Here is a 51,217-nt window from a genome sequence, read left to right as displayed (position 1 = left end):
CATAAAACAAGTAAGTTAACCTAAAGTTTTCGCACCACACTTTTGGATTGAGGAACAAAAAAACCTCCCAGATTTAATTAGAAAGCCGATTTGCATGTGATTTTTACTTTTGGCTGTCAAACTTGGGTCTTTCTAATGAAAATATAAGCCTGCAGTCTTACGGTATTAGCTATTATTCTGCGACCAAGAATATTCCAAAACATATTGAAATATTCAACCATGGGAACAAAATCATACTTTCCAGCTGCTTAAACCTAAATCTTAATAAAATTAATCTTCAAAGTTTTTTCTATTTCATTGATGGTTTTCATTTCATACTTATCTACAAAACAGATGGAGATCCCTCTTTTTCCTGCTCTCGCGGTTCTTCCGCTTCGGTGGGTGTAAGATTCTATTTGTTCTGGTAATTGGTAATGAATCACAAAAGCCACGTCTTCTACATCCACCCCTCTAGCAGAAATATCGGTTGCTACCAAAACCTTAATTCTACCTTTGATAAAGGCTCTCATCACTTTATCTCTGTCACGTTGGCCTAAGTCGCCATGAAGTGCATCGGCCGAAACATGTTTTCCTATGAGTTTACGAGCTAAAACTTCCGTATCTGCTCTGGTCCTACAGAAAACAATTCCTTTGGCTGCCCCTTGAGACTTTAAAAACTCAAACAAATAATCAAACTTTTGATTTTGCTCACAGATAAAAAACTGGTGCTCTATCTTACTATTGATTTCAACATTTTTACTGACTGAAATTCGATGTAAGCCTGGATCCATAAATCTTGTAATGAGACTTTGCAACGCAACTGGAATAGTAGCCGAAAACAACCATTTGGCACTACTTTTATGAATGGTATCCATAACTCTTTCCAGTTCATCTTTGAAACCCATGCTGAGCATTTCGTCCGCCTCATCAAGAATAAGCGTTTTTACTTCACTTAAATCTATGGCACCTCTGTCTATCAAATCTAGCAATCTACCTGGCGTAGCCACAACTACTTGCGTAGGGCGTTTTAAATTCGCTATTTGTATTTCTATTTTCTCCCCACCATAAATGGCCTCCGTAAATACTTTAGGGCCGTACTTCGTCAATTTGAATAATTGCTTGGCAATTTGTTGACATAACTCTCTAGTTGGAGCTAGTACTAATCCTTGGATTCCTTTCTTGTTCTCAGATACTAAGTGTAATAGAGGTAAACCGAAGGCAATGGTTTTACCCGTCCCTGTGGGAGCCTGACCTATTAAATCGCCTTTATTTGCCAATAAATAGGGTATTGCTTTCTGCTGAATTTCAGAAGGCTTACTTATTTTTAAATCGGCCAATGCTTTTATATATGATTCCCCTACACCCAGTTGTTTAAAACTCTCCACTTTAACTTTAATTTTTGAAATGCAAAGGTAGTTATAAACCGATGTATTCAGTAGTACTTCCTTTGGAGAGACTAAATTTCAATAATACCAGTCATTCACTTATAACTCTGAAAGCTTTGCAGTATCTATGAATTAGGAATACCATCAGTGAGTTTAAGAAGAAACGCAGCATTTCCGACATTAAATGCAAGAATACGACGACTCGAAACCTAATGCATGTACTCAACATTTTAATCCAGTCTTTGCTGAAAAATCTCCTAGATTTCCAGAAGTACTTCTTCTATCTGCAGACAGTTCTCGGTGTGCATGAGCCATACATGGCGATTCAAACCATGAATAGAACACCCTTTAATATTGATCAAATTAGCCCTCGAAATGTTTTATAACAAAAATTTTCTTTTCTACTTCCGTCATTTTATCCGCTGCTAACACATCTATTTTAATAACCTTAAACCTTAAGTCTTTTTTTATATAATTGTGAAGTTCTACTCTAGCATTGGTTGGTCCAAAGAGCAATACATGATCGTATTTCAAAATCTCTGCAGCAATTTCCTTATAAAATGCTGCTAACATTTGCTGTCTTTTATTATGCATAAGATTTTCGCTTTTTTGTTTTGCTTCATCTTGCATCTCAAAATCAAACTTTGAGTTGATAATTTGTATTTCTTCAGACTTAATCAAACTGACTAAATGTGCTGCCGAATGATCCATCCATATTCCAATTCTTTTATTTGCATCCATTATGTTACATGTTTAGTTAAAAATATAATATTCTCATTTTCTAATCATTCAAATGGAATATTAGAAAATGTTAATCTAACGGAGTTTTGATAATTCTTCCATCTTCCATTGTAATGATTCTATGTGTTTTAGCAGCAAAATCTGGGTCATGTGTAACAATAAGAAGAGATTGCTGATATTCCTCGACTAGTTCTTTGAAAATTTCGTAAACCACATCACCATTCTTTTTATCCAGATTACCCGTTGGTTCATCGCCCATGATAATCAAGGGATCGTTTATCAGTGCTCTTGCTATAGCCACACGCTGTTTTTGCCCACCACTTATTTGATTGGGATATTTTAATGCTTCTTTTTCAATTCCCAGAATTTTTAATTTATCATAGGCATGATGCTCTACTTCCTTAGGTGACAATTTACCCAGTTTTAAGCCGGGTAACATCACATTTTGCAGATTATTAAATTCGCTGAGTAAATAGTGAAATTGGAATACAAAACCGATTTTCTCATTTCGCACTTTTGCCAATTCTTCGTCCTTTTTATTTGTCATAGATACCCCATCTAATAAAAGCTCCCCCTCATAGCTGGTATCCATAGTAGAGAGTATATAGAGCAATGTAGACTTCCCACACCCCGACTTTCCCATTACCGAGACAAACTCCCCTGCACAGATAGAAAAACAAACATCGGTCAGTACTTTCACGGTGATAGGGTCATGAAATGACTTACAAATATCTACGGCTTCAATAACTTTCTTATTATCCATGACTATTTACCTCTTATGATATCTACAGGGTCAATTTTACTTGCTTTTTTAGAAGGAAAATAACCTGCTAAATAGGTAGTCACGATGGAAAAAATTGCTCCTATCACGTAAAACATAGGGTTATAATTGATGGGATAGGTTTTCACCGCCGGCATAGAGGCGTTATTGAAAGGAATTATGCCTATGAGTGCAGAAAAACCTAAACCAAAAACCAGACCCAATGCACCTCCCACTAAACCGATGGTCAAAGCAATGGTGAGAAAGATGTAATTAACGTCTTTTCCAGAAAAACCAGTGGCTTTTAAAATGGCAATAGAATCCATTTTTTCATAAATCATCATGTTCAAAATATTGAAAATTCCAAAACCCGAGACAATCAGCAATGTGATACCCACCGCATAAGATATTAGGGTACGTACCGAGCTTCCTGTTTCATATTGAGCATTGGCTGTTTGAATGTCAATGGCTTCGGTATCAAAAAGCTCATGGTAACTTTTTGCCAAAGCTGGTGCCTGGGTAATATCCTTAATTTTGACTTGAATATCGGTGACATAGCTGGCTGGCTTCCCCAATATTTTTTGTGCGGTACCCAATGTGGTATAACTCTGTACTTTGTCTAACTCTTCCATTCCAGACTGGAAAAACCCGACTACCTTTAATATAAACGGTGTCCCTTTACTTGTGGTAATTTGAATATTGTCACCCACATGTACGAGCATTTTGTCAGCCGCCCCTTTGCCTAGAATAATACTATTGGGTATATTTTTCAGGTCAATGGTTTGGCCTTCCACCACATAATCTTTGAAACTAAAAAGCCTGTTTTCTTCTTCTACATCAATTCCGTTTATAATACCGGTTAAATTTATATCTCCTATGTTATAAAAGACTGGAACGGTAGTTTTGGGAGCCACGCCACGAATATTTGGGTCATTTTTCAGTGCTTTGATAATGGCATCACTGTTGTGAATATCCAATAATTCATTTTTGGGCTTTACATGACTTATAAAATGATATGCTTCTGTAAATTGGCTAGAGCGGGCTATCGGCTGCACCTTGGAAGGTAAGATTTCATTATAGAGTCTTACATGGGGCGTTCTGTTAAGAATGAGGCTATCCAACAAATCGTTTAAGCCAGCCATAAAACTGAGTAGGGAAATAAACATGGCAATGCTAAAAGTAACACCAAAAGCTGCTACCATCGTTTGTTTTAAGCGTGCTGTTAGCAAAGCCAATGAAATCTCTGCAATGAGTTTAATTTTCATTCTGCAGGAAGAACGATTTCTTCATTTACGCCGATTCCCGATAGAATTTCTACCATCTGGTAATCTTTCAGCCCTGTCTTTACAAAGATTTTCTTTCCTGACTTGCTGACGACCATGGAATCATTGAGCAGGTAATTTCTAGGTATGAGCAAGGCATCTTTTTTGGTACTAAGCACCACATTGGCTTCAAAAGAAATATTGGGATACAGTACTGCTGGTGGGTTTACAAATTCGGCTTCTAAGGTGAAAGTCTTACTTTGTAAATTCATGATGGGATTTATCTTTGTGACTACTGCATTAAATACCGAATCTCTATAGCTGTTTAAAACTACCAAAACTGGCATTCCTAATTTGACAGTTACAATATCGTACTCATCTATTTGCATTTCTAACACGTACTTCTCATCATCTCCTATAATAGCAAACGGAAGCTGAGGGCTCGTAACTTCTCCTTTCTCAATGTTCAATTGATAAACTCTGCCATTTACCTTACTCTTTACCAAGTAGTCGTTATTATTTTTATGACTAATCGAAAGATTGTTTTGGGCTTGCCTAGAAAGATACCTTAATTGCCTATCCAACGCTTCTAACTTTTCGTTGGCAGACTCATAATTGGCCATAGAGCTCTTATAAACCAATTCCTTTTGCTCCAGAGATATTTTCGTCCCAATGTTTTGTGCCCAAAGGTTCTTTTGTCTTTCCAAATTTATAGAATCGTTTTTCATTTGACTTTTGGTCAAGCTAACATAAGATTTTGCTTCCTCTATTTTTCCTCGATTAAGACTTAAAGCATTAAACTCACTGGTTAATCTTACATTTTCAGTCCTCAGCTTTTGGGTTTCATCAAGTATAGAAAGTAAAGGTGAACCTATTTCTACCATATCTCCCTCGTCCACAAAAACCTCATTGACCATACCACTAACGGTAGCAAAGGCCTGATATTGATTCTTACTTTTTAAAGCACCTGAAGCGTAAACGGATTCGGTTATATCCTGAATTACGGGCTTCATCGTTTCTTGATCAGATTGACAAGACGCCAAGAATGTCAATAAAAAAAGAAGTGTATAAGTTGATTTTTTCTGCAAGGATCCATCGTTTATTGTGATAATGTAATTTAACATTTAAAAAATGTTTGACATAAAATTGCCTTATCAAAAAAAGCTTTTTTGATATCAATCATATTTTAACCCGCTTTGCTTTATGCATTAGGAAATCTCCCGATAGCTATCGGGACCGCAGCTAAATTGCTTCAAATCAGTACGTAGACCCATTTAAACTCAATCACCAGAACCCTTCGACAAAAAGATCAGGGTAAACCGCTGTGCTAATTTCCTTTAATTGTCTGATTTATTGTACTTTAAAACTCATAACGATTCCCCAACGCATAATCCGGATTTAAAGACCATTTATTTTAAAAATGTGCCTTAATATTTTATCACTTGGTTGTAAAGAATTTAACGATGAAAAAAATCCTTGCTTAATTCACCAAAATTTCCGCTCGATCTTACGGAGTTTTCAAACTATCCAAAGCCCACCCGATAAGCTGTGAAAAAAGATATTTGTGCTACATTTCCAAAAGCCAAAATGAAATGATATTCGTAACTCACAGAAATTGGTTAATATTATACCAACGGAGTTACTTAATCTTATCAAACATATGCTAACCGAGGAAATTGCATTAATTCTCTTAGCCTTGCCGCTCGTATTAGGAACCTTTCTGCCCTCATTTGGAGGTAAACATTGGTTTGTAAGAACATTTGATTTCATACGAATCCAGTCCTTGGTACTTATGTCTATTATATTTGTTTTAAGTTTTTTTCTGCTGTCTAGTGAATCCAGAATTGTTATGGCTATGCAGTTGGCTCTTTTTATTTCCATCGGATTTCAGCTCAGAATCATCTCTCCTTATATACTAATAGGTAAAAGGAAAAAGCCCGAATTTACCAATTCTGTTTCTATTATAAGTGTAAATGTGCTACAAACGAATACGGAATACCAGAGACTTATTGACACGGTAAAAAAGCACCGACCAGAAATTTTGCTCACCATAGAAACAGACAAAGCATGGGAAGAAGCTTTGACGGAAATTGAAAGCGATTACAGTTTTTCGGAAAAAGTAGCTAAAGAAAATACCTACGGTATGCATTTTTATACCAAGCTAAAAGTAAATAAGGTTAAGGTTCATTATTTAATGTCTGACGAAAGACCTAGCATTGAAGCACATTTAGAAGACACCAATCAAAATGAGTTTGTCTTTTGGGGTGTGCATCCACCCCCACCCAGCCCAACAGAAGAAACCACCTCTAAAAAGAAAGACGGTGAGTTAATGAGTATAGCCAAGATTATTAGTAAGTCTGATAAGCCTAATCTGGTCATAGGTGATTTTAACAGCGTTTGTTGGTCGGCTGTTTCCAAATTATTTGCAAGAACATCTGATCTTATTGATGCCAGAGAGCGAAGGGGCTTTTTTTCGACTTTTCCAGTGAGGCCATTTTTCCTGAGGTTTCCAATTGACCTACTATATCATTCTAAAGCAATAACCATTGGTAATATGACCACGCTGGAAGATATTGGCTCAGACCATCTTCCGTTATTTTCTGAATTCAACATTGAATCCAAAAAGAAAGAAATAGCCAAGCCCGTAGAGAAAGACAAGGTGGAAGAAATTATAGAAGAAGGCAAAGAAGCAGAAAGTACAGGAGATTAAACCCACTTTATGCGTTAGAAAATCTCCCGATTTTATCGGGACCATAGCTAAATTGCTTCCCATCGGCAAGCTCTGAGTAACACAAATCAATTCGTAAACTCATTTAAACTCAATCACCCTTCGACAAAAAGCTCAGGGTAAACCGCTATGATAATCTCGTTTAAATGCCTGTTTTTTTCCACTTTAAGACTTATTACGATTCTCCAATGCATAAACCGGGTTTAAAAAGAAAGCAAACGGTCATTATCAACTACCACGGAAAATCTAAACAGGAATACCAAATTATAGGAATGGACAAAGCCCTTTCTTTGACTTCTGATAATGGGATTTTTACGTATTGCGGTTTGGAAGTAAAAGGACATTTCTTTTTTGACCAAGCAGATAAAGCATCTTCGGGTCAAATAGAAGCATGGGTCTCTGAAGTCACAAAGGCTTTTTAAATTGAAACTATCTTGTAAAAGTATGATTCAAAAGCCTTTAATGCATAGCACAAACACTGAAAACTAGGCATTACAAACACCATTTATCCTATGGCATGGCTTAATTTATTATACTTATTTTTATAAGCTTTAGGCGTCAAGCCCGTTATTTTCTTAAATACCGTTCTAAAGGATTTAGTATCTGTGTAGCCCACATCATACATCACCTCGTTTACATTTTTCTGTTTCGTTTCAAAACTGCGTTTAGCCGATTCTATTTTTACCCGATTTATATATTCTAAAACCGTATTATTTGTGGCTTTTTTAAATCGTCTTTCAAAACTCCTTCTGCCCAAAGAAACCATATTGGCCAATTCCTCCACAGAAATTTTCTCTTGCGTATTCTTCTCTATAAAAGATTGTGTTACTATGATGGCTTCGTCCTCATGCTTTTTTTGCCCCTGAAACATAGCAAAAGCGGACTGGCTTTCTCTGTCTATATCTACCGCAAAATACTTAGAAGCCAAAATGGCTGTGGCTCTATCCGTATATTTTTCAACCAAATAAAGTAACAATCGCCAATAAGAATTCGCACCACCACTTGTGTAAATGCCAGATTCTTCCGTAAGAATCTGGCCTTCCACCACTTGCACTTCAGGGAACATTTCTATCAACTGATTCTGAAATCCCCAATGGGTAGAACATTTCTTACCATCCAATAAACCGGTAGAAGCTAGAAGGAAAGCACCTAAGCACAAGGAGGCCACCTCTGCCCCTTTTTCATAATGAGCCTTAATCCATGTTATGGCTTCATTATTCTGCTCAATAGCCGTCTTTAAATCTCCAAACAAGGCCGGAATTAGTATTAAATCCGTCTCTTTTATGTTTCTTAATACCTCATTGGTATTGACGGTATAGAGCCCTCCATTTAGTTTTACGGCTGCTTTTAATCCTACTAGCTGCACGTCAAACACCGGTTCTCTACCCGCAGCAGTCATGAATTGATTTACGGTTGAAAATAAATATTGAGGGTCTGCAATAGCCTGAAGAACAGAAGACTCCGGCACTAAAATACTAATACGTCTCATTATAATTCTTTAGATTTCTAAGCTAAATTTAGTATTTTTTTTTGTCGCAAACGCCCTCTTTTTTGTCGTTTTTTCACAAGACTAAAGATAGCTTTAATGATGAAATTTGTATTTCAATAATCAATCAACCGAAAAAAACATGTCAAACGTATCTATTTATCTCCACTTTCAAGGTAATACCGAAGAAGCCTTTAACTTTTATAAATCTGTTTTCAAAACAGAATTTGAAGGCCCTATTATGTACAATAGAGACATTGCTTCACAAGAAGGCATGCCTCCATTTCCTGAAAATGAACTGGAAATGATTATGCATATTTGTCTGCCTATTTTAGGAGGTTTTAGACTAATGGCAACCGATATGTTGGCGTCTATGGGACATAAACTGGAAATAGGCAATAACACCATCATTAATTTAGAACCCGATACTCGAGAAGAAACAGAAGGTCTTTTTAAGGCCTTATCTGAAGGAGCGACAGATATAACGCCACTTCAAGATATGTTTTGGGGAGACTATTGGGGTTGTCTTTCAGACCGCTTTGGCGTTAGATGGATGTTTAATCACAATACCAAATAATGAGGGGCACCGAATTAAGTTTTAATCAATCAATGGACAATATTAATCAGGAGAAATCTGCAACTAAATGAAAAAAGAGAAAATATTCTTTTGGGTTACTACGAGTCTCATATTTCTGTTTGAAGGTGTAATGCCTGCATTAACATCTCAGACCGACATGGCAAAAGAAGTTATTAGTCATTTGGGCTACCCCCCTTATTTTGGCATTACTTTAACCGTTTTTAAAGTATTAGGAGCACTTATTCTCATCATTCCTCAAATACCAAAGCGTTTGAAAGAGTGGGCTTATGCTGGTTTTGTGTTTGATTTCCTTTTTGCTTCTGTTAGCCATTGGGCCGTTGATGGGTTTGGTATAGAAGCCGTGTTTCCTTTGATAGTTCTGGGTATTCTCATGATTTCGTACTCCTACTATTACAAATTAAAACCAGACGCCATCTCCGTTTAGAAAAATTAATAAACTTAAAATTCCATTTGGTACTAAAGGCAAAATATGGCATAAACCATCTGTAATGAATAATAGAGAACGCCCAATATAATAGTGTGATGGTTGTAATGGTAGAGCATTACATTTTGCGATCATTTTAAGATGCTTTTGTAAAAGTAAAGGAGTTTTTGCAAAAGCATTTTATTGTTTCATTGGATTAAGATTCCCAAATTGTTTAAATTATAAGTAAATCAGATTCAAAAAAAGTGACCCTTGACAACGACAATTATTATTTAAACAAAGCAGAGCCTAACAAAAGTTGTTTATTGGCTTTAAGAAGCATTATTCTCTCCCAAGATTCTAATATTACGGAAACTACAAAGTATGGCATGCCTTGTTTCTGTTTCAAAAAGAAGATGTTTTGTTACTTATGGACAGACAAAAAAACAGATGAGCCCTACCTTCTTTTTGTGGAAGGAAGACTCCTTAATCACTCAGAACTGGTAGCCGGAACACGGGCTAGAATGAAGACCTTTACGGTAAAACCCACCGAAGATTTACCCATTAAAACGATTGAACTTCTTCTTAAAAATGCCTTAGATTTATACCGAAATGGCACTATTAAAATCAAATAAAAACTGCTTATTATCGATAGTTTATTAAGGCTCAGGGTTTCTAGAGTTCCTCTAGTTTTAAAAAACGTTTTTAAGCCGCTTTATTCATTAGAAAATCTCCCCATAGCTATCGGGACCGAAGCTAAATTGCTTCAAATCAGTTCACTTCGGAAGGCTCAGTGCAGGCGTAAACCCATTTAAACTCAATCACCAGAACCCTTCGACAAAAAGCTCAGGGTAAACTGCTATGCGAATCTCGTTTAAATGTCTGATTTATTCCAATTTAAAACTCATTACGATTCTCCAATGCAGAAACCGGGTTTAAGCCAATCATTTTGTATTTTGCCAAACTGACAAGACCCATCTAAAAGAAACGCAATAAATGATCATCTCAAAGAATATCAGTATCACCCGAATCATTTCTGGCACTTGGAAACACTTTGTCTTTAATATAGTAACCTGCGTATTATCTTATTACTTGGTTAGGATTACCCACCCAGACTTTGAAATTCCAGTTTTGATTCCTTCCGTTTTAGGTACAGCTTTGGCTTTTTTTATTGGTTTTAATAATAACCAAGCTTACGATAGATGGTGGGAAGCCAGGAAAGTTTGGGGTGCCTTGGTCAACGACTCCAGAACATGGACGAGAGCAATGCTACATTTTCCAAATACAGATACCATTGACAGAGACGGAAAAGTTAAAACAGCTATTTACAGACATATTTCTTTCCTATATGCTTTAAAACAAAATCTTAGAAAATCGGATGAAAACGAATTTGAAAAGTATATTTCTTCTGAAGATATTCACTACGTTAATCAGCATGCCAACAAAGCAAACGCCCTTTTAAACCTACAGACAAGAGACCTTAATCATTTATACGAGCTTAAAGAGCTTGATGGTTTTAAATTTCAAGCTTTAAACAGCATACAGGTTAGCTTTTGTAATGAAATGGGAAAAGCAGAGCGAATATCGAACACCGTTTTCCCGACTACCTATAATTACTATACGCGTTTCTTTATCTGGTTTTTTGTGGTATTCGTTACTATAGTTACCGCCAAATCGATAGGCATTTGGTCAATTGCCGCAGGAACTTTATTAGGATATGTTTTCTTAACTACACATAAGATTGGCGAATCATTGCTTAACCCCTTTGAGGATATCGCTAGTGGAGTTCCATTAAACTCCATCACAAGAACCATTGAAATCAATATGCTTCAAACATTGGGAGAATCCAACCTCCCTGAACCCATACAAAGTATTGATGGGGAGTATATTATGTAATGATTGAGTGGGTCTCAACACAGGTCTAGTCTTTAACGGCATAGCCATACCAGCTCGTTTGAGCATTATACCGTTTTCTTCTTCAAAGCATTTAAAATGTTCTTCGTTCATTGTGGTAAATGGCATACCATAAGTCCGGATTACGCACATAGCAAATTAATGCATTTAACGGTAGCCATAAGCGAAATGCTCTTTTACTGCAAACTCTTTACAGTAATTAGTCCAGTCCCATGTCTTAATTCCCAAATAGAAACCAAGAATTATCTCTTTTTCATCTCATATTTAATTCTCTTCGGGTACTTTCTCCTAATAACCTTAGAACATTCCATTTTTCACTACTTTCACCAGAAACATCCTCTTGTAAATCGAACAAGGAATTTTGTTTTTCTACCAAATTGAAGCAATAAGTATCATATATAATACAACAAACTCATCCATCATAAGTTTTCATCAAACATCACCTGCATACGCTTTGGGAAGCAGATTACTTAAATATTTTCTAAAAAGGACTCAATAGCTTCATTATAAGCCACAGGCTCTTCTATAGACGAAGAATGCCCGCCATTCTGGATATACACCAATTTAGACTGAGGAATGTTTTCATGCATAAACTCGGCTTTTTCAGGTGTAGTGGCCACATCTTCTGTGCCTACTAAAATAAGCGTGGGGCATTTAATGTTTCCCAATTCTTCTTCCACTCCTTTTCTAACTATCACCCCTTCTACTGCTTTAACTATACTTTTCTTATTTTTTTGAAGCTCCGCTATCCATTCCTTCCGTTCTTCTATTCTATCTATATCATACAGAAAAGTCTTACCAAACATGATTTTCATTACAGGTTTGGTCACCACGTTTACACCCATCATTTTTACAATGGTGTTGAGCAATGTGTATTTAGATTTATTAGGCTCCGCCTGAGCAGAAGTCTCCATAAGAATGCATGATTTCACCAAATCCGGCCTTCTAGCCGCCAAACGTATCGCCACAAAACCACCCATGGATAAACCCCCAAAATGAACCTTGCCAAGTTCCAATTTCTCTATCAATGCCACGGCATCCTCATAAAGGCTTTCCATGTCGTAACCGGTTTCTGAAATTTCAGATTCCCCTTGTCCTTTATGGTCATAAGTGATCACGGTGTAATTCTTACTAAAATGAGCCACTTGTTTATAAAACATTTTTTTGCTCCATAAAAGGCCATGTGAAAGCATTATAATTTCTTTTCCATCACCATTTTTTTCATAATGATATTGGCATCCGTTTATTTCTATTTTCGGCATAGGGAATGGGTTAAGTACCTCGTTTTAAGGCCATACAATTTGCATAAAATTTATCACTTGCCGAAATATTTTGTTATGAAAACGGATTCTTGTCTTTATTCCATCGACTTTTAGGAAAATCAAAAGAGCAAAACCTTTCTCAGCCGGAACTTATCCCTATCAGAACCTGAATTACGAGCTCAAAATGACAAAACCTAAAGCCAATAAAGCTGGACTGGCTTGAACAAAGAAAATCTTCTTACTAGCCGTTAATGCTCCAAAAATTCCTGCTATAGCCACACAGCCTAAAAAGAAAATAGACACGTTTTTTGACCATTCAACATTCTGAATAAGTAAAGACCAAATAAGACCAGCTGCTAAAAAACCATTATAAAGACCTTGATTAGCCGCCATACCTTTGGTTGGTTTAAACATTTCTGGTGCCATGGCTCCTTTGAAAGTAGCCCTTCCTTTTGTTTCCCAGGCAAACATCTCCATCCAAAGAATATAAATATGCTCCACGGCCACCAGACCAATTAATACTTTTGCGATAATTTCCATGACATTTTAGTTTAGCTATTTTGAAATTTCAATTGGTAAATTCCACTTGAATCGATACTTAATTGACAAGATTCCTTCTCTTTATACCCAAATTGAAAATAAAAACACCCAATCCAATCAAAATGATTGACCATAGATAGCTTCCTTTTTGCATATCAGAATCGCTGTTGATGATGGCATTTTCTGGCTCTTTAGGATTGACTAGAAGTATAAGCTCCTGCCCCATTTTATATTCTTCAAATTTAAAGGAAGCTTCATAAACAAAGGTCTCTCCCTCCCATTGATATTCCAAGGTATAGTGATAGGTCTTATCCAAATCTTTAATGCTTGCTGAAAGTGCTGTGACTACACCTTTAACGGAAGCCCCGTTTTCTATCAGATAAGATGCTGTGCTGCTTTTGTTATACTTATAATAACCGAAGCCAATTCCTACGCAAATTAACACTATGGCGACACCGAAAATAAAAGAGGGCGATGCCATTTCACTAGATTTTTCCATTCAAATGCTCTTTAGGTTGTTAAGGATAATGAAACTATTGATTTTTAATGAAATAACATTAAAAAAAACGTAAAATTTCATGCATAAAAGCTTAATATCACACCTGAAAATTCATTTAGAATATTTAGAAAAATGTAACCATACCATATAAAAAGGAAGAAGAAATACCCAGAAACTTACAAAACAAAAAAGGAATGTGTTTTAAACACATTCCTCTTAAAGTTAGACCTACTTTAACTCTGATTTCAGAATTATTTCGGCTTTAATTAATTTAGAAACAGGGCAAACTTCTTTGGCTTTTTTAGCCAAAGTTTCAAACTCCTCCTTTGTGATATTTGGAACCTCCCCTACCAAATCCAATTCGATTTTAGGAATAGCTCCATCCTCAAAATATACAGTAGCTTTAGTATCCAAATTGGTAGGTACATAACCAGCCTCCGAAATCAGAAAACTAAGTTGCATAGTAAAACACCCTGCATGAGCGGCACCTAAAAGCTCTTCAGGGTTGGTACCCACTCCTTCTTCAAATCTCGTTTTAAAAGAGAGCGTTGTATTGTTTAAAACTGTACTTTGAGTACTTATTAAACCCGTTCCCTCCATTCCTGTGCCTTTCCAGTTAGCACTTGCTTTTCTGTTAAATTTCATATTCTTGTGTTTTAAGTTATTCCAAATTACGACTAGACTTACTATGCGGTTTATACTGCTTACTTTAAAACTTGAGTTCAATATAAATATAGACTTAGTGAATTTATAGTCAAATATTTAAAACCTCTCAAATAAACCATATCATCAATAATATAAAAAAAGGTTTTGCCTTCGATAAGCTTAGACTCTTAATCCGTCGTTATCGACATTGTGCACTTTAGGGCATCAATAAAGATTCAATCTAACTCACTTTTAAAGATAGAACATGGTACTAAATATCAGGATTAAGAAACAATGAATCTTTCAGAAACGAACAATTCTAAATCTTTGCAAAAAAAATGCTTCAAGAATTCCGACAAAATAATTTCCAGTTTATATACCCTAAAAGCTATCTTTAGCCATCATAATTCTAAAATTTATTTATTTGCATAGCCATTTACTAAAATACCTCAACCAATGTGTTCCACTGCAGTCTGGAGACTATGAGGACATACTGAGCTATTTCGAAACGGTAAAGCATCCTAAAAAGACTATCCTGCTTCACAAGGGCGATGTCTGTAAATTTGAAGCCTTCATTATAGAAGGTTGTATAAAAACCTATTTTATTGACCAGAATGGTTTTGAAGTCATACTCACTTTTGCCACAGAAAATTGGTGGGTAAGTGATATCACCAGTTTCCAAGAACAAACGCCAACTAAAATGTTCATTGAAACCATAGAATCGGTGGAGCTTCTTATACTCACACCACAGGCTAAAGAAAGCCTGCTAACTAAATATCCTGCCTTAGAAAAGATGTTTAGGCTCATGGTGCAGCGTCACCTCTCCACTTACCAAGAAAGGCTTTTTGAGAACATTGCCCTTACTGCAGATGAACGTTACGACAACTTCCTTTTAAAATATCCAAGCCTGCCACAGCGTGTTCCTCAGCATCTCATAGCCTCTTATATTGGCATTTCAGCCGAATTCCTGAGCCGCTTAAGAAAAAGAAAGCTGAAAAAATAATTTTAGAGTTACTCGTTTTCTTGAACTAGGTCAATGCAAATGACCTACCCCCTGTCATAGATTTGTATTAGAAATTAATCAAACAACAATTCATGAATAGGAGCGAATTTATTAGAAAAGGAATTTTAGGTAGTACCGTGATAGCATCTGCAGGAAGTGTTCTTAAGGCCGATGCCGCAGTTACCCAAAACGCTGACACTTTAAGATTCAATCATATTCCGAATACAAAATCAACTATTATGGCTAATACAGTATTGCACAAAGCAGAAACAAGAGGCGTGGCAAATCACGGATGGTTAAACTCTCATCATACTTTTAGTTTTGCTAACTATCATAATCCAGAGAGAATGAAATTTGGCGTTTTAAGAGTACTTAATGATGACGTGGTGAGTGGTGGAATGGGCTTTGGAAGACACCCTCATGATAATATGGAAATCGTAAGTATTCCTTTAGAAGGAGACTTAGAACATCAGGATAGCATGGGAAACACCACCGTTATTAGAAAAGGAGATATCCAAGTAATGAGTGCTGGAACGGGTGTAACACATAGCGAATACAATAAAAATAAAGGTGAGGCCGTAAAATTTCTTCAGATATGGATTTTCCCTAACAAAAGAAACGTAACCCCGAGATACGACCAAATCACACTGAACACAGCCGATAGAAGAAATAACTTACAGCAGATTCTATCTCCAAACCCTGAAGACGAAGGTGTATGGGTTCATCAAAACGCTTGGTTTCATCTTGGGAAATTTGACGAGAATTTTGAAACTAGCTATAATTTAAAAGACAAAGCAAACGGTGTTTATGCTTTCGTTTTAAAAGGTGATATTACCATTAACAATCAAGCTCTTAAAACAAGAGATGGTTTTGGAATATGGGATGTAGAAAAATTAGATATCAAAGCGACTAGTCAAGATGCAGAGGTGTTACTGATGGAAATACCGATGAGTTAATTCTGCTGGAATATCGGACGCCATCCAAGCGAATGACATCATAAGTATATGGAAAAGCGGATTTAGTGGTCATAGCAAGAGAGCAATTACGAAATCCATATTCCGCTATAAATGCTGCACAAGAACTAAATCTGGAGCACGAAATACCTTGGCATTATAGAAAGAGCTTTATAACCCGCTTTATGCATTAGGCAATTTCCCGATTTTATCGGGACCTTAGCTAAATTGCTTCCCATCGGCAAGCTCAGTATAACACAAATCAGTTCACGTCCGTCAGGCTCAGTGCAGGCGTAAACCTAATTAAAGGAAATCATCATAGCCCTGCTATGCCAATTTCCTTTAATTGTCTGATTTATTGCATTTTAACTATTCATAACGATTCCCCAACGCATAATCTGGGTTTAAGAATAAAGCTTGGGCAAAAGCCTATTTATAATAAGCATGAATAAGCTTTTAAATCGAGAAGCTTTATAGATACTTTTAGGTGGAATTAGCATATTTGTAGCCTGAAATAGAAGAACAAAATAATATTTCAGACCAATTAAATAAAATTCAGCCGTAGCGTTAATAAAATAACGTTGCAAAAAAATAAGAGACTCTGTATGATTATAGAACCAAGAATGAGAGGATTTATCTGTTTGACATCCCACCCAAAGGGCTGCGAGCAGGGGGTATTAAACCAAATAGCTTACGTTAAATCTAAGAAAGAGATAGAAGGACCTAAAAAAGTATTGGTCATAGGTGCTTCTACAGGTTTTGGTTTAGCTTCTAGAATAAGTAGTGCGTTTGGCTCTAAGGCTAGCACCATCGGTGTGTTTTTTGAAAAACCACCACAGGTAGGAAAAACAGCATCACCAGGCTGGTACAATAGTCTTGCCTTACATCAGGAAGCAGAAAAAGAAGGTCTTTACGCCAAAAGCGTAAATGGAGATGCATTTTCTAAAGAAGTAAAAGACAAAACCATTCAACTTATCAAAGCAGATTTAGGCAAAATTGACATGGTTATTTATAGTTTGGCTTCTCCTGTAAGAAAGCATCCAGATACAGAGGTGCTTCATCGCTCGGTGCTAAAGCCAATTGGAGGCACTTTCACCAATAAAACCGTGGATTTCCATACTGGAAATGTTACAGAAATAAGCATTGGCCCTGCAAGTGAAGAAGAAATAGAAAACACGGTAGCCGTAATGGGAGGCGAAGACTGGGAAATGTGGATAGATGCTTTAATGGCTGCAGACGCACTTTCAGAAAACGCACTAACCGTAGCTTATTCTTATGTTGGGCCAAGTTTAACAGAAGCCGTTTACAGAAAAGGAACCATTGGTAGAGCCAAAGACCATTTGGAAGAAACGGCTTTTAAAATCACCGAAAAACTAAGCTCTACTGGAGGTAAAGCCTACGTATCTGTCAACAAAGCTTTGGTGACACAGGCCAGCTCCGCCATCCCGGTAATACCACTTTATATTTCACTATTGTATAAAGTGATGAAGGAAAAAGGTATTCATGAGGGTTGTATAGAGCAAATTCACCGTCTTTATGAAGACAGACTTTTTGGTGAAGAAACTCTACAAACAGACGAAAAAGGCAGAATAAGAATAGACGACTGGGAAATGAGACCGGACGTACAGGAAGAAGTGGCGGCACTATGGTTAAAGGCCAATACCGAAACTTTACCTGCTTTGGGAGATTTGCCAGGCTATAAAGAAGGCTTTCTCAACCTCTTTGGCTTTGGTTATCCAGAAATCAACTATGAAGACGAGACGGAAGAAAATTTACAGATAGAGGGGATTTAATAAACTGATTTGGAATCACAATTTCTAATGAGGTTACATTTCAAAATGAAAATGAAAGCATTCGGATTTTTTATAATTTTATTGGCTATTTTTTCTTGTGATAAAGACTCAGGACTAAGTCAGCAAGAAGAAGCCCAGCAACTGCAAAATCAGTTTACAGCTATAAAAGCAATGGCAGAAAGCGTTACCTGTGAAAACAGCTTCACTTGGGCATTTACAGAATATGGAAACAAGGCCTGTGGTGGACCTCAAGGCTACATAGCCTACTCCAAAACCATAGACTTAACTCTTTTTCTTTCTATGGTAAAAGCACATCAAGAAGCCGAAAAAGCCTTTAACACTAAATGGAGTATCACAAGCGACTGTTCCATTAGTACACCACCAGAAGGTGTAAAGTGTGAGGGTGGCAAGGCCGTTTTGATTTACGATATAAACATAGATTAGACCGTCAAATTTTTTAGTTAACAACCCATTTCAAAAACAAAAAATGAAAATTTTAGCGATAGGCAAAAACTATGTAAACAGTGCTGAAGAAATCGATGCCAATAAAAACGGCCATCAGATTATATTTTCAAAACCTGAATCCAGCTTAGTAACACGCAACAAAGACGTGTCGTATCCATCTTTCACCAAAGACCTGAGATATGAAGCTGAGTTGGTCATAAAAATAGGTAAAACAGGTAAAAATATTAGTGAGGAAGAAGCCCTCTCTCACATTTCAGAATTAGGGATAGGCATAGACTTTACGGCTAAAGACATCTTTGACGCATCTAGAGAAGGAAAAGGCCCATGGGATTTAGGTAAAGGCTTTGACGGCGGAGCACCGATTTCTACCTTCAAACCTATTGCTGAATTTCCTGATTTAAGCAATATCAACTTCGATTTGAAAATCAACGGTAATGAGCTTCAAACCGGTAACACCAGTTTGATGATTTACAACTTTGCGGAAATTATAGCCTTCGTTTCTAAGTTTATGACCCTCTATCCAGACGACCTTATTTTTACAGGAACTCCAGCTACGGGTACAGGTCAAATACACAAAGGAGACCATTTGGTAGCCTCTATTGAAGGCCAACCGCTGCTAAACTTTAAGATGATATAATCACAAAAAAAGCGGTGCCAATGGGTTGCCGCTTTTTTATACCCCAAGGTTGAGTATATCAAAAATACCTTTCTTTTAAAATATTAAAATGGTGCTTTTGATGGCCGATAGTGGCTTTTAGAAAGCTTTCTACACTTAGTTCATATTTCCACACCTTACCCATAAGTGCTAGCTGTGAATCGGACAAAGAGGATATAAAACTTAAAGATGCCGCTCTTACATTTTTAAAATCGGTGCGAAGGCTCTCAAAACTCGATTCATCAAATCTACTATTATCCACCATCAGGTCTTGGTCATAGCCAGACAAAAGTGTGTTGTCTTTTCTGCTAAACCTCAAAATTCTATACATCATAATGCGTTCGTGGTCTGTTATATGACCCACTATCTGCTTGATGCTCCATTTTCCTTCTGCATACCTAAAAGAAGCATGTTTTTCACTTATGGTATCCAAAAAAGTAAAGATGTCATTTGAAGCAAAAGCCTCTTTAAAATGGCCTTCACCAGTAAGTTCTACATAATAAGGAAACCCATCATTTACGATATGCTTCATATAATCGAGTTTTATTATTTAAACAGTTCCATTAAACTCACGGTTTATGTTTACGCTAAACCAATTGAAAACGAGTAAAAAGAAATTTAGCACTCAGCGTTGCCATCACATTCATGGCCAAACCAATTAAAAAACCAGCCCCTACACCCATAGTAGGAATAAAATAAGCTATGGAAATAAGAAAAACAGAGAAACCAATAACACCTGTGTACATGCCTACCAAAGCTAGTCTTACCTGATACATGCCTTGCGTATAATGAGTAAAAACAGCTAAAGTAGCCGTCATGACAGGAAATGGCGTTAAAATACCACTCCAATTTGGCCCTAAAAGCTCTGCAAAATAAGTGATGGTGAGCACAAAAGCAGTTATCATGATCATGCGAAGGGGAATCTCAAAACAAATATCTTTAGGTTCTTTTTTTCCTATTCGCTTTACAACCGGAAAGTTCGTCAAAGACAATACACATAGACAGATCATCACTAAAAACCATCCTACTACTGAAATACTATTGGTATAATTTCTAAAAAGTGAACCTACCAACATATAAGACAACATACCAGAAAGCAGACTAAAAAAGGCAGAAAAACGCTGGCCCATCACGATATAAGTCATACAGAAACTTAACCAACCTATAAGTCCAACATAAACGCCTGGAATGGCTTTCATCATAAAGACCTCGCCTTGTTCCATGCCTATAAAATAAAGAATGGCACCTCCGACCCATGGCATACCCGCAATAACACCACCTATCACATTTCCCCATTTTCTAGCTGCCAATGTTACACTGGCAATTATCAGGGGCATCATTATTATCTTAAGCCAAAATGAATCCATGCCACAAAGATGAAAGTAATGATCTGATTTACAGAATTTATGGTTTTAAAAAAGTAATTCCATTAATGATATTATACTAAATCTTAGAACATCATTATTTAAACCCGGTATATGCATTGGAGAATCGTAATGAGTTTTTAAGTGGAATAAATCAGGCATTTAAAGGAGATTAGCATAGCGGTCTACCCTAAGCTTGTCGAAGGGTTCTGATGACTAAATTTAAGTGCGTTTACGAACTGATTTGAAGCAATTTAGCTACGGTCCCGATAAAATTGGGAGATTTTCTAATGCATAAAGCGGGTTAAAGGAATTTACAGGAAAAATAGTCGCCGCTAAGAAGGCTAGAGTCCAATAATGAATTTCATTTCAGTAGACATAAAATCTTTAAGGTTAAAATATGCGAACTTCTAAAATGAAAACATAGAATTAAGCTTAAATTTGACTCGGAAAACCCTAAGCATTATAAGGCAAAGACTGCCATATACTAAAAAACCTATTTTGAAACCTATCATCATCGTACTTGCATTCATTTTGTTCTCTTGTGACAACACGTCGTCTAAAAAAGCCACTGTGGTCAGGGAAGAAATAGCACCTATTTTTCAGGAAGAAGCTCCCGTTCCGGACGATAAAATAGCCCTTAATTTCATCAATAATTACGTCAAATTCTGTAACGAAAACTCAGATACCAGTCTGGTGGATTGGGTAGAACGCCAATCTAACGTTACGGAAAACTTCAAAACTGAGGTGAAAAAACTTATGGAAGAAGTGGACCCAGAGTTTGGTTTAGGCTTCGACCCTATTTTTGATGGGCAAGATTACCCAGATGCTGGTTTTGAGTTAGAGAAAATCGAGCCTGATGCTGCCTTTATTACCGTTAAAGGAAAGGACTCTTCAGAAGATTTCAAGCTAAAAATAAAACTGGTACAGAAAGATGAAAAATGGCTGGTAGATGGCTCAGGTGTTATAAATATTGCCGGAGAAGACAGAATAAAGCGATAAGACCACCGATAAACAGAGATTGTATCCAAGTCGTAAACTTTCCTGTTAATAACCAGCCATCTATCAACAAAATAGGATTGGTTTATGGGTGTCACGCACACCGCATATTTGGTATGTAACAACCCAAAATTTAACTTGGAAAACAAATAAGAAGATACCAGATACAATTGAATCGATGAACATACAGTTAGCCCAAACTTAATATTATAAGTTTCAAAAAAAGCAGAGATTCGTCTTTGCTTTTTGCATTTAAAACGGGTTTGTTTGGGATGAATTAATTACCTTGGATTATAACATCTTCAAAATATGAAATACGCATATACCATTCTTTATGTAGAAAATGTGGCAGCCACCATAAGCTTCTATGAAAATGCCTTTGGCTTTAGTCAGAAATTCATTTCTCCCGAAAAAGACTACGCCGAACTAATATCCGGTGAAACCACGATTGCCTTTGCCTCCTTGGTCTTAGGAGCTGCTAATTTCAAATTTGGATTTGAAAGAATATCAGACGCCGCCAAGCCTTTTGGTGTAGAAATGGTGTTCAGCACAGAAAACATTGAGACCGATTTTCAAAAGGCCATAGACGAAGGTGCGAAATTGTTTGAGCCTATCGAAACAAAACCTTGGGGACAAAAAGTGGGGTACCTCAGAGATAATAATGGTTTCTTGATAGAAATTTGCACACCCATGAAAGGCTAAAACGTCCCAAACAGGTCTGAGCCAAGATTTGATAATAATTCCTTAATGTTTTGTTGCATATGTAAGCCGGATAGCCTGTTAATTTTGCAATCTAGTCATAAGAAATCAGAAAGTAAAAATAGCCACTACCACCAGTATTTGAGGGTTGTTTACAGACCATCAAGAAACATTAATGAACTTTCAAAGTTTAGAAATTTAAGAAGACACTACATCCACACAAAAGCTCCTAAAAAAGAACATCATCAGGGTAAGGCAAAAGCCACATAAAAGTCTCCTGATTTTGTTTTTAGCTTGCCACCACCACAAGCTATCACCACATATTGTTTACCATTTACCGCATAAACACTAGGAGAGGAATAGCCTGCTGCTGGTAATTTAGCTTGCCAAAGCAGCTCGCCCGTTCGTCTGTCAAAAGCACGAAACATTTCATCTTTGGTGGCTGCAATAAAAATGAGATTTCCAGCCGTAACGGCAGGACCACCGTAATTATCTGTTCCCGTGAGCGGTATTCCTCTGGCGGTTAACTCTGGATATTCTCCTAATGGCACTTGCCATAAATGCTCTCCAGAATGCATATTAATAGCGGTCAGCGTACCCCATGGCGGATTACTCACTGGGTAGCCATGACTATCATACCATCTATTATAACCCGTACCTACATATTCTGTTTTGGTATCCTCAGAATCACTTTTCACCGTTTCGTTTTGACCGTTCAGATAGTTCAAAATAGCTTTTCTTTCGGTATCAGAAATCTGAGAAAAAGAAGGCATTCGTCCACGTCCTTTTTTAAGAATTTGATAAAACTTATCGGTTTTCATCCGCTTCGTAATATTCAAAATACCCGGAATCGTTCCATCCTCATTTCCTTCGGCGTTTTCACCATGGCAAGTTTGGCATTTTTGGGTATAAAGCATTTTCCCTGTACTTTGTCCAGCTTGTTTAGTTATTGGTCTCAAACTGCTGTAAACAGGGTTTTGCTTGGCGGGAATGTACATCACTGCGTTTTCATCCACCGCAGCTCCCCCCCACTGGGCACCGCCATCTGTTCCTGGGTAAAATATGGTTTTCTTAAAACCTAATGGAATAAAAGGCTGACCAGAATTGGCATTCCGCAGGGTATCTCTTATTTCTTCCTTATTTTCTGCCAAATAGCTGATGTCCTTCTCTGTAAAACTTTGGCGTGTAAATGGTGCCGGGATAAGCGGAATAGGCTGCGTAGCAGCAGCTTGTTCTCCTGGAATAATAGAATTAGGAAACGCCCTTTCATCTATAGGAAAAATTGATTTTCCTGTTTCCCTGTCGAAAACAAAAACAAAACCCTGCTTACTTAATACCGAAACTACATCTATCTTTTTCCCGTCTTTATTTATCGTAAAAAGGTTTGGCGGAGCAGGAATATCTCTATCCCAAATATCATGATGAACGGTCTGGAAATGCCAGAGTCTCTTTCCTGTTTTAGCATCTAAGGCAATTAAACAGTTGGCAAAAAGGTTATCTCCTTTTCTGTTTCCGCCATAAAAATCGAATGCCGCTGAACCTGTTGGAGCAAAAACAATTCCCCGCTTTGCATCAATCGCCATGCCCATCCAGTTATTTGCTCCGCCCAAATTTTGGTAGTTGTCTTTTTCCCAGGTGTCATAACCGTATTCGCCCGGTTTAGGAATGGTATGGAACGTCCAGATTAGTTTGCCAGAAATAGCATCAAATGCTCGAATATCTCCTAAAAGTGCTGTAGCAGATTCCGCCAAACGACTGCCCACAATAAGCATGTTCTTATAAACCGCCACTGGCGTATTTACGGATAAATATTCATCGGCACCCGGCCTTCTAACACCATCCACCAGATAGATTTTACCTTTTTCCCCGAATGATGTAATGGGCTGACCATTTTTAGCATTCAGGCCATATAAATAAGCTCCATAACCAAAGAAAATACGACTTTCCTTACCGTCTGTCCAATAAGTTAAACCACGGCTAGTCATATTAAATGTTTCAATTTGGATGTTGGTTTTCCATATTTCTTGGCCTGTTTTTGCGTCTATCGCAAAGGCCTGAGAACCTGCAGAAACACCATAAAGCACCCCATCAATAATAATGGGGTTACATTGCATTTGGGTTATATTGGTAGCAACATCCGCACCACCGGAAGCATATCGCCAAGCTTCCTTAAGCGTTTTAACATTTTCGGTGTTTATTTGATGCTGACTTGAAAAATGATTTCTGTCATCTCCTCCATTATAACTTAACCAATCGGAATCTGAAGTAGGCCTTATGCCTGAAAAGAACAAAACAAGAACAGAGAGGATAAAGAATAGAGACTTTTTAGTATTCAAATCTTTGGGTTTAAGTAGTCTAAAAATAGCAATAATCCCACATAAATAGTTAGTGTTCTAGACGTAAAGTAAATATTGTCTTCATCCTTGTATACCCCTAAAGTTCAATATCTTGAAATCAGGTAAAAGCAACCTCATCTCACAGCACCGCATCTAGCCTAGAACATAACCCAACCCAAGCCCACCGCCATGTTAGAAAATCAAAAGGTCAATATCAAAATCAAACTCGCCGCTCTTTGGACATCACTGATGTTCTGTTACGTATACGGCGACTATTTCGAATTCTATACACCAGGAAAAATGGATAGTCTCATAAGTGGAGACCATATGTTAGACAGCCCTACTAAACTATTCGCGGCCTCCATAGTGTTAGCCATACCCGCCTGTATGATAGCCCTTTCCATAATTTTAAAACCCAGTATTAGTAAATGGATGAACATTGTTTTTGGTGTGTTATATACCGCAATGATGCTTCTCATAGCCTTTAATAGTTTTACACCATGGCAGGCATTTTATGCTTTTTACGCCATAGTGGAAAGCATAATTACATTGATTATTGTTTATTTGGCTTGGCATTGGCCTAAGCAGCGTACAGATTATCAAGAATAGAATTAAATGCCTTCTATAAAGCCCAGTATCGAGAGGAAAAGACAGCATTTATAAATTTTTATTCTTACAGATATAAGCTAAAAATGAAAACCCATTCAAGCCCATTCTGGTCTAAAAATGGTTGTATAATTATGTCTCATAATACGCAAGAAAAACATGCCAATCTCTCCAGAATAATCCGTAAACACAAAACGTAATACCCGCTTAAGCCATCTATACTAAAACACTAAGTATTAGATTTTAGCAGTGCTTATGTTTGTCGAAAAAAAACTTTGGAAAAGATATTTTTCCAACTACATTTATCCCTTAATAAGAGGGATAAGCGAATGTCCATTTGCTTTAGAATGGCATCACTCCATACTTCGATGCTCCTAAATAACTAATCAATGTATATTTTACTCCTCCTAGCCTTTGTCATTGGCTACTTTTTCATCGCACTTGAACATCCTCTCCGTATTGACAAGGCGGCATCTGCCGTTCTTACAGGGGTCGTTTGTTGGGCAATTCTGGTATTAGGTCAAGAACAAATTTTTCAGACCAGCCTAAGCGAGAACTTCTTTGAAGAAAATATCATCCACCATCTCGGAGAAATAGCTCAAATCCTATTTTTTTTATTGGCCGCAATGACCATTGTTGAGTTAATTGACACCCACAACGGCTTTGAGGTGATTACCTCCAAAATAAAAACGACCAACAGGGTTAAATTACTTTGGATATTGAGCATCGTTACATTCATTCTTTCTTCTGTTTTGGACAATCTGACTACATCCATAGTACTGGCAACCTTGCTAAAAAAACTAGTTAAGAAAAAAGAAGACTTATGGTTTTTTGGAGGTATAGTGGTCATTGCTGCCAATGCAGGTGGTGCTTGGTCGCCTATTGGAGATGTTACCACCATTATGCTGTGGATAGGTGGACAAATTACAGCTGCCAATATTATTTCCAGTATTATTTTGCCGAGTATTATATGTTTAGCTGTTCCATTGATTATCCTTTCTTTTATCAAAAGTGGCAATGTGTCGCAGCCAAGCAAAACGGAAACAAACGAGCATGCAGTGCTTACCAATAAATTTGAATCCAATTTGGTACTATGGTTGGGCATAGCAGGTTTACTTTTTGTGCCTATTTTCAAAAACTTCACGCATTTACCTCCATTTATGGGCATGCTTTTTAGTTTGGGCGTGCTTTGGGTGGTAACGGAGTTTATGCATAAAAACAAAGCTGACAAGCACCGTCAAGCCCTAACGGTGTCTGGTATCATCCGACAAGTAGACACCACCAGTATCCTTTTTTTCCTAGGAATTCTTTTGGCCGTGGCTGCTTTACAGACCGCTGGGCATTTAAGTGATTTCGCTACTATCCTTGACCAAAATTTTGGTGATATTTATGTCATCAATGTGGTTATAGGATTAGTTTCATCTATAGTGGATAATGTGCCTTTGGTGGCAGGAGCCATGGGAATGTACCCTTTAAGCACATATCCTCCAGACCATTTATTCTGGGAGCTACTGGCCTACTGTGCCGGAACCGGCGGCAGTGTGTTAATCATAGGTTCTGCTTCTGGGGTGGCCATTATGGGAATTCTTAAAATCGATTTCATTTGGTATCTGAAAAGAATAAGTTGGTTGGCTTTAGTGGGTTATATTGCGGGAGTACTTGTTCATTATTTTTTAAATTAAATTCTCATATATAAATTCCATCCTTAGGGTTTTCTGTGGAAACATTAAGAAGAAAGCAAGTCGGTGTTTGATTGAACGATTGAGACTTATTATGCTATTAAAACTATAAAAAAATGTTAGATTAGATTATAAAATCCTTGGATAGACTTAAAGGATATCAGCATATTAGAAACATTAATAACAACAATCATGACACTTTTTAAAGCCATAAATCTATTTCTTCTGACCTTACTCTTTTCTTTCACTATCGGATGCCAGCCAAAAGAAAATCCTAAAACATCATCGGCTGAAATTAAAAATAAAATCAAAACACAGGTTGACAGCCTCTATCAAGTCTATGAAAGATTTGATTATGATTGGATGGATTTTTATCAGGATGAGTTTACAGCCATTTATCCAGACGCTCCCATTGAATTGATAAAAAAGGACGCCTTTAAAGCACAATGGAAAGATATCTATGCGAAATACAATATTCAGCTGATTGACCGGGGCGAGCCCACAATTATAGAAACTGACGATATGGCCATTTCTTATAATAGCTTCAATGAAATTTTCATTAATAAGGAAACCAAGGACACTGTTAAAAATGTTGGAACGTACATCATAGTCTGGAAAAGACAAGCTGACGATTCTTGGAAAATAGCATTCGAAACCTTACATAATATTTAAAACTTTATCTCTTGTTTACTTCTTTTACAACTTAGTATTTTCCTGTATTGACGCTAATATCAGCAGGACTTATTTCTTTTATTTCGCATGATTCAGGGTGCTGGCATCAGGAAAATAAATACGCATTACCCCAGCTATTGCCTTGAAAATAGTGCGTTTATTAAACCGGAATTAATGCATATTTTTATGAGTAAATGAAGTGACAGCTAAGCAATAATTATAACCCGTTTAAATGAAAAGCCTGCTCAAAAAACTTACTTGGTACCTTTTTGTTTTATTATGTATCCTTATTGGACTTTATCCCTTAATCTACTTTTTTATTGATAGACGTTTTGGTTTGTTAGGTTCTAAGTCTCCAGAACTGTTAGCTGCCACTTTATGGAACGCGGCTTTTTATGTGCACATCCTTTTAGGCGGTTTAGCACTTCTCATTGGCTGGAGTCAGTTTAGTTTGAAGCTCAGAACACGGCACTTAATGTGGCATAGAAGAATAGGGACCGTCTATATGCTTGCTGTCTTAATAAGTGGGTTCTGTGGCATTTATATAGGATTTCACGCAACCGGTGGACTTATAAGTCAAACGGGCTTTATCGGTTTAGGTCTAGTGTGGCTGAGCACCACAGCTATGGGGTTTAAAGCCATCAAAAACGGTAATGTGCTACAGCATCAAAACTTCATGATATACAGCTATGCCACCTGTTTTGCGGCTGTTACCCTAAGAATATGGCTACCCTTGCTCACCATTGCCTTGGGAGACTTCCTTCCGGCTTATCGTATCGTCGCTTGGTTGTGTTGGGTGCCTAATTTAATTGTCGCCTATTTCATAGTTAAGCTTAAAAACTAACACATTAATATTTACCTAAAGGCATCTACGGATAAAAGCCCTAAAAACCTCTTAGATTTAGTTCAAACTTTATATTGGAAATAGGTAACCGTATTATTAAAAAATAAAATCTTATGAAACTTGGATTAATCTTGACAGCATTTCTTTTTATTTCCAAATTTGGATATGGTCAGCATTATACTAAATCAACCCATGATAAGTATTTTAAAATTTCCAAAGGTTCGGCAGTAACTAATGCCTACAGAACCACTATATCATCTGATATAGACAGTACCTGGAATAAGTGGAGTGAAAAAGGATACTATTTCGGATTTGACCCCAAACTTACTCCAATGTATACCACTGTCGACGGTATTTTAAGTACACCATATATGATACAGGTGAGAGGTAATAGCATAGAAAAAAACAAAAAACGTTGGGGATTTCATGTTTTTGAAGGCTATGCCAATGACGATAAATCGAGAATTACAATGCTGGTAAACAAACATTTTGAAGAAGGAAGACCTGTGGCTGAGATGTATTATTACAGCCCATTATGGGGACATTCAGATGCTACCTATAATTGGTTTCGCATTGGTTCTGACGTAAGACAACATTCTTTTCTTTTCGGAAGAGATAAGGCTATCTTTTACGGCTCTTTACAATTAACAAATACCTTATCCTTAGGGAAAATTGGCGTAGATAACATTAGAAAAGAACAACCAGAGGGTGATGACGAAACAAATTATAGCGAGAGTGCTAAGTATGTCAACTACAAATCACTAAAAAACAGTGATGATGGTACTATTTTCTATGATAAGGATAATCACATCGTCGTTATTAAGGTTGATGGAGAGTGGATGAAATTAAAGGTTGAATCCTTACCAAAAAATATCAATTACGATTTTTAGGAAAATGAAAATTGGTCAGAATTCCTTATTACGATTATGAAACCTGTTTACCAAAAGCCATGAAGACCTTAATTTAAGTATGCCCCGAACTCCCACTATCTAGCCCCTCAATCGCTAAATTATGCTGACATATTAAAATCAATTCGAGCTCAAAAAGACCTCGAACAGCAGTATCTTCCACAAATTAAACTAGCTTTAAAATGAAATGTTTGTATATAATGGCATGTATTTAACTTAAATAACGCTAGGATGACCTACATTTTAAAACAATAATGAGATGAATAAGGACAAAAGTGCCATTTCGGGAAAGAGCCTGCTAGAAAACCAAAGGGTGAATTTGAATTCGCTGAGACACAGTATCAGTCAACTGATTTACCAAGACTATCCAGAAATAGCCAAAGACGGCTGCATTTCTAAAGAGGAATTAAACTACTACAGAGAGAAATACCTGGTCCAAATCTTGGGTAAAAACCTGGAAGAAATAACAGAGCAAGAAAAAATAGTGATTCAGTCAATCACTAATCACACAAGGTTGACAGATAGCTCAAGCTTGGTGTTAAGTCAGCCTACTTTGGGTCAGCGAATTGCAGATAAGGTGGCAACTTTTGGCGGGAGCTGGACTTTTATCATAGCCTTCGGCTTCTTTATTCTGGTCTGGATTTGTGTGAACATCTACTGGCTAGCCAACAAGGGCTTTGACCCCTACCCTTTTATTCTTTTGAATCTCATTTTATCATGTCTAGCATCGATGCAAGCTCCGGTAATTATGATGAGCCAAAATAGAAAGGACGAGAAAGATAGAATTGAAGCAGAAAAAGACTATTTGATAAACCTAAAATCTGAATTAGAGATTAGGACCTTGCACGAGAAAATTGACCATTTGATGCTACATCAGCAGCAAGAGCTACTAGAGATGCAGAAGATTCAAGTAGAAATGTTAAACGATATTTTAAACAAGTGAGTGTTCGATATGATCAAAAGCATCAAATCTTAATCCTAAAATAATCATCCCATTTATATATATCACTTACATTCATTCCGCTCATCTTTGGCACCCCAGCTATCTAAACTTCTTAAAATGTTCTCAAGAGATTTCCCTCTCTCACTCAGCTCGTATTCTACTCTGGGAGGAACCACGGGAAAAACTTTTCTGATGACCAGGCCATCTTTCTCTAATTCCCGTAGCGTTTGCGTAAACATTTTATTAGAAACCCCTTTAATTTTCTTTTGTAAAATTCCAGAGCGTAAGGCACCGTCCAAAAGATGAAATAAAACCAAAGGCTTCCATTTTGTTCCAATTAAGGTCATGGTATAGTGAAGCGGACAGGAATTATCTTCTTTCATATTTTATTCTTAACTATCTATTAATAAGCTATTAACTCTTTTAGTATACTATAACACTTTTAGGTAAGTTATTGCGATTGGTGACAATATAGCCTTATTTTGTATTTTAAATAAAAATATCTTATGAATTCAAATAAAAATTATCCGAAATCATTTTCGCACATTGGAATTACGGTACCAAATATTTCGGAAGCCGTAAAATTCTACTCCGAGGTAATGGGTTGGTATGTTATTATGGAACCTGCCGTAGTAAAGAAAGAGAGCGATACCGCTATTGGAATAATGTGTATTGACGTTTTTGGTGATGATTGGGAGGAGTTTGAAATTGCACATCTGGCCACCTCAGACGGCATTGGAATAGAACTATTCTCTTTCCCTCATGGGGTGAAAGAAGCCCCCGAATTTAGCCCTTTTAATACTGGCCTATTTCACTTTAGTGTTCAAGACCCAAATATTGAGGAGTTAACTAAAAAGATAGTGGCATATGGAGGAAAGCAAAGAATGCCTATCCGAGAATATTATCCCAATGACAAACCTTATAAAATGGTTTACGTCCAGGACCCTTTCGGTATTGTTTTCGAAATCTATACGCATAGTTATGAACTGACCTATTCTTCTGGTGCCTACGCAAAATAAAACGCAGCAGGCTATTCCTATGGAGTGCTTAAGTCAAGACCATTTTAACCCATACCATGCATTAGAAAACACATGATTTATTAAGCTCTCAAGGCTAAAACCGTTTTCGGTCAATCTGTTAATATTCAAAGCTTAAAAACAACAAAAAATCCAGCTGACAAATGTCAACTGGATTTTTAATTCAACCTATTAGGTCTATTTTTTAAGCTTCTGCATGTAACCATGCTTTTTTAGCATAAAGTGTTTCTTCGTCTTCCACCCTATCTGGATCTGGAACACAGCAGTCTACTGGGCAAACCGCAGCACACTGAGGCTCCTCATGGAAACCCATACATTCTGTACACTTATCAGAAACTATATAATAAAACTCGTCAGAAACGGGTTCTTGATCGTCTTTTGCATCGATAATGGTGCCATCACCAAAATCTACTTCTTCTAATGCCGTTCCTCCAGCCCAAGTCCATTCAACACCACCCTCGTAAATAGCGGTATTTGGACATTCCGGCTCACATGCTCCACAGTTAATACATTCGTCTGTTATAATAATCGCCATAGCAAATTGCAGTTCCGTTGTTTATTCAAATAAAGAACAAATATAAGCCTACAAAGTTTCAGGAGCTTAGTAATTTTGTAGCGAATAATAAAAAATGCAAAGCGGCATTAAAAAAATGACATTAGAAAAAAGAATAGTCCCATTTTCAAAATTAGGCGATTTTCTCACCTCAGAAGCAAATCAAGAAGATTTAAAGTATTGGGCTGCCCAGTGCAAAAACGAAAATGGCTGGTTTACGGAAGATAATGTCTTACTTTCTTTACAGAATATAGGAAAAGAATTTCTTAACAAAGAGGCTTTAGAGAGCTTTGCCTCCGGCATAATAGAAAACTCAGAGCCTAAGAAAATAGGGCTGGTTTCTGCAGGAAATATTCCCTTAGTGGGCTTTCATGATTTACTGTGTATTCTGCTTACAGGAAATGTTGCCTTACTAAAATTAAGTAGTTCCGATAGCATTTTAATGCGTAAAATGATTGCCAAGCTTATAGAATTTGAACCCGAACTAAATGAGCAAATTGTGATAGCAGACAGGCTAAATGACGCCGATGCTTTTATAGCCACAGGAAGCAATAATTCCTCTAGATACTTTGAATATTATTTCGGTAAAAAGCCCAATATTATTAGAAAAAACAGAAGCTCGGTAGCTGTTTTAAATGGAGCCGAAACAGGTCAGGAATTAAGGGATTTTGGTAATGATATTTTCCAATATTTCGGTCTGGGATGCAGAAATGTCTCGAAAGCTTTTGTGCCGAAAGGCTATGATTTCACGCCGTTTTTCCAGGCCATAGAATACTGGAATACCATTCAAATTCATCATAAATACAATAACAACTACGACTATAACAAGTCAATTTATTTGGTAAATATGAACCACCATTATGATAATGGCTTTCTTCTGGTTACAAAGAGTGAGAATCTGGTAAGCCCGATAAGTGTTTTGTTCTATGAAGAGTACGAAAACGAGGCACAATTAAAAGAGATGCTAGAACAGCATGAGGAGAGTATTCAGTGCATTGTCGGCAAGAATCATATTCCTTTTGGCGGAAGTCAAACTCCAAGTATAAATGACTTCGCCGACAATGTAAACACGATAGAATTTTTAAATAACCTTAAATAGGACTAAAGATAGTATCTCTATAGTCTCTCATGGCCATTTTAATCACTTCTTTGGCTTCTTCCACACCGTAGTCATGTGCAATAACACAGTGCTTTGGCTCGTGTGGAAGGTTTTTATAAGTTAAGAAATAGTGCTTAAGTCTTTCCACTACGTCTTTAGGCATATCTTTCAAATCTTTGTATTCTCCATAGATATGGTCTCCTACTAAAACGGCAATAATCTTGTCGTCTGCTTCTCCTTTATCTACTAAACACAGTCCACCAATTGGTCTGGCTTGTAATAAAATATCTCCGTGAGGAATATGGTGAGAGGATAATACACAAATATCAAGTGGATCGCCATCACCAGCAGTTACGCCTTCGGCACCGCTATTTATCGCGTATTCCGCTATTCTTGCCCCGCAGTAGGTTCGTGGAATAAAACCATATAAAGAAGGAACAATGTTGGAATATTTTTGAGGTCTATCAATACATAGATACCCAGTTTCCTTATCGATTTCGTATTTGATAGTATCAGAAGGTACAATCTCAATAAAGGTATTTACAATATTCGGGGCATCATCTCCAATAGAAATCCCATGCCAAGGGTGTGCTTTATAAACAGGTTTCATTATTCTGATTTATTAATATTTTGCAAAGATAATTAAATAGATTACGCTATCACTTAAAACATCTCAATAAGTCATTTCAAAGCGAAAGTGCCCTATAAATAACTATACTTTATAGAAAAATTTCAAACCGCTCTTCTTGGAATCATACCAGTATCGTTTAAGCAAAACAGTACCGTTTAAACTATTTCGGCAAGACAAAAACAGCCCTTCAAGGCACGATATAGGGAAGCGATTCCCAAAATCCATCTCTTTTACTAATGAGTCTGGTTTCTATCAATCCTCTACCCTTTTCTGGCTTCTTATAATCTATTGGAATGTAGAAATTCTTAATCAAAGTGCTGCCTTCCGGAAAATTAAAGACTTCCAGCTCATCATAATTAATTTTGCCACCCTCCGGGAGGGCGACAAATCGGAGTTTCTCTGCATAGTCTGAAAATAGAGGTGTTTTTAAAGAGTAAGGATACACACCGTAAGCAGGAACAAGCTCGCTCAAGATGCTTTAAAAAAACCATAATCAGACAATTTCGTTTTCTCTTTTGCCATTTCAGACTGTTCGAAAAAAAAGAAAAAAGGAATTAAGTATAGCAGACTAAAAGTATAAAGTTTCATGGTATCAAATATAATTTATCAGCACCAATCAAGCGGGTTTAATTGAATTTTCGAACAATTTAATGCATTATCGATAGCAAGCATCAATAAAACGCACTCGGCGAAAACGATTATTCGCTTAATAACGTATCTACCAAGATAAAGTAAGGCACTTCACTAATAACTTCTCCCAAGCCCACTATAATTTCATGAAAACCATTATTCAAACACCCACTGGAAACCAGCTTGTTAGTAATGAGTTCTATCGGAAATTGAACTTCACTCCTCTTAATACCAAGAGTTCAAATACCGTTTCAGACGGAAGGGTTGTTATTGAAATAAACCCAGAGCCTTTTGCCCGACTTGGTATTAAGCTTTACAAACCCTCATGGCAAAAGGAATTAGAGGCTTTGAAAGAAATTACCGAGATAAACGATTTAAAAAAAAACTATTCTTTTGTAACTCCCTCTGGGATGTGGGTTTACCTGATTGAGAAAAAACTGAAGCATCCAATGCTAGAAAATTTCAATTTGTCTGTTTTAGGTAATAACATGGGCATAAGTTTAGAGAGTCCAAATCTCGCACTATCCACCAAGCTTTTTGAATTTATTGGCTTTGAAGTTATCTCCGGTTCAGAAAGCGACAGTTGGATTTCTTTAAAAAATGAAAACAACTTAAATATAAGTCTCATGAGTCCTTTTACATGCCCTCACCTCTTCTTCAATCCTTCTCTTACCTTCTTTAATGGTAAAAATAACATAGATATTATCAAGAAAATAAGAACGCTTCAAATCCCCATTACGGAAGAAATCACCGCGTTTAACCCTGAAGGGAAAGTGGATAATATTATTATTAGAGACCCTGGAGGCTTAGGCTTTTTTATTTTTAATGACTAAAGTATGATGACTTTAATAGCCTTTTTTATTCAAAAATACCTGTAGGCTCATCGTCAAAACTCTTGACGTTTTTGTCCTTCCAATACGCCTTGATGCCATCCCTGCCCTTGTTTTCTGCCCATTTTTCTAGGACGTCTCTTTCTTCTTTAAAATCCATAAACGGCACGGCAAAACCACAGGAAGTCTGTACCATTTCCACGTTTACTTCGTAAAGTTGTCTGGCTCCGTTGCTCACTGGAAATAAAGCATTCCGCTCATCCCATCCTTCGTCTCTTTCGTGATAAACCTTGGCGGTACCATAGCAGCGAAGAATCATAGGTTTGCCCTCAAAAGCACACCACATCAGCGTCATTCTATTCACTTTTTGAAGATGTGCTGCAGTTTCGTTTCCGCTACCAGTAAGATTTCTCCAAATGATTTTATTTGGTCCCAATACCCTTAATGAATCTCGCCCTTTTGGAGATACATTCACTTTTCCGTCTGTCATAGCGGTACCCACAAAAAACATATGCTGAGCTGCTATAAAAGACTTTATTTCTTCTGAAATTTCTGGGTGTACTTTTGCCATGGGCATAAGATTAATGAGTAACTGAAACAAAGTTAAGGTCACAGCTTTAAAATCTTTAGCGTATTTGGTTCAAAAATCAGCTTTTACTGAATGCTAGTTTAGCACCCAAAGCTAGGAACAGCCCTCCCGTACTTTTGTCTAGCCAGTATTTTATCTTAGGATTACTTCTAAAACTGCCAGAAAGTTTGGCTGCAAAAATGGCTACCCCTATACACCAAATGGCACCTGTAAAGAGAAAAGTAAAACCCAAAAGCAAGAAAGGTATAGCGTTATCTGCATATTCTGAGTTTATAAATTGTGGTAAAAAAGCCAAGAAAAATAAGGCCACTTTTGGATTCAGCAAATCTGTAAGTACACCAGACCAAAATACTTTTTTCAGGCTTTCTGTTTTCACTTCTTTCGCTTCTATGTCCATTTTACTTTCCTTTGAAAGCAGCAGTTTCAATCCTAAAAACACCAAATATGCGGCTCCTAGATACTTTACTACAGAAAAAGCTAAGGCAGATTTTGCCAGTAAAATGGATAAGCCAAAAGCCGCCATAATACAATGAATGAGGGCTCCACCCAAAATGCCCAAAGCAGAATAAATCCCGGATTTCTTGCCTTGAGAAATACTCCTTCCAAGAATAAACATGGTGTCTGCTCCTGGAGCAATATTGACAAGGATACCACTCAATAAAAACGCCCAAAAGTTGATAATTCCGAACATAAACTAAAAGTTTTAAACCTAGTTATTAGTATAATATTGATTCTAAGATATTTCAAAAACCCGAAGCTCTTTAATAAGATTTCCCTCGCTTTGCAAAAGTCTTCTTAATGTTAAAAGAAATATTGGTTTGCTTCTAAACATGCAAGAAACTAGCAAGCATTGATTCTGTTATCACACGAGACAGGGATATAATCTTGGACGTCGATTTGTTGATTTGCATAAGATTAAGTTCATGTAAATTGGTTTTATTAAGCTAAAAAAATGAGTAGATTGAAGTTACAAGCAAACTATTGTATAGAAGCTCATTAGAACCATTTGACCCCACGAAATACAATGACACTTCTACAGACATATCACATTTTCGAACATAAAAAGAAGCTAAAATATGGACTTCTATTAGGTCTTTTTATGTTGATTATAACAAATATAGCTTTGGATTATGAGTCAGCACAATTTCAAAACGGGGCTTTTTACATTTCGGAGTCTTTACTCTTTAGCTCTTTTTGGGTACTGTTCCTTCCCTTTTTATTTATACTCTTGAAGCAGTCAAAGGCTAAAATGAAGCCCAACTTACTTCTAACGGGTTTAATAATTACCGTGCATTTAATTACTTATCCAGCATTGGTATGGGCTTTATCTAAAACTTTCTATAACCACACGTTTTCTTATGCTCAGACTTTTCATTTTGGATTATCGGCCAACTTGTTAGAAACCCTTATCATTTACAGCTTCGCCATTATTCTATTTAATGTTGACAAGATTAAACTTCCCTCAGATTCTACAACGCCTGAAAAAGTAATCACAACTAATAGCTTAAGTTCCCTCTTAATTTCCGACCACAATAAAAAGGTAATTTTGCCTGTAGGCGACATTTACTATTTAACAGCCAATTCGCCCTATGTAAATGTTCATGGCGTTTCAAAAAAATATTTGCACGCTGAAACGCTAAAATCCATTGAATCTCAACTGGACCACAATCAATTTGTTCGTATACATAAATCTCATATTGTGAATATCACAAAGGTGTTTTCCATTAAATCTCGTAAAAACGGAGACTACGACATTACGCTTACAGATCATACTACGCTGAGAGTAAGTCGCAGTTATGCTCAAGATTTCAAAACCAAGCTGGATAGCTCTCATCGTTTCACCGCAAATTAAACTCCACTCGCACCATTATATTAGAACACAGAAAGTTTATAACACGAGTTTTACACAAAAATCCCGACAATATGAGCAGGTTAAGCTTTAGTAAATACTTTTTGCTTTCATGTTTTTTTTCCGTGAGCTGTAATGGTCAAACGACTGACTTTTCGAAAAATGGCAGAAGTAAAATAGTAGGCGGTGGATGTGATGGCTGTGAACTGATGTATATCGGAATGCCAAAAGAAATTCCTTCCTCAAACACCAGCCTTGCCTGGAATGAAACAGGTCAAAAAGTAATGATAACAGGAACGGTATATCAGATAGACGGAAAGACGCCGGCACCTGATGTCATTATCTATTACTGGCAAACAGATAATGAAGGTTATTATTCACCAAAACTTGGTATGATTGAGCAGGCAAAAAAGCACGGGCTTATTCGTGGCTGGGTTAAGACTGATTTAAATGGAAAATACACCATTAAAACCATTCGACCAGCACCATATCCCAAGCAATTAATGCCTGCCCATATTCATTTGTCTATTAAAGAACCAGACGTCTATGATGAATACTACACCGATGAAATCACCTTTGATGATGATAAATTTCTAATACCATATTTCAAGAAATATCCTAAGGAAAATCGTGGTGGAAATGCAGTCGTAAAAGTACTTTTAAAAGATAATTTACAAATTGTAGAGCACAATATCGTACTGGGATTAAACATTCCAAATTATCCAAAAGAAAGTACGGTCAATAACATTTCAGGCTTAAACATTGGAGAAGCACAACCCTCCTTTACGCCTTTCCACGCCTATGGACCAGACAAAGGAACCAGAACCTGTCCTGTCTGTAAATACGGCCGTTATCACGGCATAATCTATTTTGTAGGCCATAATCCTAACTGGCAGGATATAAATAAATGGCTGACTTTTTTAGAGATAGAAAGTGAGAAACGGAAAAGTTACCTGAAGGTCTATTTTGTTTACGGAAATGAAAAAAACTATAACCAAGAAGCACGACAATCCAAACTTGAAAACTTGGGTTCTGAGCTCCATCTTCAGCATACTGCATTGACTTTCGTACCCTCTTTTACCGACCATAAATCGGAAGCTCATCGCAATAAGATAAACCCAGACCGAGAAAATACTTTTATCATCTACAAACATGGAAACATCGTAGATAAGTATATTGACTTGTTAGCTTCAGAGGACAATTTCAATACTATTTCTGCTTCTTTGGACAGAACACAAGGAATTTATTTTGATTTGCCTGAGCCCAAACACAAATAGAATAACCTTAAAGTTCATAATCCTGAAGGCAACATTTTTAAGATGCATTCCTTTTGGTAGTTCAAGGAGAAAGCAATGCATTTCACTTAAACCTTTCAGCAAAACTTGTTTGAAAACTTACTTGCTTTATGGCAGTAAGCGAATATTCCCAAAGGTGGTGAAAATGAAATTTGACTATATCAGAACTTAAATTTAGGCAGAAAATACTGAAAACCTAATCGTGACATTTCACTAAAAATAACCCCTTACTATGAGCTTAATGCTCCTAAATGAGATTGACTTCCATAAGGAATGTTCTTCATGTATATAAAAATCCCAGTATTAAATTTTAAGATTTTACTCATTTTAGCTCTGCCCTTTTTAAGCTGAAGGCATTTTGCTACCTTAAGCCTTTCTTGTAAGCTCAAAAGATTCCAATTTAACCATGATAAGTTTAAGAACAGCACTCCTCAGTATATTCCTATTTTCGGCCTTTTTAATAGGCTGCCAGTCTTCAAACGAAACTGCTGAACAAACACCTACCAAGGTGGCTATAGATTCTATAGCCTACCAAAGCGAAGATTTAATTGTAAAACGTCTATCAGAACATACTTATCAGCATATTTCGTTTCTAAATACCGACGATTTTGGGCGAGTGGCCTGCAATGGCATGTTTGTCATAAATGATGGAGAAAGCATGGTTTTTGACACCCCTTCTGATAGCAGTAGCTCAGAGGAACTAATAGCTTTTCTTTCCGATAGCTTAAAGACAAAAATTAGGGGAATGGTAGCCACCCATTTTCACGACGACTGTATTGGAGGAATAACTCAGTTTCAGGCAGCCAAAGTCCCTACCTACGCTTCTTATAACACCATTGCCCACATTGGCACCACTTTCTTAGTGCCCATTCATGGATTTGATGACATCCTTAAACTCAAAGTAGGCGGAGAAAATGTTTTTGCAGAATACTATGGTGAAGGCCACACCAGAGATAATGTGATAGCCTCTTTCCCACTAGACAATGTCATTTTTGGTGGCTGTCTGATTAAGGAAGTAGGAGCTAAAAAGGGCTATCTAGGAGACGCAAATATTGCTGCATGGCCAGAAACAGTGACCAAACTAAAAGCAAAACACCGGAATGCTAAAATCGTAATCCCGGGCCATGGTAAGCCAGGCGGTACTGAACTGTTCGATTACACCATAGAGCTTTTTCAATAATCTTATATTTCTATTTCAAAACGAAAAAATCAGGCATGTCTTAACAAGATATTGGTAATTAAGAAGGTAACTTCAACTTATTAAAATCTAGAGCACAAAACTTAGAAGATTTTCATTTTTTTTAAACCTAATGAATGAGCAAACCGTTTATTCTTTGTCAACACAAACATGAAAAAGCTTTAGAACATTTATAATGAACAGAATAGTAGAAATAGAAAAAGAGCTGAGCGACCTAAGACATCAGCTAAGAACGCACAAACTTTATGAAAACCTAAGAAGCCTAGAAGACATTAAAGTCTTTATGGAAAATCATGTTTTTGCGGTATGGGATTTCATGTCTTTGCTGAAAGCCCTTCAAATAAAACTCACGACTACAGAAATACCTTGGACACCGAAAAAGGATCCTGTTTTGGCCAGATTTATCAACGAAATAGTTCATGGAGAGGAGAGTGATATCAATGAATTAGGCGAAGCCAAAAGTCATTTTGAAATGTACTTAGAAGCCATGAACCAAATAGGTGCTAGTACATTAGAGATTGACAGGTTTATTGAACTCATTATAGATAAGGAGTCTGTCAGTGATGCTCTTGGAGCTTTAAAAATACATGATGAAGTGGCTAACTTTGTTAATTTCACCTTTAGGATTATTGAAACCGAACAGCCTCATTTGGTGGCTGCAGCCTTTACTTTTGGTAGAGAAGACCTGATTCCAGATATGTTCATGGAGATTTTAAAAGGAGCGGATTCCAAGAACGAACACTATAATAAACTAACTTACTATCTAGAAAGACATATTGAGCTAGATGGTGATGAGCACGGTCCACTCTCCCTAGAAATGATAAGAGTACTTTGTGAAGAAGATTCTGAAAAATGGTCGGATACCTTTACAATAGCTAAACAGGCCTTAGAGCAAAGAGTGAAACTTTGGGATGCCATATCGAAGCAAATTGAAATCAAAAGCCTAGTCTTGGGGTAAAGTTTTGAATAATAGCTCCAAATTTAAATATAGTAAACCTTGAAAGACCCATTTTTTACGGCTTTTGAGCACACTCCAGATATCCCGAACTTACCTCATAAGTTTACATACCCTTTTGATTATAAAGTAGATGACATTTGCCTTTTAGCAGCAAAAAAACTTCAAGAACACCTCAATAACCAGACCGATTGGATTCATAATTTCGGCTTAGTGCCAGAAATAGATGGACCAGTCATTGGAAAGATGTTTGGTGTGATGGTGGTTGAAACACAAGAAAATGAAATTGGTTATTTATCAGCTTTTTCTGGTAAACTAGCCGGTGGAAATAACCACGCTAAATTTGTACCTCCCGTTTATGATGCTTTGATAGAAGGCAGTTTCCTGAATTTAGGTATGCAGGAGCTCACCAGAATGGGAGAAAACATCAAAAAACTTCAAAAAACGGCTTCTTCTAAAGAAATCAATGATTTGAAAGATGCTCGAAAAAAGTATTCCCAGACACTTCAAAATAGGCTTTTTGACCACTATTTCTTTCTAAATGCTCTTGGAGAGAAAAAAAATATTCGAGAAATATTTAAGAATAATATCAATTGCAATCCGCCGGCTGGTGCAGGTGAATGTGCTACGCCAAAACTACTTCAATACGCCTTCCTGCATAAAATGAAGCCCATTGCCATGGCAGAGTTTTGGTGGGGCAAATCTCCTAAATCCGACTATTGGAAACATGGTGCTTTTTATCCGGCTTGTGAAGAAAAATGTCGACCTATATTAGGGCATATGTTAAAAGGTATTTTGGTAGACGAGAAACCCAAGCGAACCTAAAAAAACGACATAAAGTGTTAACAATCAATAACATTTTGTTTTAAAAATGTTAACATAAAGTATAGGGATCTGTCTTCACTTTTACGGTTTAACAAACCAAAACTTAAAGACATGAAATCAAAATTACTCTTTCTACTGCTCATCTGTTTCTATAATGGCTTCGGTCAGCTTGTCATTCAGCCTAATATCAAAATCCCATTGGACAGTTTGAAACGAGTTGTGTTTCAAGACGCTTTAAACGATTTTCTAGAAGCGGCTCATAAAGGAGTCAAAGGCAATCCTTACCAGTTTGAGGGTGAAAAACTATCAACACAACTACTTTTAGATGAAATGGAAGGCATTACAGCTGGGAAGCTCTACCAGCCTTATCTTTTAAATATGATAGAGCAGCAGAAAGGCACCTATCTTATTCAGATGGCGTATTTACAAGTGCAAAATGGGGAACTTATTTTAAAGGCCAATTTACAACTGATAGCCCATCAGGAAGCCGACCACTTTAAATTCTCAACACCTCTAAAGAGAAACACCTTACACTGGAAATCTAAACAAATTGAGAACACTACCTTCTACTATCAAGCCAATCTCAATTTTGAAAATACGCTGGCATATGTACATAAAACAGCGGAATTTGATACTAAACTGAAGCTTCTTCAAAAAAATACGGCCATTTATCTTACAGAAAATCTAATAGACCTTTTGAAACTTATTGGTATAGATTATATGGCTCCTTATAATGGACGCACACACGGCTCTACTATGGCCTCACTGGATAATGATCAAATTATAATCCAAGGAATAGGCGACCCTAATTTCGAAAATTTTGATACTCATGATTTATGGCATGACAGGCTCGGTTTGGCGATAAATAGGAATAAAACCAATAGACCTGTGGATGAAGCCTGTGCTTATCTTTATGGCGGAAGTTGGGCTTATTCTTGGGATGAAATTCTAAACAAGTTTAAGGCTAAATATGCCTCTAAAAAAGACATTGATTGGAAGTATTATAAAGAAAATCCTGAGAATTTTGGGGAAAGCCAAGACAAGCATTTAATGGTTGATTATGTGGTAAATGCTCTTATTATAGATAAACTAGAAAAGGAAAAGGGCTTTGCTGCTGTTTGGGAATTGCTGCGTTGCGGAGCGTATCAAAAAGGGAATGCAAATTACTACGAAACCTTAGAAAAACTTACTGGAACCAATCAAGATGTCTATTCGGATATGGTATGGGCTTTAATTAATTCTTCAAAATAATAATGGAATTAGTCAGGCATTCTAAGTCATAAATTCTATTTTTAAATAAATTTAATAACTCATGTTTAATCAAAGCTTCGAAACCTACTTTCAAGGTTTTGATTATGAGTGTTAAAGCAACAACCCAATCATTGAACCTATGACGAATATCAACAGAAGAAACTTCCTTAGAAAAACATCACTTTCCGCAGCTACTATCACGGCGGGCTCACTCTTGGCTCAAGCCGCCGAGGCTCAAACAGCTAGAAAGTCTACCGCCCAATACATGGGGGATTTTGCAGCACCAAAGCTCCCAAAAATAAAAGCCGCATTTATAGGTGTAGGCTCCAGAGGACCTGGACATATGAAGTTTTTTGCTGAAATGGAAGGCACAGAAGTGGTAGCCATCTCAGATTTATATGAAGACAACGCCACCAAATGGGCGGCCAAAGCCAAAGAAATTGGTAAAGGTCAAAGACATAAGAATGTAAAAACTTACTTTGGAGCAGAAGATAAATGGAAGGTCATGCTCCAAGAGATAAAACCTGATGTCGTTTTCATTGCCACCAATTGGAGTAATCATGCTCCTATGGCCATTGAAGCCATGAAACAGGGAGCTCACGCTTTTGTGGAAGTACCTATCGCTCTCACATTGGAAGAAATGTGGGAAATAGTAGATACCTCTGAAGCGACCCAAAAGCACTGCATGATGATGGAAAACGTCAACTATGACCGTGACGAACTCATGTTTTTAAACATGTGTCGCCAGGGTGTTATAGGTGAATTACTGCACGCGGAAGCCGCATATATTCATGAATTAAGGTTCCAAATGAAAGAAGAAGAACGTGGTACGGGTTCTTGGCGTACAGCTCACTATGCCAACAGAAATGGCAACCTCTACCCTACCCATGGACTGGGACCTGTAGCTCAATATATGAATTTGGGTAGAAAAGATGACAACTTCAAAAGCTTGGTCTCTTTCTCAACCCCATCTTTAGGTAGAAAGCTATACGCTGAGAAAAATTATGGCACAAACCACAAATGGAATAAACTAGATTATAAAGGAGGTGATTTAAATACCTCCATCATTAAAACCAATCTAGGCCGAACGGTTATGGTTCAATGGGACGAAACAAGCCCAAGGCCATATTCTAGATTAAATTTGGTGCAAGGTACCTCAGGCACGCTGGCAGGTTTCCCTACGCGTGTGGCTTTAGAAGGTGGTTTTCCGGGAGCTACAGAAAGTCACCACGAATGGATTGAAGGTAAAAAACTACAACTCCTTTATGACAAGTACGACCATCCTTTGTATAAAAGACTAAATCAAAAAACGAAAGATAGTGGGCATGGTGGCATGGACGGCATGATGATGTACCGAATTGTAGAATGTCTCCAAAACGGCCTTCCACTAGACCAAAATATGTATGAAGGCTGCCTTTGGAGTGCTGTATCTCCACTAAGCGAACGCTCAGTGGCTAGTGGTGGAGCACCTCAAAACTTTCCCGACTTCACAAGAGGAAACTGGAAAAACACGAGCCCATTGGCTATCATTAGTTAATATCCTATTTATGAAACAAACATTTAAACCATTCTATTGACCAATTATTAACCAGAATAAATGAAAAAAAGAGAATTTCTTAAGAGTGCCGCTGCTTTGGCGTCACTTACCGTTATGCCATCTGCCATTTGGGCAATGGACAAAAAGAAGACTTTAAGAACAGCCCATATTGGCTTAGGAGGCATGGGCCGTGCAGATTTAGAAGCCATAGCTTCTCACCCTTCTGTGGAAGTGGTTGCTTTATGTGATGTAGATACTAAAGCTTTGGATATGGTAAAAAGTACTTACCCCAATGCTAAAATTTACAAAGACTATAGAGATTTATTGAAAGAAATGGGCAAGGAGATAGACGCCGTAGTAGTTTCAACACCAGACCATAGCCACGCTCCCGCCTCTATGATGGCGATGGAAATGGGCAAGCAGATTTATTGTCAAAAGCCGCTTACCCACCATGTATCTGAAGCGAGAGCCATGAGCAAACTGGCGGCTAAAAAGAAACTGATTACTCAAATGGGTATTCAGGTACACTCTTTTTATGATTATAAATTAGCAACACTTCTTATTCAGTCGGGTATTATAGGTAAGGTTTCTACCGTAAGAGCATGGTCTCCTAAAAACTGGGGAAATGATGGCCCAGCACCTATGGGAAGCGATCCTATTCCAGCAAATTTAGATTGGAACCTTTGGTTAGGAACCTCTCCAGAAAGACCTTACAAAGAAGGTGAATATCACCCAGGCAACTGGCGTAAAATTATGGATTATGGCTGTGGTACTTTAGGGGATATGGGTGTTCATATTTTTGACACGCCGTATAACGCATTGGCATTAGATGTACCAAGAACCATCATAAACGATTGCCGCCAGCCTACAGGTTTTGGTTTCCCAGAAGAAAACAAAGTGACTTATGAGTTCCCTGGAACGCCATACACCGCCGAATCTCTTAAATGGGTATGGTATGACGGTGTAAATGCTCCACTAAGCCACCCCGATCTTGCTTTACCTAACGGCGAAGATTTACCAGACCAAGGTGCCATGTTCATTGGCGAAAAAGGCAGATTATTATTGCCGCATTTTATGCAATTACCAAGACTAATTGTTAATGGTAAATATGAAGAACTAGATCTTTCAGAGCTCAAAGCTAAAGGAGCTATTGGCGATGTTTTCAGAGATTATGATGTGGAAGGTAAAAGACATTACCACCAGTTTGTGGATGCCTGTTTAGGTAAAGATAAGTGCTCAGCACCATTCTCTTATGCCTCAAGGTTGACAGAAACTATTCTTTTAGGTGTGATTGCAGGAAGATTCCCAAATCAAACTTTACATTGGGACAGTGAAACTGCCAAATTTAAAGAAGAGGCGGCCAATGCATTTTTAGATGCTCCTTATAGAAAGTTTTAAGTCTTTTTTAATGCGTATTCCAAAAGAGGCTGCCTGCATAGGTAGCCTCTTTTTCTTTTACCAAAACAGCCCCCAAAGTCAAAGACTAAGGCGGCTGTGCTCTAAACTAAACTAATTAACTGTAAGAAATCATTAACTCGAATTAATTATTAGAGAAACATAACTCGAGTTTGTGGGAATTTTATCACTCCCAACCCCCACCTAATGCTTGATAAATACCAACAAAAGCATTCATTTGTTGTTTCTTGGTTTCTACCAACTCAAACTTGGATTCTAAGGCATCTCTTTGAGTCAATAAAACTTCCATATAATCTGCTCTCGCTGACCTAAAAAGTCGGTTTGAAATATCTATAGACTGCGTAAGTGCCTCCACTTCTAATGCTTTCAAATCGTAGCTCTTTTTCAGGTTATCAATTTTTGAAAGCTTATTCGCTACTTCAATGTAAGATTTGAGTAGTGTTCTTTCATAATTATAAATAGCCTGAATTTGAGAGGCATTTGCATTATAATAGGTCGCTTTAATCGCATTTTTATTGACCAGCGGACCAACCATATCCCCTATTAAAGAAGTCATTAAAGACTGAGGTATTTTGGCTAAGTAAAGCGGATTAAAAGCTTGTAAACCTAAGTTTGCCGAAATGCTTAACGAAGGATAGAAATTGGCTTTAGCCACTTGTATATCCAATTTAGCGGCTGCCAATTGAAGCTCAGCTTGCTTTATATCAGGACGATTTTGTAGCAATTCAGATGGTATCCCTGCATGAACTCCATCCGTGTTTAAATCGTTAAAACCATTAGAATTCCTGTCTATATGCCGGGGATATCTACCTACCAAAAAGTTGATTCTATTCTCGGCTTCTACTATTTCCTGCAAAATATTGAACTGAAGGCTTCTGGTACTAAAAACTTCCGCTTCAAACTTACGTACCGCCAACTCTGTAACACGGGTAGCTTCTTTCTGCATCCTTACTATTTTCAGGGCATTACTCTGTATCTCAATATTCTGTCTTACTATTTCTAGTTCATTATCTAAGGCCAGTAATTCGTAATAAGAGTTTGCTATTTCAGCTATCAGGTTAGTCACCATGAAATTTTTGCCTTCCACACTAGCCAAATAACGCGTAAGAGCCGCCTTTTTGGCATTCCTAAGTTTGTGCCAAATATCTACTTCCCAAGAGGCATAAGCACCAACACCAAAATCTGGTAAGGGGTCTGGCGTTTCTCTTCCTGGTTTTATATCAGTGGTAGCCTCACTAGAACCTTTGCTGGTATATCTTCCTACTTTATCAAAACCTGCTCCACCCCTAATATCCACAAAGGGCATATACTCCCCTTTTCTGGCCATTACTTCATTCTGTGAGATTTGTATCTCCTGTAAAATGATGTTCAGTTCCTGATTATTACTTAGGGCAGTATCTATGAGAGACGTTAGATAAGGATCTTGAAAGTATTCCTGCCATTTAAGCTTCCCAGAGTTTGCAGTATCCTGCGAGTCGTTAAAACTCGCAGGTATTGATTTATTGACATTCTTCTCCACCAAAAGTGGGGTTTTACAAGCTGTAAATGCCAGAGATAAGCTCGTTAAACCTATATATATTAACTTTTTACTCATTTGTGTCATCTTTTATATTTGTTAAACCTAAAAGTTTTTTAAGTTTCGCATTGGCCTTACGGATGTTGTTTAAAATTTTGCTTTCCTCTTCCAAAGACCTCACAAACTTCCCAGACAACGACTCATTTTCTTCATTTTTAATCAGTTGTTTACCATCCGCCATCGTGCCAAAAATGTAATACAGGCCTGGAATAATGATAACCCCAATAAGTGTCCCGAAAAGCATTCCACCCATGGCTGAGCCACCAATGGTTTTATTTCCAATGGCTCCTGCTCCATGAGCCATAACCAACGGAATTAAACCGGCAACAAAGGCAAAAGAAGTCATTAAAATAGGCCTAAATCGCACTTTAGCTCCTTCAATGGCCGCCTCAAAAACGGTCATACCTTGCTGCCTTTTTTGAACGGCAAACTCCACTATCAACACGGCATTTTTCCCTAAAAGACCCACCAACATTATAAGTCCAACCTGAGCGTAAACGTCATTGGCAAGACCCATTGCTTTTAAAAGAAGGAATGAACCGAATATCCCTACAGGAAGTGAGAATATTACTGCCAAAGGCAAAAGGAAACTCTCATATTGAGCGGCTAGCACTAGGTAAACAAAAATCAACACCACCAAGAATACATAAATAGACTCATTCCCACGGTTAGACTCGTCATAAGAAAGTCCTTCCCATGCTATATCATAACCTTTAGGAAGTGTTTCTTTAGCCACTGTTTTAATGGCCGCTATGGCGTCTCCCGTCGTATATCCTTTTGAAGGCTGCCCTTGAATAGAAGCCGAGTTGTACATGTTATACCTCGTAATCTCGTTTGGTCCCTGCTTCTTCACTATTTTCATAAAAGAAGAATAGGGCACCATTTCACCGTGATCGTTCTTCACAAAAAGATTAAGGATATCGGACGGAAGTCTTCTAAATTCTGGAGAAGACTGCACATAAACTTTGAAGAAACGCCCAAAACGAATGAAGCCTTGCTCATAAGTACTACCAATCAAAATATTCAGGTTTTCCATGGCATCGCCAATAGAAACACCTTTTTGCATAGCCGTTTGATTATCTATTTCTAACTCATATTGAGGATAATTGGCAGCAAAGAAAGTAAACAAGCCACTAAGCTCTTTGCGTTTTTCTAGCTCCGTCATGAAGTTTTTGTTAATCACATCAAACTCCTGATAATCCGTTGAGTTAGTTTTATCTAATAAACGCATGGAGAAACCTCCAGAAGAACCAAAACCTGGAACAGCTGGTGGCTCAAAGTACTCTACCACGGCACCTAAGTCCCTTGTTTTCTCTTCCAACTCCTCAATGATCTCATGCACCGTATGCTCTCGTTCTGACCATGTTTTAAGGTTTATTAAACATGTACCTGCGTTTGACCCTCTACCTTCTGTCATGATTTCATAACCTGCCAAAGAAGACACCGATTCTACGCCTTCTATTTCTTCACAGATTTTTTGAAGTTCCTGAGATACTTTATTGGTTCTTTCTAATGTAGCACCTGGAGGGGTTTGAATAATGGCATAAATAGTACCTTGATCTTCACCAGGTATAAAACCAGCAGGAAGAACTTTATTGACATAAACTATCCCAAAACCAAAGACTAAAAGAATGACAAATGTTAGTAATCGCTTGTTAACTATTAACCTCAATAAACTTACATATCGACCCGTAAGCTTATCAAAAGCTTTATTAAATTTGTCTAGTAGCCAGTCAATTGGGGACTTTTTCTTTGGTTTACCATGGTTATTTTTCAGAATCATGCCACATAATACGGGTGTCAATGTTAAAGCCACCACCGCAGAAAGAATAATGGCACTGGCCATGGTAATAGAAAATTGACGGTAAAAAGTACCCACGGGGCCAGACATAAATGCAATAGGCAAAAACACAGAAACCATGACCAAAGTGATGGCGATAATAGCACCACTAATTTCGCCCATTACTTTCTTAACAGCATTATAGGGAGAGAGGTGTTCTTCCTCCATTTTGGCATGGACGGCCTCCACCACCACAATGGCATCATCTACCACAATACCAATAGCGAGCACTAAAGCAAACAGCGTTATTAAGTTTATGGAGAGACCAAACAGTTGCATGACAAAGAATGCTCCTATAAGTGAAACGGGAACCGCAATGATAGGAATCAACGTAGAACGCCAGTCGCCAAGGAAAATAAATACCACCAAGGCCACTAAGATAAATGCATCACGCAGCGTATGTGTTACCTGCTCCATGGAGGCGTCTAAGAACTTAGAAACATCATAACTAATTTTATAGTCCACTCCTGGAGGAAATGATTCTTTCATTTCCTCCAGTTTACTCTTCACATCTGCTATAACCTCCGTAGCATTACTACCAAAATTTTGCTTAAGTACAATGGCCGCAGAAGGGTGCCCATCTAGATTGGAATAGATATCAAAAAACTCACTTCCCAGTTCTACCGTGGCTATATCCTTCAGTTTTATACTCTCACCTTCAGAATTGGCCCTAATAATAACATTGTCGTATTCTTCAGGTTTATTAAGCCTTCCTTTATAAGTTAAAACATACTCTAAAGACTGTGCCGCTATACCAGAACTTTGCCCAATTCTACCCGGACGACCAATGATACTTTGCTCGGCCAGAGCTTCCATAACTTCTTCTGCAGAAATACTGTAAGCACGCATACGGTCAGGATTTAACCAAACACGCATGGCATACTGTCTACTACCCAAAATCTGCGTTCTTGCCACACCATGAATCCTGTTTATTTCAGGGATCATATTTACGTTGGCGTAGTTGTACAAAAACTTCTCATCCAGGTTTTTGTCTGTACTATAAAGGTTAACGTACATCAACATACTCGGTTGAATGGGTGTGATGATCACACCTTCTCTTTGAACCAGATCTGGAAGTAAAGGCATCACTTGGTCAACCCTCGTTTTTACCCTAATTACCGCCAAATTGGGGTCTGTCCCGGGTTCAAAAACTATCCTAAGCGTGGCCTCTCCTGCACTGGTGGCATCTGTGGCCATATAACGCACATCTTGAGTACCGTTAATGGCATTTTCCAGTGTTATCAAGGTGGATTGCACCAAAATGTCTGCACTTGCACCTGGGTAGGCAATAAATATATTAACGGTGGTAGGGGCAATTTCCGGAAACTGAGATGTCGGTAACTGCTTTATTGCTAGCGAGCCTGTAAAGAGAATGATAACCGAAATAACGATTGCCAATACAGGTCTGTGAATGATATTACTAAACATAATTCTACTATATTTTAATTATTCGGCATACAGACCTAAATCAGAAATCACAGCCTCAGGTTTTAAGAATTTAAATTCTATTTTTTGGTTTTCTTTTACCTTACGCAAACCTTCTAAGAGGATTTTATCGCTTACCTCCAAACCTTCAGAAATAGCAAATAAGTGTGGCAGTTCAGCGGCGATTTTAATTTGTCTAGAACGGATAATACTATCTTTATCAACGACATAGACATAGATTTTATCCAAAACCTCAAAAGTTGCTTTTTGCGGAATGATAAGGGTATTTTTAAGTGGTTTGCTTACTTGTATATTGCCAGTTTCACCATGTCTTAAAAGCCCTTTTGGGTTTGGGAAAGTTGCTCTAAAGGCAATATTTCCAGTTTCATTATTAAAGTCTGCCTCTATGGTTTCTACTATTCCAGGGTAATCAAATGGCTTATTATTAGCCATCATTAATTTCACTTTTAGCATGCTTGATTTATCCAAACTAGCCTTATAATCAAGGTATTCTGCTTCAGGAACATTAAAATAGACCCACATTTTGCTATTATCAGACA

General features: G+C 37.4%; 52 protein-coding genes. 30 read left to right on the top strand and 22 right to left on the bottom strand.

The annotated features are described in order from the left end of the window. Nucleotides 1-254 precede the first annotated feature (254 nt). The 5 genes from ACTBZY_RS19075 to ACTBZY_RS19055 all read right to left on the bottom strand — a co-directional run bounded on the left by ACTBZY_RS19075 (nt 255) and on the right by ACTBZY_RS19055 (nt 5,140). Nucleotides 255-1,364 carry a DEAD/DEAH box helicase gene (locus tag ACTBZY_RS19075; protein ID WP_463047959.1) on the bottom strand — a complete coding sequence of 370 codons (1,110 nt, stop codon included), beginning with the start codon at nt 1,362-1,364 and terminating at the stop codon, nt 255-257. Between the two features lie 363 nt (nt 1,365-1,727). After that, nucleotides 1,728-2,105: a hypothetical protein gene (locus ACTBZY_RS19070; protein ID WP_463047958.1), complete on the bottom strand. Its 378-nt coding sequence runs from the start codon at nt 2,103-2,105 to the stop codon at nt 1,728-1,730. Between the two features lie 70 nt (nt 2,106-2,175). Then, nucleotides 2,176-2,868: an ABC transporter ATP-binding protein gene (locus tag ACTBZY_RS19065; RefSeq protein WP_463047957.1), complete on the bottom strand. Its 693-nt coding sequence runs from the start codon at nt 2,866-2,868 to the stop codon at nt 2,176-2,178. A gap of 2 nt (nt 2,869-2,870) precedes the next feature. Beyond that, nucleotides 2,871-4,130, bottom strand: a complete 1,260-nt coding sequence (locus ACTBZY_RS19060) for an ABC transporter permease (RefSeq protein WP_463047956.1) — start codon at nt 4,128-4,130, stop codon at nt 2,871-2,873. Then, nucleotides 4,127-5,140 carry an efflux RND transporter periplasmic adaptor subunit gene (locus ACTBZY_RS19055; RefSeq protein ID WP_463047955.1) on the bottom strand — a complete coding sequence of 338 codons (1,014 nt, stop codon included), beginning with the start codon at nt 5,138-5,140 and terminating at the stop codon, nt 4,127-4,129. Before ACTBZY_RS19055 ends, ACTBZY_RS19060 begins: the two co-directional genes overlap by 4 nt. A gap of 602 nt (nt 5,141-5,742) precedes the next feature. Here ACTBZY_RS19055 and ACTBZY_RS19050 point away from each other — a divergent pair. Next, the gene (locus ACTBZY_RS19050; protein ID WP_463047954.1) at nt 5,743-6,837 is read left to right on the top strand and encodes an endonuclease/exonuclease/phosphatase family protein; all 1,095 of its coding nucleotides are present in this window, start codon (nt 5,743-5,745) and stop codon (nt 6,835-6,837) included. A 164-nt stretch (nt 6,838-7,001) separates the two neighbouring features. Continuing rightward, complete coding sequence (locus tag ACTBZY_RS19045; protein ID WP_463047953.1) at nt 7,002-7,277, top strand: hypothetical protein; 276 nt, start codon at nt 7,002-7,004, stop codon at nt 7,275-7,277. An 83-nt stretch (nt 7,278-7,360) separates the two neighbouring features. On the opposite strand, the gene ACTBZY_RS19040 is transcribed toward ACTBZY_RS19045, so the two are convergent. Next, nucleotides 7,361-8,344 (bottom strand): GlxA family transcriptional regulator, encoded by a 984-nt coding sequence (locus ACTBZY_RS19040; protein WP_463047952.1) that lies wholly within the window; start codon nt 8,342-8,344, stop codon nt 7,361-7,363. Between the two features lie 139 nt (nt 8,345-8,483). Between ACTBZY_RS19040 and ACTBZY_RS19035 the strand changes: the two genes are divergently transcribed. The 4 genes from ACTBZY_RS19035 (at nt 8,484) to ACTBZY_RS19020 (ending at nt 11,238) form a co-directional block, all read left to right on the top strand. After that, the gene (locus ACTBZY_RS19035; RefSeq protein ID WP_463047951.1) at nt 8,484-8,918 is read left to right on the top strand and encodes a VOC family protein; all 435 of its coding nucleotides are present in this window, start codon (nt 8,484-8,486) and stop codon (nt 8,916-8,918) included. Nucleotides 8,919-8,985: 67 nt separating this feature from the next. Further along, nucleotides 8,986-9,363 carry a DoxX family protein gene (locus ACTBZY_RS19030; protein ID WP_463047950.1) on the top strand — a complete coding sequence of 126 codons (378 nt, stop codon included), beginning with the start codon at nt 8,986-8,988 and terminating at the stop codon, nt 9,361-9,363. A gap of 245 nt (nt 9,364-9,608) precedes the next feature. After that, a complete protein-coding gene (locus tag ACTBZY_RS19025; protein WP_463047949.1) occupies nt 9,609-9,977 on the top strand; it encodes a DUF1801 domain-containing protein in 369 nt (122 codons plus the stop codon). Nucleotides 9,978-10,338: 361 nt separating this feature from the next. Continuing rightward, nucleotides 10,339-11,238, top strand: a complete 900-nt coding sequence (locus ACTBZY_RS19020) for a bestrophin family protein (protein ID WP_463047948.1) — start codon at nt 10,339-10,341, stop codon at nt 11,236-11,238. Between the two features lie 488 nt (nt 11,239-11,726). Here the strand turns inward: ACTBZY_RS19020 and ACTBZY_RS19015 are convergent, their stop codons facing one another. The 4 genes from ACTBZY_RS19015 to ACTBZY_RS19000 all read right to left on the bottom strand — a co-directional run bounded on the left by ACTBZY_RS19015 (nt 11,727) and on the right by ACTBZY_RS19000 (nt 14,202). Then, a complete protein-coding gene (locus tag ACTBZY_RS19015) occupies nt 11,727-12,518 on the bottom strand; it encodes an alpha/beta fold hydrolase (RefSeq protein ID WP_463047947.1) in 792 nt (263 codons plus the stop codon). Nucleotides 12,519-12,689: 171 nt separating this feature from the next. Next, complete coding sequence (locus tag ACTBZY_RS19010; protein WP_463047946.1) at nt 12,690-13,058, bottom strand: DUF1304 domain-containing protein; 369 nt, start codon at nt 13,056-13,058, stop codon at nt 12,690-12,692. 58 nt (nt 13,059-13,116) lie between these two features. After that, nucleotides 13,117-13,557, bottom strand: a complete 441-nt coding sequence (locus tag ACTBZY_RS19005; protein WP_463047945.1) for a DUF3592 domain-containing protein — start codon at nt 13,555-13,557, stop codon at nt 13,117-13,119. Nucleotides 13,558-13,785: 228 nt separating this feature from the next. Next, entirely contained in the window at nt 13,786-14,202 is a 417-nt protein-coding gene (locus ACTBZY_RS19000; RefSeq protein WP_463047944.1) for an OsmC family protein, read from the bottom strand. Between the two features lie 424 nt (nt 14,203-14,626). Between ACTBZY_RS19000 and ACTBZY_RS18995 the strand changes: the two genes are divergently transcribed. The 5 genes from ACTBZY_RS18995 (at nt 14,627) to ACTBZY_RS18975 (ending at nt 19,053) form a co-directional block, all read left to right on the top strand. Next, the gene (locus ACTBZY_RS18995; protein ID WP_463047943.1) at nt 14,627-15,205 is read left to right on the top strand and encodes a Crp/Fnr family transcriptional regulator; all 579 of its coding nucleotides are present in this window, start codon (nt 14,627-14,629) and stop codon (nt 15,203-15,205) included. Between the two features lie 239 nt (nt 15,206-15,444). Next, nucleotides 15,445-16,161, top strand: a complete 717-nt coding sequence (locus ACTBZY_RS18990; protein WP_463047960.1) for a pirin family protein — start codon at nt 15,445-15,447, stop codon at nt 16,159-16,161. A gap of 602 nt (nt 16,162-16,763) precedes the next feature. Then, on the top strand, nt 16,764-17,951 hold the full coding sequence (fabV, locus tag ACTBZY_RS18985; RefSeq protein ID WP_463047942.1) for an enoyl-ACP reductase FabV: 1,188 nt from the start codon (nt 16,764-16,766) through the stop codon (nt 17,949-17,951). 51 nt (nt 17,952-18,002) lie between these two features. Continuing rightward, nucleotides 18,003-18,395 (top strand): hypothetical protein, encoded by a 393-nt coding sequence (locus tag ACTBZY_RS18980; RefSeq protein WP_463047941.1) that lies wholly within the window; start codon nt 18,003-18,005, stop codon nt 18,393-18,395. A 43-nt stretch (nt 18,396-18,438) separates the two neighbouring features. Further along, on the top strand, nt 18,439-19,053 hold the full coding sequence (locus ACTBZY_RS18975; RefSeq protein WP_463047939.1) for a fumarylacetoacetate hydrolase family protein: 615 nt from the start codon (nt 18,439-18,441) through the stop codon (nt 19,051-19,053). Nucleotides 19,054-19,111: 58 nt separating this feature from the next. Here the strand turns inward: ACTBZY_RS18975 and ACTBZY_RS18970 are convergent, their stop codons facing one another. Further along, nucleotides 19,112-19,603 carry a DinB family protein gene (locus tag ACTBZY_RS18970; RefSeq protein WP_463047938.1) on the bottom strand — a complete coding sequence of 164 codons (492 nt, stop codon included), beginning with the start codon at nt 19,601-19,603 and terminating at the stop codon, nt 19,112-19,114. A 55-nt stretch (nt 19,604-19,658) separates the two neighbouring features. Continuing rightward, the gene (locus ACTBZY_RS18965; RefSeq protein ID WP_463047937.1) at nt 19,659-20,411 is read right to left on the bottom strand and encodes a hypothetical protein; all 753 of its coding nucleotides are present in this window, start codon (nt 20,409-20,411) and stop codon (nt 19,659-19,661) included. 525 nt (nt 20,412-20,936) lie between these two features. On the opposite strand from ACTBZY_RS18965, the gene ACTBZY_RS18960 reads away from it, so the two are divergent. Together ACTBZY_RS18960 and ACTBZY_RS18955 are read left to right on the top strand one after the other, a co-directional pair. Beyond that, nucleotides 20,937-21,437, top strand: a complete 501-nt coding sequence (locus tag ACTBZY_RS18960) for a YqhG/Tai3 family protein (protein WP_463047936.1) — start codon at nt 20,937-20,939, stop codon at nt 21,435-21,437. 306 nt (nt 21,438-21,743) lie between these two features. Then, a complete protein-coding gene (locus ACTBZY_RS18955; protein WP_463047935.1) occupies nt 21,744-22,136 on the top strand; it encodes a VOC family protein in 393 nt (130 codons plus the stop codon). 242 nt (nt 22,137-22,378) lie between these two features. Here the strand turns inward: ACTBZY_RS18955 and ACTBZY_RS18950 are convergent, their stop codons facing one another. Further along, the gene (locus tag ACTBZY_RS18950; RefSeq protein ID WP_463047934.1) at nt 22,379-24,469 is read right to left on the bottom strand and encodes a pyrroloquinoline quinone-dependent dehydrogenase; all 2,091 of its coding nucleotides are present in this window, start codon (nt 24,467-24,469) and stop codon (nt 22,379-22,381) included. Between the two features lie 189 nt (nt 24,470-24,658). On the opposite strand from ACTBZY_RS18950, the gene ACTBZY_RS18945 reads away from it, so the two are divergent. The 6 genes from ACTBZY_RS18945 (at nt 24,659) to ACTBZY_RS18920 (ending at nt 30,121) form a co-directional block, all read left to right on the top strand. Then, nucleotides 24,659-25,078: a DUF6326 family protein gene (locus ACTBZY_RS18945; RefSeq protein WP_463047933.1), complete on the top strand. Its 420-nt coding sequence runs from the start codon at nt 24,659-24,661 to the stop codon at nt 25,076-25,078. Nucleotides 25,079-25,464: 386 nt separating this feature from the next. Then, nucleotides 25,465-26,757: a sodium:proton antiporter NhaD gene (nhaD, locus tag ACTBZY_RS18940; protein WP_463047932.1), complete on the top strand. Its 1,293-nt coding sequence runs from the start codon at nt 25,465-25,467 to the stop codon at nt 26,755-26,757. Nucleotides 26,758-26,946: 189 nt separating this feature from the next. After that, nucleotides 26,947-27,426: a YybH family protein gene (locus ACTBZY_RS18935; protein WP_463047931.1), complete on the top strand. Its 480-nt coding sequence runs from the start codon at nt 26,947-26,949 to the stop codon at nt 27,424-27,426. Nucleotides 27,427-27,658: 232 nt separating this feature from the next. Further along, nucleotides 27,659-28,270, top strand: coding sequence for a DUF2306 domain-containing protein (locus tag ACTBZY_RS18930; protein WP_463047930.1), 612 nt, complete (start codon nt 27,659-27,661; stop codon nt 28,268-28,270). 113 nt (nt 28,271-28,383) lie between these two features. Next, nucleotides 28,384-29,160: a hypothetical protein gene (locus ACTBZY_RS18925; protein WP_463047929.1), complete on the top strand. Its 777-nt coding sequence runs from the start codon at nt 28,384-28,386 to the stop codon at nt 29,158-29,160. Between the two features lie 277 nt (nt 29,161-29,437). Continuing rightward, complete coding sequence (locus ACTBZY_RS18920; RefSeq protein WP_463047928.1) at nt 29,438-30,121, top strand: DUF1003 domain-containing protein; 684 nt, start codon at nt 29,438-29,440, stop codon at nt 30,119-30,121. A 62-nt stretch (nt 30,122-30,183) separates the two neighbouring features. Here ACTBZY_RS18920 and ACTBZY_RS18915 read toward each other — a convergent pair whose 3' ends face one another. After that, nucleotides 30,184-30,504 carry a winged helix-turn-helix transcriptional regulator gene (locus ACTBZY_RS18915; RefSeq protein ID WP_463047927.1) on the bottom strand — a complete coding sequence of 107 codons (321 nt, stop codon included), beginning with the start codon at nt 30,502-30,504 and terminating at the stop codon, nt 30,184-30,186. A 123-nt stretch (nt 30,505-30,627) separates the two neighbouring features. Between ACTBZY_RS18915 and ACTBZY_RS18910 the strand changes: the two genes are divergently transcribed. After that, nucleotides 30,628-31,140, top strand: a complete 513-nt coding sequence (locus ACTBZY_RS18910; RefSeq protein ID WP_463047926.1) for a VOC family protein — start codon at nt 30,628-30,630, stop codon at nt 31,138-31,140. Nucleotides 31,141-31,342: 202 nt separating this feature from the next. Here the strand turns inward: ACTBZY_RS18910 and ACTBZY_RS18905 are convergent, their stop codons facing one another. Next, nucleotides 31,343-31,693, bottom strand: coding sequence for a 4Fe-4S dicluster domain-containing protein (locus ACTBZY_RS18905; RefSeq protein ID WP_463047925.1), 351 nt, complete (start codon nt 31,691-31,693; stop codon nt 31,343-31,345). A 115-nt stretch (nt 31,694-31,808) separates the two neighbouring features. On the opposite strand from ACTBZY_RS18905, the gene ACTBZY_RS18900 reads away from it, so the two are divergent. Then, the gene (locus ACTBZY_RS18900) at nt 31,809-32,810 is read left to right on the top strand and encodes an acyl-CoA reductase (RefSeq protein WP_463047924.1); all 1,002 of its coding nucleotides are present in this window, start codon (nt 31,809-31,811) and stop codon (nt 32,808-32,810) included. Here the strand turns inward: ACTBZY_RS18900 and ACTBZY_RS18895 are convergent. Together ACTBZY_RS18895 and ACTBZY_RS18890 are read right to left on the bottom strand one after the other, a co-directional pair. Next, nucleotides 32,803-33,420, bottom strand: coding sequence for an inorganic pyrophosphatase (locus ACTBZY_RS18895; RefSeq protein ID WP_463047923.1), 618 nt, complete (start codon nt 33,418-33,420; stop codon nt 32,803-32,805). The two genes, ACTBZY_RS18900 and ACTBZY_RS18895, sit on opposite strands and share 8 nt — an antisense overlap. A 208-nt stretch (nt 33,421-33,628) precedes the next feature. After that, complete coding sequence (locus tag ACTBZY_RS18890) at nt 33,629-33,913, bottom strand: hypothetical protein (RefSeq protein WP_463047922.1); 285 nt, start codon at nt 33,911-33,913, stop codon at nt 33,629-33,631. 304 nt (nt 33,914-34,217) lie between these two features. Between ACTBZY_RS18890 and ACTBZY_RS18885 the strand changes: the two genes are divergently transcribed. Continuing rightward, nucleotides 34,218-34,904 carry a hypothetical protein gene (locus tag ACTBZY_RS18885; RefSeq protein ID WP_463047921.1) on the top strand — a complete coding sequence of 229 codons (687 nt, stop codon included), beginning with the start codon at nt 34,218-34,220 and terminating at the stop codon, nt 34,902-34,904. A 25-nt stretch (nt 34,905-34,929) separates the two neighbouring features. Here the strand turns inward: ACTBZY_RS18885 and ACTBZY_RS18880 are convergent, their stop codons facing one another. Beyond that, nucleotides 34,930-35,472 carry a pyridoxamine 5'-phosphate oxidase family protein gene (locus ACTBZY_RS18880; protein ID WP_463047920.1) on the bottom strand — a complete coding sequence of 181 codons (543 nt, stop codon included), beginning with the start codon at nt 35,470-35,472 and terminating at the stop codon, nt 34,930-34,932. A gap of 76 nt (nt 35,473-35,548) precedes the next feature. Further along, nucleotides 35,549-36,181, bottom strand: coding sequence for a LysE family translocator (locus ACTBZY_RS18875; protein WP_463047919.1), 633 nt, complete (start codon nt 36,179-36,181; stop codon nt 35,549-35,551). Nucleotides 36,182-36,514: 333 nt separating this feature from the next. Here ACTBZY_RS18875 and ACTBZY_RS18870 point away from each other — a divergent pair, with 333 nt between their 5' ends. The 8 genes from ACTBZY_RS18870 to ACTBZY_RS18835 all read left to right on the top strand — a co-directional run bounded on the left by ACTBZY_RS18870 (nt 36,515) and on the right by ACTBZY_RS18835 (nt 45,798). Then, a complete protein-coding gene (locus ACTBZY_RS18870; protein ID WP_463047918.1) occupies nt 36,515-37,342 on the top strand; it encodes a LytTR family DNA-binding domain-containing protein in 828 nt (275 codons plus the stop codon). A gap of 71 nt (nt 37,343-37,413) precedes the next feature. Beyond that, nucleotides 37,414-38,616, top strand: a complete 1,203-nt coding sequence (locus ACTBZY_RS18865; protein WP_463047917.1) for a dioxygenase family protein — start codon at nt 37,414-37,416, stop codon at nt 38,614-38,616. Nucleotides 38,617-39,040: 424 nt separating this feature from the next. Beyond that, nucleotides 39,041-39,814: a subclass B1 metallo-beta-lactamase gene (bla, locus tag ACTBZY_RS18860; protein WP_463047916.1), complete on the top strand. Its 774-nt coding sequence runs from the start codon at nt 39,041-39,043 to the stop codon at nt 39,812-39,814. Nucleotides 39,815-40,007: 193 nt separating this feature from the next. Further along, on the top strand, nt 40,008-40,790 hold the full coding sequence (locus ACTBZY_RS18855; RefSeq protein WP_463047915.1) for a DUF3050 domain-containing protein: 783 nt from the start codon (nt 40,008-40,010) through the stop codon (nt 40,788-40,790). A 39-nt stretch (nt 40,791-40,829) separates the two neighbouring features. Then, on the top strand, nt 40,830-41,612 hold the full coding sequence (locus ACTBZY_RS18850; protein WP_463047914.1) for a pseudouridylate synthase: 783 nt from the start codon (nt 40,830-40,832) through the stop codon (nt 41,610-41,612). Nucleotides 41,613-41,723: 111 nt separating this feature from the next. Beyond that, nucleotides 41,724-42,863, top strand: coding sequence for a hypothetical protein (locus ACTBZY_RS18845; RefSeq protein WP_463047913.1), 1,140 nt, complete (start codon nt 41,724-41,726; stop codon nt 42,861-42,863). Nucleotides 42,864-43,002: 139 nt separating this feature from the next. Next, nucleotides 43,003-44,400, top strand: coding sequence for a Gfo/Idh/MocA family protein (locus ACTBZY_RS18840; protein ID WP_463047912.1), 1,398 nt, complete (start codon nt 43,003-43,005; stop codon nt 44,398-44,400). A 60-nt stretch (nt 44,401-44,460) separates the two neighbouring features. Next, nucleotides 44,461-45,798: a Gfo/Idh/MocA family protein gene (locus ACTBZY_RS18835; protein ID WP_463047911.1), complete on the top strand. Its 1,338-nt coding sequence runs from the start codon at nt 44,461-44,463 to the stop codon at nt 45,796-45,798. 184 nt (nt 45,799-45,982) lie between these two features. Here ACTBZY_RS18835 and ACTBZY_RS18830 read toward each other — a convergent pair whose 3' ends face one another. The 3 genes from ACTBZY_RS18830 to ACTBZY_RS18820 all read right to left on the bottom strand — a co-directional run. Beyond that, complete coding sequence (locus tag ACTBZY_RS18830; RefSeq protein ID WP_463047910.1) at nt 45,983-47,410, bottom strand: TolC family protein; 1,428 nt, start codon at nt 47,408-47,410, stop codon at nt 45,983-45,985. Beyond that, entirely contained in the window at nt 47,403-50,660 is a 3,258-nt protein-coding gene (locus tag ACTBZY_RS18825) for an efflux RND transporter permease subunit (protein WP_463047909.1), read from the bottom strand. Before ACTBZY_RS18825 ends, ACTBZY_RS18830 begins: the two co-directional genes overlap by 8 nt. Nucleotides 50,661-50,678: 18 nt before the next feature. Further along, the coding region (locus ACTBZY_RS18820) for an efflux RND transporter periplasmic adaptor subunit (RefSeq protein ID WP_463047908.1) at nt 50,679-51,217 on the bottom strand (539 nt) is incomplete at its 5' end.

This window comes from Arcticibacterium sp. (assembly GCF_055134445.1).
This window is presented reverse-complemented; position numbering and strand designations above follow the sequence as displayed.

Bases quoted from the DNA above. Each gene is read 5' to 3' on its own strand.
- ACTBZY_RS19070 (WP_463047958.1), bottom strand. From the start codon at position 2,105: ATGGATGCAAATAAAAGAATTGGAATATGGATGGATCATTCGGCAGCA.
- ACTBZY_RS19065 (WP_463047957.1), bottom strand. From the start codon at position 2,868: ATGGATAATAAGAAAGTTATTGAAGCCGTAGATATTTGTAAGTCATTT.
- ACTBZY_RS19060 (WP_463047956.1), bottom strand. From the start codon at position 4,130: ATGAAAATTAAACTCATTGCAGAGATTTCATTGGCTTTGCTAACAGCA.
- ACTBZY_RS19055 (WP_463047955.1), bottom strand. From the start codon at position 5,140: ATGAAGCCCGTAATTCAGGATATAACCGAATCCGTTTACGCTTCAGGT.
- ACTBZY_RS19045 (WP_463047953.1), top strand. From the start codon at position 7,002: ATGCCTGTTTTTTTCCACTTTAAGACTTATTACGATTCTCCAATGCAT.
- ACTBZY_RS19040 (WP_463047952.1), bottom strand. From the start codon at position 8,344: ATGAGACGTATTAGTATTTTAGTGCCGGAGTCTTCTGTTCTTCAGGCT.
- ACTBZY_RS19035 (WP_463047951.1), top strand. From the start codon at position 8,484: ATGTCAAACGTATCTATTTATCTCCACTTTCAAGGTAATACCGAAGAA.
- ACTBZY_RS19030 (WP_463047950.1), top strand. From the start codon at position 8,986: ATGAAAAAAGAGAAAATATTCTTTTGGGTTACTACGAGTCTCATATTT.
- ACTBZY_RS19020 (WP_463047948.1), top strand. From the start codon at position 10,339: ATGATCATCTCAAAGAATATCAGTATCACCCGAATCATTTCTGGCACT.
- ACTBZY_RS19015 (WP_463047947.1), bottom strand. From the start codon at position 12,518: ATGCCGAAAATAGAAATAAACGGATGCCAATATCATTATGAAAAAAAT.
- ACTBZY_RS19010 (WP_463047946.1), bottom strand. From the start codon at position 13,058: ATGGAAATTATCGCAAAAGTATTAATTGGTCTGGTGGCCGTGGAGCAT.
- ACTBZY_RS19005 (WP_463047945.1), bottom strand. From the start codon at position 13,557: ATGGAAAAATCTAGTGAAATGGCATCGCCCTCTTTTATTTTCGGTGTC.
- ACTBZY_RS19000 (WP_463047944.1), bottom strand. From the start codon at position 14,202: ATGAAATTTAACAGAAAAGCAAGTGCTAACTGGAAAGGCACAGGAATG.
- ACTBZY_RS18990 (WP_463047960.1), top strand. From the start codon at position 15,445: ATGGCTAATACAGTATTGCACAAAGCAGAAACAAGAGGCGTGGCAAAT.
- fabV (WP_463047942.1), top strand. From the start codon at position 16,764: ATGATTATAGAACCAAGAATGAGAGGATTTATCTGTTTGACATCCCAC.
- ACTBZY_RS18980 (WP_463047941.1), top strand. From the start codon at position 18,003: ATGAAAGCATTCGGATTTTTTATAATTTTATTGGCTATTTTTTCTTGT.
- ACTBZY_RS18975 (WP_463047939.1), top strand. From the start codon at position 18,439: ATGAAAATTTTAGCGATAGGCAAAAACTATGTAAACAGTGCTGAAGAA.
- ACTBZY_RS18970 (WP_463047938.1), bottom strand. From the start codon at position 19,603: ATGAAGCATATCGTAAATGATGGGTTTCCTTATTATGTAGAACTTACT.
- ACTBZY_RS18965 (WP_463047937.1), bottom strand. From the start codon at position 20,411: ATGATGCCCCTGATAATTGCCAGTGTAACATTGGCAGCTAGAAAATGG.
- ACTBZY_RS18955 (WP_463047935.1), top strand. From the start codon at position 21,744: ATGAAATACGCATATACCATTCTTTATGTAGAAAATGTGGCAGCCACC.
- ACTBZY_RS18945 (WP_463047933.1), top strand. From the start codon at position 24,659: ATGTTAGAAAATCAAAAGGTCAATATCAAAATCAAACTCGCCGCTCTT.
- nhaD (WP_463047932.1), top strand. From the start codon at position 25,465: ATGTATATTTTACTCCTCCTAGCCTTTGTCATTGGCTACTTTTTCATC.
- ACTBZY_RS18935 (WP_463047931.1), top strand. From the start codon at position 26,947: ATGACACTTTTTAAAGCCATAAATCTATTTCTTCTGACCTTACTCTTT.
- ACTBZY_RS18930 (WP_463047930.1), top strand. From the start codon at position 27,659: ATGAAAAGCCTGCTCAAAAAACTTACTTGGTACCTTTTTGTTTTATTA.
- ACTBZY_RS18925 (WP_463047929.1), top strand. From the start codon at position 28,384: ATGAAACTTGGATTAATCTTGACAGCATTTCTTTTTATTTCCAAATTT.
- ACTBZY_RS18920 (WP_463047928.1), top strand. From the start codon at position 29,438: ATGAATAAGGACAAAAGTGCCATTTCGGGAAAGAGCCTGCTAGAAAAC.
- ACTBZY_RS18915 (WP_463047927.1), bottom strand. From the start codon at position 30,504: ATGAAAGAAGATAATTCCTGTCCGCTTCACTATACCATGACCTTAATT.
- ACTBZY_RS18910 (WP_463047926.1), top strand. From the start codon at position 30,628: ATGAATTCAAATAAAAATTATCCGAAATCATTTTCGCACATTGGAATT.
- ACTBZY_RS18905 (WP_463047925.1), bottom strand. From the start codon at position 31,693: ATGGCGATTATTATAACAGACGAATGTATTAACTGTGGAGCATGTGAG.
- ACTBZY_RS18900 (WP_463047924.1), top strand. From the start codon at position 31,809: ATGACATTAGAAAAAAGAATAGTCCCATTTTCAAAATTAGGCGATTTT.
- ACTBZY_RS18895 (WP_463047923.1), bottom strand. From the start codon at position 33,420: ATGAAACCTGTTTATAAAGCACACCCTTGGCATGGGATTTCTATTGGA.
- ACTBZY_RS18885 (WP_463047921.1), top strand. From the start codon at position 34,218: ATGAAAACCATTATTCAAACACCCACTGGAAACCAGCTTGTTAGTAAT.
- ACTBZY_RS18880 (WP_463047920.1), bottom strand. From the start codon at position 35,472: ATGGCAAAAGTACACCCAGAAATTTCAGAAGAAATAAAGTCTTTTATA.
- ACTBZY_RS18875 (WP_463047919.1), bottom strand. From the start codon at position 36,181: ATGTTCGGAATTATCAACTTTTGGGCGTTTTTATTGAGTGGTATCCTT.
- ACTBZY_RS18870 (WP_463047918.1), top strand. From the start codon at position 36,515: ATGACACTTCTACAGACATATCACATTTTCGAACATAAAAAGAAGCTA.
- ACTBZY_RS18865 (WP_463047917.1), top strand. From the start codon at position 37,414: ATGAGCAGGTTAAGCTTTAGTAAATACTTTTTGCTTTCATGTTTTTTT.
- bla (WP_463047916.1), top strand. From the start codon at position 39,041: ATGATAAGTTTAAGAACAGCACTCCTCAGTATATTCCTATTTTCGGCC.
- ACTBZY_RS18855 (WP_463047915.1), top strand. From the start codon at position 40,008: ATGAACAGAATAGTAGAAATAGAAAAAGAGCTGAGCGACCTAAGACAT.
- ACTBZY_RS18845 (WP_463047913.1), top strand. From the start codon at position 41,724: ATGAAATCAAAATTACTCTTTCTACTGCTCATCTGTTTCTATAATGGC.
- ACTBZY_RS18840 (WP_463047912.1), top strand. From the start codon at position 43,003: ATGACGAATATCAACAGAAGAAACTTCCTTAGAAAAACATCACTTTCC.
- ACTBZY_RS18835 (WP_463047911.1), top strand. From the start codon at position 44,461: ATGAAAAAAAGAGAATTTCTTAAGAGTGCCGCTGCTTTGGCGTCACTT.
- ACTBZY_RS18830 (WP_463047910.1), bottom strand. From the start codon at position 47,410: ATGAGTAAAAAGTTAATATATATAGGTTTAACGAGCTTATCTCTGGCA.
- ACTBZY_RS18825 (WP_463047909.1), bottom strand. From the start codon at position 50,660: ATGTTTAGTAATATCATTCACAGACCTGTATTGGCAATCGTTATTTCG.